Below are 57,671 nucleotides of genomic sequence, written 5' to 3'. Positions count from 1 at the left end.
ATTGATAGATATAGGGATTACGATGTTTACTTGCTCGCGGATTCTGATATAGAGGTAAAAGATGAATGGCTGCTGAATATGGTGATGCCACTAAAAAATCCCGATGCAGGGCTTTCTACCACATTTCCCTATTTTGAACCCATGGGTGGCTTCTGGTCTGAGGTGAAGGAAATATGGGGATTTGTCGGGATGGGACTTATGGAGTCCAAATTGACAAGATTCGGCTGGGGTGGATCACTGGCATTTAGAAGGGAACTTATAGAGGATTCCATGGATTTCTTCAGCGAGCACATATCAGATGATATGGCACTGACAAAGATATGTAAAAGCAAGGGCAAAAAAATATACTATGTGGATTCTGCCATGCCGGACATAAATTCCCCGGATAATTTTAATGTGTTTTTTGAATGGGCAAACAGGCAAACAGCACTGTCCATATCTGCATCCCCGAGGGTATATTACTATGGAATGCTGTTCTACGGGTCATATATGTTCCTGTTCCTGTCAGCCATATTTATGGGTGCATTTTACAGCCCATATTACTTATTATTCCTGGTTCCAGCCCTTGTGTATATATACAATATGCTCAGGAGACTTAAAAAGGTAAAAATAGTAAATGTTATGGGTGCAATAATGCTTCCAGTAATTTATATGGCTAATTTAGCCATAGCAAAAAGAATGAAAAATATTAAATGGCGTGGGAACACCTACGATATACAGGATAAAAACTTATTATAATAAATTACTATTATTAATAATGAAAGCACCACAATTGTTCGGCACAAATGGAATCAGGGGGGTACCTAACCAGGACCTGACACTGGAACTTGCAACCGGTATAGGAAGGGCAGCAGGAACATTTTTCAAAGCCCAGAAAATTGCAATGGCGCGGGATACGAGAATAAGTGGGGATATGTTTTTATTTGCAGTCGCGTCCGGGGCAATGTCCACTGGCACAGATATAGTATACATAGGCGAGCTTCCAACACCGGGCCTTCAGTACTACTGTAAGGAGAATCATATTCCGGGCATAATGATAACTGCATCCCACAATCCCCCGCAGTACAATGGAATAAAAGCTATAGACAGTGATGGTACAGAGATTGATGAGGAGAAAGAGGTAAAGATAGAGGAAATCTATGAAAGCAGAAACTATAGAATGGCAGAATGGCAGAACATAGGAAACTACAGTTATGACAGCACCGGAATAGACCTTTACATAAATAGCATTATAGAGTCTGTTCATTCGAAGGTCATAGCTGAGAGCAATCTAAGGGTGGCAATAGACACTGGCAATGGTGCATCCTATTATACCAGCCCGGAAATACTCACGAAGCTTAACTGCCATCCTGTTTCACTTAATGCAAACCCTGATGGAAAATTTTCCTCAAGGAATTCGGAGCCAAAGCCCGAGAACCTTTCTGATCTCATATCTATAATGAAGACGGGGAAATTCAGCATTGGAATTGCCCACGACGGCGATGCCGATAGATGTGTCTTCATAGATGAAAAGGGTAATTTTGTGGACGGAGACAGGAGCCTTGCATTAATTGCGAAACATACGATAAAAAGAGGGGATACTGTTGTTACACCTGTAAGCAGCTCAGACGCGCTCAGTGAAATATGTTCGGAAAAGGGTGCGAAATTAATCCTTACAAGAGTCGGTGCCCCCATTGTTGCCAGGGCCATGATTGACAACAGGGCCACCATGGGTGGGGAAGAAAATGGCGGGATTATATATGGAAAACATCAGTACTGCAGGGATGGTGCCATGACAATGGCACTGATGCTGGATTTGCTTGCCAGGGAAAAGAAACCCCTATCAGAGCTTCTAAAGGATATCCCTGAATATTACATGATAAAAACATCTGTCCCTAGAAATAGGGAGTGGAATGAAATAAAGGAACTCATAACAAAAAAATTCACAGGAAAGATGTTTGATTTCACAGATGGCATAAAAATTTATGATGCAGATGGGTGGACCCTAGTAAGGCCCTCCGGAACAGAAAAAATTATCCGTGTCTTTTCAGAATCTAAAGTTCAGGAAAGGGCAAAAGAATACAATGAAGAGTATGTAACATTTTTAAAAAATTTATAGATTTTTATACATATCAAAGAATCTTGTTATTGCATTTATATTGCCCGCAAGGCCAAACCAGATCAGAAGTATTCCTGTGGCATATATCTCTATTGAATAAATCGCGAAATGTGCAGTGATGAAGAACTGTACGATTGAAAATATTATTATTAATACAAGTCTGTCGGCTCTTCCGGCTATACCGGAATAATCACGTTTCAATCCTAGTGCCTGTGATTGTGTACCCATATAACTTGTAAGGAGGATTCCCAGCAAAGCAAACAATCCGAGGTAAACATTCCCATAAATGGAAAAAGTCATGCCAAGAACTATAAACATATCTGAATAACGGTCGAATACATGGTCCAGCATGTCTCCTTTCCGTGAAGAGATGTTTTTCAGCCTCGCTATTTTACCGTCCAGAGCATCAAACAGTGCTGACATAATTATTAATACAAAAGCTAGCAGCAGGAAGTAATGTCCAAGATAATAGGATACGCCCCCTAGCCCCGCAAGAATAAGTGATAATATAGAAATGGTGTTTGGGTTCATTCTTGAAAATTTTTCTGTAATCGGGTCAAGAAATTTATCCGCATTCTTTCTATAAGAGTCAAGTACCATAGGCAGATATGAAAAAGTAATTATTAAATTGTTGTCTTTCCTGTTTTCTTTACCTTATGCCATACACGCTTTGCGCCAGTGATTTCAAGGAACATTGTATATATTGATATCAGGGAATTAACTGTAAGATATACGTAAATCAGTGGAAGGTAAATAGCATTCTGCTTTTTCTTGATAAGTACGAGTATAAAAGCGGCAGCATATATTATTAGAGATATGACTATAAGAGATAGAAAATAGGTTCTCATTGAATGCACAAAAGGATTATAAAAATTCAACAATGATATGTACATCCATCCGAAAAACAGTATACCAGAGAACGTTGGTGCAAGTACGATCATCAGTGCATCAAAATCTGTAAACCTGCTCATCCTCTTTTTTGAATGAAGGAGAACCTGATGATAGCCTCTCAGCCACCTTGTCCTCTGCTTAAAGTATTCCGAATAGGACGCGGGAGTTTCCTGAAGCACCTTGGCACTGCTCAGGTATGCTGATTTATAGCGGGAGTTCGATATTCTCAATGAACTTTCAAGATCCTCAGTGAGAAACTCCTCATCCCAGCCGCCTATGTTTTTTATTACCTGCCTCTTAAAATACTGATTCGAACCTGCAACCGGGACAAAAAGATTTAGGTGTGTTCTTCCTATGAGGGTCGCCTTTACAAGTATCTCATCTATTACTGCAAGCCTTGTGAATATATTTTCTGACCTATTTATGTATGAATTGTATCCCTGTAGAACATCCACATTGAAGTAATTCATCCCATAAATGGCGTTTTCAAGAGTATTTCTCAATAGCATGGTATCTGCATCATAGGTTGCTATGATTTCTCCCCTTGATTTTTCAAAGCAGAAGTTGAGTGCAGAAGCCTTGCTCTTTCCATTTGGCCTGTTGAATACCTTTACCCTGCTGTCCTTCTGCTCGAATTCCTTGGCTATATTATATGTATTGTCGGTGGAGTTATCAACAACCACCAGTAATTCAAAGTTTGTATAGGATTGGTTAAGAATGGACTCTATTGTTCTGGATATAACAGTTTCCTCATTCTTGGCCGGGACTATTATGCTTACAAGAGGTTTGTACATCTTGAATCCTGAAAACTGGGCGCTATCCAGATTTGAAAAATCTATATCATATTTTGTAAACTCCCTGTATCCGTAAAATAGTATAGGGAACTGGTAGATAACGTAAACGAGTCCTATAGCAACAAGTGCAAGGCCAATAGCCTGAAGTACATCCATTTTAAGAAGGTATCTATCCAGCATATATAAATTCTTTTCTATTGCATTATGCTATGCTGGATTTATCTTTTCGCACTTTTTAAATATTGTAAAATTATATAAGTAATATGGTTCCAAGAGTTATGACCGTTGCATCCACGGATTCCGGTGGCGGTGCTGGTGTTATGGCAGATCTAAAAACTTTTACGGCAATGAAGGTTTTTGGAACCGCAGTTATAGTTTCACTCACAGCACAGAACAGCGTTACAGTAAAATCTATTTATGAACTCCCAGTGTCCTTCATTAATGACCAGTTCGATGCAATAATGGATGATATTGGTACTGATTCTGCAAAGACAGGTATGCTATATTCAGAGGAAATAATATCTGCAGTAACAGAAAAGTTTCAGCAGTATAATGTAACTAATATTGTTGTGGACCCTGTAATGATTTCCAAAACCAATGCAAGATTATTGAAAGAGGATGCAGTTTCATCTATGGTAAATAAATTAATGAAAATTGCAACACTGGTCACACCAAACATACCGGAAAGCGAGGTCATTTCATCTATTAAAATACATTCCATAGGTGATGCCAGGATTGCGGCAAAGAGGATATATGAAATGACAGGCGCCTCGGTTCTGGTCAAGGGAGGCCATTCCCATGGGGATATATCCACTGATATACTTTACGATGGGAGTGAGTACAGTGAATTCCCCGGTGCAAGGATTGATACCAGGAATACACATGGAACAGGTGATACCCTGTCTGCATCTATTGCGTCCTACCTGGCATCAGGGATGAACCTGCAACAGGCAATTTCACTGGCAAGGAAATATATTGAAGGGGCAATAAAGAATTCATTTCCCATGGGTAAGGGATATGGATCTCTTTCACATTTCTGGGCGATAAAATGATAGGGAAAATATCAAGGAAATTTTTTGAGGACAACATAATAAATAGGATTGGAGCTGTCAGGAAAGATGTTGCCGTACCACCACGCAATGGGGTTGATGTTGGTATTATAGCAATTAATGGCAGCTATATGGCAGTAACCACAGACCCGCTTTACATTGACCGGTCTTTCGGGTTTAAAAAAGCAGCGTGGTTTGCATTTCACATACTTGCATCTGACCTTTTTACGTCGGGCATTAAGGCCAGCTATATGAGTATTGACCTGAACCTCCCCCAGGAAATTACCGATGAACAGTTCAACGAGATATGGAATGTGATTCATGGAGAATGCGAAAAATACGGGATTGAGGTGGTTACCGGCCATACTGCAAGATACGCAGGTGTATCATTTCCCATGGTCGGTGGTGTTACTCTGATGGGAGTAGGTGACAGGTACATAACCACGGAAAATGCATCTCCAGGGGATGTAATTATAATGGCAAGAAGCTGTGGCCTGGAGGCCTCAATTATACTTGCATATACATTTCCTGAGTATATAAAGGAAAGTCTGGGAAGTAATACACTGAATGCTATCAAGGATAAATTTTACACTATGACATGCGTACCTGAGGAGCTAATGGCCATAGACTATGGCATAGGTGAGAGGATAACATCAATGCACGATGCAACAGAGGGTGGCCTGCTGAATTCTGTTTATGAAATCGGCTATGCCTCTGGTAATGGAGTCATGGTAAATTATAACAGCATCATTATTGATAGCGATATTGCGGCTGTTTGCTCGCTTTTCAATATAAATCCCCTGAGGTCTATAAGTGAGGGGACACTACTGCTCACTGTTAAGCGGGAGTATGGAAATGAATTTACTGAAATGCTCAAAAAGAGCGGGATCAATGCCAGCATAATAGGAGAGGTAACAGACAAGACAGGAGGAATGAAGTTGATAAAGGATGGCAAGGAGTCGGTGATAAACCCAGAGGACGACCAGTTATGGGGTGCTGTTTCCGGTGGCGTGAAGAGAGGATTGAAATGAAACTTGGGGGCTTATACCTGGTTACACCACCATATACAGGAACTGAGGTATTTAGGGCGACAGAAAGAGCCCTGAAAAGCGGGGTCAATATACTGCAATACCGGGATAAAGAACCTTCGTTCCGGAAGAAGATGGAAAGGGCGAAAAAATTTATGTATATGTGCAGAGAATACGGCATTCCATTTATTGTTGATGACGACCCTGTTCTGATGGATATAGTTGGTGCTGACGGAATCCATATTGGAAAGGATGATGTTCCCTTTGATTATGTGAAATCAAGATATCCTGAAAAAATAATAGGGGTATCCACATATGGGAGCCCTGAAGATGCAGTTAAATTCCAGGAACTTGGCGCTGATTACGTCGCATTCGGTTCTTTTTTCAGTACAAAAACAAAAAGTAATGCCACCATGTGCGATATAGGTATCCTTGATAAACTGAATAATATTAACATACCTGTATTTGTAATAGGAGGAATAAACAGGGGAAATGTGGATGAGGTCCTGAAGTATAAAATCTCTGGAATTGCAGTGGTTTCAGCAATTTATTCAGGCACAGATATTGAAGGAGAGGTATCATACTATCTGGAAAAATTGAGAGAACATGGGATAATTGGAAAATAATTGTGCAGAAAGAATATAATACATATTTATATATACAACAATGAAAATTGAACAGGCTCTTATTTCACAGTTAATGATTTTGCTGAATATAAAAAACGGTAAGACAAGACCCTCAGAGATATCTAAAGAACTGGACATAACGCTCCAGGGTGTGGTTTACCACATAAAGATACTTAGAGAAAAGGGATTCATAGATGAAAAAAACGGTATAACAAAAGAAGGTTTTGATTTTCTTTACAACGGGCTAAATTACATAGAGGATTTTGTCCATTCAAGCCTTATAAGTATAGATTCCTCACTGGTTTGGGAGGTCATATCTGATGATAATATAGCATCCGGACAGAAGGTATCACTTTACATGAAACACGGGTATCTTCATGCAGGGCCTTACAAAGGGAAAGGGGCACATGGGATTGCTGTAAAGAATTCCATGAAAGGAGAGTGCACAGGAGTCACGGCAGTGAGAGAGATTATTAAAATAGATAAATCCAGAATTGTTATAGCTACTTTCAACAATGTGGAGAAAGTACAGGATATGAAAACCCTAGCTGCAACTGTACAGGATTATATAAATAATATAAAGTTTGATTTTATTGGGATTACTGGAGAAATGGCAAAAACAATTGCTGATATGCTGGGAATCAATCCAGACTTTGAGTATGCTTCTGTCAATGCGGCATTTGAGGCTGCAAAGAGAGGTTTTACAACCCTCATACTTGTATCCGACAGATTTTTCCATTTCTCACTGAACGAAATCAGGGAACTTCAGGCAAAGAATCCCGGTGTTGAACTGGATTTGAGGCATATATAAATTATGTTTCAACTGATCTGGATAAAAAAGAATCGCTATAATTAAGAGATATTATAAATATATTATTAAAAATATATTTACATCAATATATGTTATTTAAACTAGTCTCGGCTAGTATTATAATCACATAAGAATAAAAGTAATTTTTAGGCATTTTTATAAATATTTAAATAAGACTTTATTATAAAGGTTGATAAGAGAGGTGTAAAAATTATGGAGGACGATGAAAGTGGCAGTAGGGGTACATATTATAGCGGATTTATACGGTGTAGATGCAGAGTTAATATCTAGCGCTGATGGCATTTCACCTATTATTGAGAATGCTATCAAGGAGGGAAACCTTACAGAGATTTCCTCGCAGTACTATCAGTTCAGACCAATGGGCGCCAGTGGCATAGCACTTCTGGCTGAATCTCATCTATCATTTCATACATGGCCTGAACACGGACTTGTAACACTGGATATATACACATGTGGAGAACACAGCAACGCTGACAGGGCCTTTAACTATCTTTTGAATGTATTGCATCCAACGTCTATAGAATACAAGAAACTTGAACGGGGCAGCAAAATCGAGGAAAATGTAAAAATTGATAATCCACAGATGATGCTGTGATAAATTGAAAAAAGGATTTGTTTTATTTTTTTTCTTGCTTTTATTGTTTTTTCTGGACATTTTAATTGGAGTTTACCATATAACTTCCACATACAACATTATAGTTATTCCTGATATTCTAATTTCTGTGGCATCCATATACATTGGAGGGGATGTGTTTCTTGATGTATCGTACGGTATTGGAAAATCACGATCATTCTCAGAAAAGAGGATTGGCCTCTTTATTGTAGGTTTTGCAGCCATAGTTGACGAAATAGCAATGGCCGTTATGGCGGCTATAGAAAATCTTGGCACAATTAGTTTTGGCACCATCCAGGGTTCTAATGTTATAACACTCCTGGCATTTTTCATAATTATACCGTTATACTACAGGAGTGGAATCTCCAGATTTAGGATAGATTCATATGTTATCCTTGCAACTTCTGTAATACTGATATTGCTTTCATTTTTTTTCGTAAAAGTTCCATTTTATCTCGGATTTATTACTTTTATTATATTTATATATTATATATACCGGAAATCCTCAGCTGGAACGAATGATGAGGTTATCAAGGCAGAGGAGGTCTATCCGCCTTATTACGGTGCAATAGCTCTGGTTTCCATAGCACTGGCATCATATAACATGATAAACTCTGCGGTTATTATATCGCAGGTAACAGGTATAAACACGTTCATTTCTTCATTTCTGCTTCTTGGTTTCTTCGGGTCTCTCCCAGAAATTATGATGATGTCTATCTCAATGAGAAATGGAAAGAATGATGTGTCTGTAGGGTTGATAACCGGAAGCACTGTTTATAAGGAAACTGCATTGTTTTCTATAATAGCATTCATAGGGACCTTGACTTTCTCCATGTCATTTTTTTCAATGGTCATTATGATTTTATTCTCCATGGTTCTTGTATTATACACAGTCATCTTCAGGTGATGAACCATAAATATCTAATTTTTACAGCCTCCCGGAAAACTCCGGTGATATTATAATAAAAATAATCAATAGCTCAGTATCCCCAGAACTGGTCATCCTTCCTTTTAATCCGGATTAATTCCTCCATGGTTTCCTTCATGTCAGGGTCCATATCCTCGTTCTTTAGCTCTTTTACAATGTTTGCAGGCACATCCACGTACAGATCCTCCTCTGGGAAAATCTGCCTGTTAAGTGTTACACCTTCTATGGCACAGGATAATTCTGTACCCTTATCGGCGTACTGGCAGTTCGTATCCCCGTCCCGGAGACTCTTTATGGTCCCTGCATATTTATTCTTACTGTTGATTAATTTATCTCCAACCTTTACCCTGCCTGATAACACCTTGATTCCCACAATAACGGGTTTGGCGGCCCGGAAAATATAATCTGGCATTATAACAAGTTTTGATGGCACAGGCCTGCTGTTCTTGCTTTCTTCATCCAGCTCATGCTTCTTGAACTCAAGCCATTTGTTCAGGTCATCTATCATGGAATAAATTACGTTGCCGGTAATAACTCTGACGTTATTTGATTCCATTGCCTCTTTTGCATCACTGGAAACATTGACATTGAATCCCACTATCACCCTATCCATAGGATTGTTAAGTGTTGATACATTTATTATATCCTTTTTGGTAATATCGCCTATCTGCGCTTCCCGTATATTTATTTTATTCTGATCCATCTCATAGGCAATAGCCTCCAGTGACCCTATTGCCTCGGCCTTTACTGTGATTCCGTTATCTGAAAGTTTTATATCCGGTTTTGATTCATTTATAAGTTCCTCAAATGCCGTTTCGGTATTTCCATTTTTTATGGCTATGATGGATGTCCCGGATAAAACATCAAGCCTGTCTGTTATTAGTATTCTTATTCCGGCAGCTGCACTGACGCTGTTTTTTTCTTCAAGCCCTTTCTTACCCGTGACCAGAATTGCCTTTACCCTGGTAACTGCAGGACCTGAAGAGGTATTAAGTGCTATTTTATCACCTTTATGGAGTGTTCCCTGATATAGTATAGTATCAAGCGTTATACCCAGAGATTCTTCCTTTTTAATTTCAATAACAGACCCACGGACATTTTTGTTTTCAAACTGTATTGTGCTTTCAAGAAATCTCTGGGCCAGCCCGGTCAATACCATCAAAATATCAGGTATGCCAATATTTAATTTTGCACTAACAGGTACAATTGCAAATGATTTTGTGAAATCAGATATTCTATCATAACGATCTGAGGACACGCCCCTGGTGTAAAGATCATTAATTATCTTATAGATTTTTTCATCCAGAAGGTCTATGTATTCCTGCCTCTGTATTTTCAGGGTGTCCATAAATGAAGTGTTTTTTGTATTAATGAAATAAGGGATTAAATCTATCTTGTTTGCTGCGATTATGAATGGGGTCTTGTATTTCTTTAAAACATCAATAGATTCAATTGTCTGTGGCTTTAATCCTTCATTGATATCTATAACCAGTATGGCTATATCTGCCAGGGCGCCGCCCATTGACCGCATATTTGCAAATGCTACATGTCCTGGTGTGTCTATAAAAAGAAGCCCGGGTATTTTAATCTGAATATTTTTAAAATAATTTTTAATATTTGTTTCCAGTGTTTTTTTATCTATATCGGTTGCACCAATTTTCTGTGTTATTCCACCAACTTCCTTTTTAGCCACCTTTGTGCCCCTAATATCGTCAAGGAGAGTTGTTTTACCGTGGTCCACGTGTCCAAGGACACATACAATTGGTTCCCTTAAATTTTTTTTTGTGGTTTCCATAATCAATAATCCATTATCTCATTCTTATTAAAGAATATTTTATATTCGTGATTATATGCTTCCTGAGAGTCAGATGCATGAACTATGTTTTCCTCTATATTAAGGGAGAAGTCCCCGCGAATTGTACCAGGTGCTGCCTTTGATCCGTCTGTGGCACCTGCAATATTTCTGCATGAGACTATTGCATTGTCACCCTCAAGTATTATGGCAACAATAGGGCCGGAGGTTAAGTATGATACCAGGCTATCAAAGAAGGGTTTGAGGCTGTGCACACTATAGTGTTCCTTGGCCTTCGCCTCTGAAACCTTCATAAGTTTTAGGGACAAAATTTTTAGGCCCTTATTTTCAAATCTGGTTATTATATTCCCAATGAGGCTTCTTTTTACACCGTCAGGCTTTATAAGTACCAATGTTCTTTCCATATTATTACGCCTTTCTCATTTCTTTTATGCGGTGGTACTCATTTGTCCACTTAACATTTCTGGCGGCCCTTTTTAGGTCGATCATATTGGTTCTGCACTTCTTGGAGCAGAAATTCATAACATTTCCGTCCTTTCTAATGTAAATAATGCCAGATGCGGGCTCAATGTCATGCCCGCAGAAGATACACTTTCTATTTTCCATTTCATTCACCTTATTGATAACCTTCTGGCCTCTCTCGCAGTTTCTCTCAGCATGAGTATATCCCCTACCTTAACAGGTCCGAGTACGTTCCTTGCGATTATACGGCCCTGATCCTTGCCTTCTAGAACCCTTACCTTAACGGTTGTTGCCTCTCCGGTCATTCCGGTTCTACCCATTAGTTCTACTACTTCAGCTGGAGTTGCATCATCTGCCATAAAGCATCACTCTTCACTTTCTTCTGAATCTTTGCTCTTTTTCGCTGTTTTCTTTGCAGCTTTCTTGGGCTCTTTCTTTTCCTTCTTCTCTTCCTTTGATTCAGATTCCTTTTCCTTCTTTGCAGCTTTCTTGGTCTCTTTCTTTTCTTCTGCCTTTTCTGCTACTTCTTCGGCTCCGGCCTCAGCAGGTTCCTCTTTCTTTTCTTCCTTGGCTGGTGCTTTCTTTTTCTCTTCCTTTCCAGTCTTTGCGCTTTCTATTGAGGATAAGAGATTTTTGTATGCCTCCTCATTCTTGCCGAAATCAGTAACTGCTATTGATGCTGCAGATGCTATGCCAACTTTTAATCCAAGGTCATTTTTGGTTTTAACATAGGTGTATGGAACCTTTCTTTCCTCACACAGTACAGGGATATAAAATACAACCTCAGGTGGAGACACATCCTCTGCAATAACTACAACCTTAGCCTCTCCTCTCTCTATGGCCTTCACTACCTCATTTGTCCCTTTCTTAATCTTACCAGATCTGTATGAATTTTCTACAAAATCCAATGCGTCTTTGACTAACGATTCGGGAGCTTCAAACTTTACATAAGTGTTTTCCATGATAATCCTCCTTCACTTCTGCATGGTATTATAAACTGTAATATAAATATTTAGAATAATTTCGTGATTCAGGGCATCCCAGGTTTCTAATTCCATAGGCATGTGAATATCCATTATTTTTGCATTTAGAGGCATATGTCCGGATAAAATATATTCATATGATCTCCACTTTGTTTGACAAATATTGCAATGTCAAAATGATGAATTGATAATATCAGATAGGAATGTTTTAATAATTCCGGAAAATTTTTAAATTAAGTGACATAAATTCGGGATTATACTACCAATAAATTTATATAAGTTCAAATTTACCCTTTATGAGTGAAAAAACAGATGTGATAGCTGCATCTATGATCGGAACCATAATTGAATGGTATGGAATCTTTATTTTTTCATCCGGTGCGGTGTACATAGAAAGAACGTTTTATCCGAATGTAAGCGTTGCAGAGGGACTTTTACTGGTATTATTAACATTTGCCCTCGGGTTCATAACCAGGCCAGTGGGAGCCTATGTTTTCGGACATTTCGGAGATAAGCTTGGAAGAAAAAGAATACTGCTTCTTACGCTTCTCATATCCGGAATTTCAACCGGACTTACAGGACTGATACCTTCAGAGGCCAGTATAGGTGCCCTTGCCATAGTAATTCTGGTAATACTCAGGCTTATCCTTGGCTTTGGCCTTGGTGGAGAATGGGGAGGGGCAATGTTGTTGACACTCGAGACTTTCAAGAAAAGGAGAGGTTTTTATTCTTCATTTGTCCAGTCCACAGTGGGTATCGGGTTGCTGCTCGGGACTGCCATATTTATCCCACTGGTATACCTGTTGCCATCCTCCTTCATGTACTCTATTGGGTGGAGAATTCCTTTCCTTGCCAGCTTCGTGATAGTTATAGTAGGTGTCTTTATAAGGCTGAAAGTAAAGGAAACGCCTGTGTTCGAGGCAGAGAAGAAAAAGAACAGGCTTTTAAAATCTCCTGAAAAGGAGCTGTTCACAAAACACTGGAAAGAGGTTATAGTAGGAACATTGCTTGCCGGGTCATCCGGGAATTTCTTCTACTTTGCAATTTCACTGCTACCTGTGCTGTTTGAAGATACAGGGAAAATAACTATACTGGTGGGGCTTATAGGTACGGCCATATTCGGCATACTGGATGTGGCATTCGTATTCATTGGTGGCGCGATATCAGATAAAAAAGGCAGGAGGGTTATTATTGCCGGTGCCAACTTACTTGCACTTATTATTCTGTTTCCCTCTATATACCTTGTAAGCACAGAATATTTTATTCTATTTCTCTCATTGTTTGCAGTCGCACACGGATTGAGTTATTCTCCAATGGGGGCAATGATTTCTGAAATATTCCCCACAAGAGTAAGGTACTCTGGAAATTCAGCAAGCTATCAGTACGGGAATTCCTTTATTGGAGGCCCTGCTCCCTATGTTTCAGATCTTCTGGGAACCTTAGAATACGCACTCTATCCAGTATTTACCATGATTTTCATATTAATTGCGCTTGGAGTTATCTATAAATCGAAGGAAACTGATAATATATCACTGGAAGAATCTGATATTGGCACTGATACCACCACTTAAATATATTATTATCAAATTTTTTTTATGTAATACTTCAACAAACCAAAGCCATCAATAAGGCTATGACAATATTTTGCATGCCATGATTGCTGTAATAAATATTCGCCCTGTGTGTAACTATTTTTATTTTAATTTCCAGCGCAAAATTACATTTCCAATGTGAATTATGCTTTTCATTCCATATATAAAAAGATATCATTCATATCTTAATATTTTAACTCATAGTGGAGAGGCATATCTGTCAGAGAGTAGGGTGCGTCACATAATCGATATATTATTCAGGTCATTTATAATTGTAGCACCTGAATAACTGGAAATTATATTATTATATGTGGGAAGGAATTTATTATCGTTTTTATCGATTATGTACATTTTTGAAACTTTTTTAATTTTTCTGGATATATATTCAAGATCGCTTCTGGGATTTCCTGGAAATACATTACCCCTTCCATCAGATATCAGTAAAGAAACCGTTCTGAATTTCTCATAAGTGGACAGCTTATATATTTCCATCAGTGCATCGTAGAGTGGGGTTTTGCCCTCACTCTTTATGTTATTTATATGGTTCCTCAGTGAGGTAAAGTTCCTGGAAAAATTCATTACTATGTTTGAATGCTGGCCGGAAAATGTTAACAGGGCTACACGACTTCTCATCAGGTAGAGTTTTTTAAGCAGCATATCCGAAAAATCCTTTGCTATCTGTATCCTTGAACTGAAATTCATGGATCTGCTTGAATCTATGGCTATTATAAAGGGAACAGACCCTGATGAAAATGAATCATTCAGAACTACAGTTTTGCTGTTTATTTCACTGAAACCTGAAGTCCATGTGGTAAGCAGGGACGATCTTATATCAATATGGGTTCCAGATTTTTTTCCACGGTGTTTAAACTGCCTGGAAATACCGGATCTTCCAGAAGTCCTGGTTTCCATGCTGTTTTCTGGCCTGACCTGAATTTTTCCTATTTGATCCTTTTTTGGGTTATTGCCATGTTTATTATTATCTGGGCCTTTACTGTTTCCGGATTTATCATTATTGCCAATGTCCTCTTCATGATCCTCATAATTAGAGTGGCTGTTTTTCTGATCTTCATTGTTATCATGATTTTCGGGTTCTTTATAGTTATAATCAGGTCTGCTGTTGCCCTTCTCTCTAATTCTGTGATTGAGGGCAAACTCAAGAGCCTTTCTTAAATCCTGTTCATTTACCTGCTTTCTGCCATTATACGCTGCTATTGCCTTTGCTGTTTTTACAGTGCTTATCATTGCCCTGTTGCTCAGGGAGTTTTTCAGGACGGTATCAGCTATAAACATCAAAAATTCTCTTCTGATTATGACGGATGGAAGGATCTCCCTGGCCTTCATTATTCGCAATTTTATAGTCTTATCCTCATCCCTGTATTTATTAATGAATTCTAATTTATTCCTGTCAAATTCCTCAACCCTGCCTGATATTTCAAGAAGGGTTTCAGGTGATTCCGGCATTTTCCCCTCCACAGAAATCCCGAATCTGTCAAGAAGCTGTGGCCTGAGTTCCCCCTCCTCCGGATTCATTGTTCCGACAAGTATGAACCTGGCGGGATGTGTATAAGATACACCCTCCCTCTCCACTATATTGACCCCTGACGCTGCTGCATCAAGTATGGAATCAACAATTGAATCTTCCAGCAGGTTCACCTCGTCTATATATAGTATACCGCGGTTTGCCTCGCCAATTAACCCCTCACGAAGTACAGATTCTCCCTTTATTGCATGTGAAATATCCAGAGATCCTACTACCCTGTCCAGGGTTGTGCTATTTGGCAGGTTTACTATCCTTATTTTCATTTCTTCTGTTTCCAGTTTTCCATTTTTCTGCTTTTCTATACATTCATCGCATAGATCGCCATCCGGGTCGCAGTGGAATCTGCAGCCCCTGACAGCCTTTATTTCCGGCAAAACAGACGATAATGATCTTACCATGGTTGATTTTGCTATGCCCTTTGGTCCGGTAATCAGCAAACCACCTATATTGCTGTCTATTGCATTAACTATAAGGCCAAGTTTTATATCATTATTGCCCACTATGGCGGAAAATGGGAAATAATAAGTTTTCATTCATTTTCACCTTCAATTTCCATGTATTCTTCTTCCAGTTTCTCCTTCATTTCATCGCTGGCATGCCAGATCTCCCTTTTATATGCCTCTATCATCCGTGATGTTATCTCTGAAAGAGCCCATGGATTCTCCTTTTTGAACCATTCCCTCATATTTTTATCCATTATGAATTTTTCAGCTATATTGTTGAAAATATTATCATTGACCATTCCGGTTGTGGCTCCCCAACCATAGAGATGCTCTATTTTTTTTAACATTTCAGTTGCTCCACGATATCCAAAGTTTTTCTGGGCATCGATCCACTTTTCATTTAACAGCTTTCCGATGGCGGTTCTTTCTATTTCCTCCTTCATGGTTCTTATTTTTGGTTTATTTGGATTAAATGTATCTTCAAACATCAGTGACGGATTTGATCCACTCTTTTTTGCCATCAGATAAAATCCTCCTGCATAGGAATAATTACAGGAATCATCGTTTATATCAATTTCATCTATTTCCCGCTTATGTATAATGGTTTCGATATCCCTTGATATAGAAAGAAGCTGTTCCCTGGATTCCTTTCCGAAGTTGTTTTTGCCGTAAGAATATCCCATCCATTCGGTGAACACTTCAGCTAAATCTCCTTCGTTTTCCCATTTTGATGATTCAACAGCGTTATTTACACCGGAACCATATGACCCGGGTTTTGAAGAAAATATCCTGTCAAGGTGCCCGTATTTTCTGTGATGCTTTATAATGAAATTGCTGTCCCCATCCTCATCCAGTTCAGATACTTTCTTAACTGCTATATCTATTAATTCTATTATATTGAAAAGGTTATCACGGACTATGCCGCTGGATTCTACAACCACATCGATTCTTGGCCGCTTCAGTATATCCAGAGGAATGGGCTTAACATCCTTGACCTTTTTAGTCCCTTCCTGCCACACAGGCTCAACCCCAAGTGTGTAAAGTATCTGTGAGATAAGTTCCCCATCTGAGCGGTATGCGTCCGTTGACCATAGGACAAAACCTATTGTTTCTGGGAATTTATTTTCTTTTTTATACTCGTTTTCTATGAGTTTATTTGCAAGCACGACGCCTACCTGCCAGGCAGAATGGCTTGGTATTTTAAACGGATCAACGGCATAAAAATTTCTTCCTGATGGTAGCACATCATATCTTCCCCTGGTGAGTGAACCTGATACTCCGGGCTCTATGTATTTTCCTTCAAGTGCTGATAGGAGATTATTCCGCTCATTTTCAGGGGAGTATTTTAATTTCTCTATTATCCCGGACTCAAGATCCGGCAGGTGGCCACCATTTTCCAGGTATCTATCTATAATTGCCTCTGCTTTTTCCTTTCCGTTCTCTTTATACAGGGATTCGTCAAAACGGGTTGCGGTGATAACATAATCTTTTATATCAGCAGTTTCCAGGTCCTTCCCATACACATAAAGTCCCTTTGTAACCACGGAATCCTTGAAAAGATTCAATCTATGCTCTATTTCATGAGTTGCCTTATGTGAATCCCTGAAATCTATTGATAGCCCAATTTTATCAGAAATTTTCTGTATTTTTTCAAGTATCATTCCCTCCCTTGGTTTATTTTCAGCTTTCTCAGTTTCTTCATAATCATCTATAAGGTCCTCAAGCTCCTTTATTTCCTCAGGAACTTCGTCGTAGGCCGTGGGCGGTGTTATGTAATCAAGTAATACAGCGTAGCTTCTTCTCTTGGCAATTATGCCCTCCCCTGGCACATTTGTAGAATAAAGATATAGATTGGGGATTTCTCCTATGGAAATTTCGGGAAAATCGGAAGGTGATAGCCCCAGGCCCTTCCCGGGTGTGAACTCAAGTGTCCCGTGGGTGCCAACATGTATGATGGCATCTGCCATGAATATCTCCTGGATCCATTTATAAAATGCCAGCCAGTAGTGGGTTATTGGTGTTAGGGAATCGTGTATGGTCCTTATGCTGTTGTTATTATCTGCAAAGGTAATTCTTTTCGGCTGTATCCCAATAAATATATTGCCAGATATTATTCCCGGGATTTCTATTTTACCATCCTTGAGCATGTAATCCCTTTCATTATTGAGTTTACCCCATCTGGATATTATCTGTTCCTTAGAGTCCTCCGGAAGGCCTTCGAAAAATCTACTGTACTGGTCAACAGGCATGCTGTAAACTGAACCTCCCCTGTTTATTATATCCTCAACAGGTGTCCATTTTCCCTCTGGAATTGCCTTCCTCTCCATTATTGTTTTTATCAGTGACTCTCCATCCTTCGGGAGATATTCAATGGAATATCCAGCGGATTTCAGCTGATGCATTATATTTGAAACAGAATTTAGTGTATCCAGCCCTGTTGCAGTACCGATATTGGCCTCAAGATCCTTGAAGGAGGATCCGGAATGAAGTATTATTGCAATTTTTTTATCTCTGTTATTTTTATATTTAAGGTCAATCCATCTGCTGATTCTCCCGGCCATATAACCTACCTGCTCCTGAACAGGCACAAGTTCCCTGTATACGGTGCCATGGTCATAAATCTTTTTAATAAGCCCTACGAGGACGGGCTCTATTGTGCCGTCCATTTCTGGCAGCATGGCACTCATTATTGTTGAAACAACATCCAGGCCAGAAGAATCAAGCCATTCGTTTTTCTCCTTATAATAGTAAATAAGCCCCTGGAAAACGGGTACACCGAGTTCCATAAGTGTGGCCTTGTCCTCCATTTTTATCAGTGAAAATGAGAGCAGGTTAATAACCGCATCTACTGCGGGTTTTCCATCCCGATAAAAATACTCCCGTATGCATTCCTCTGCACTCACGATATTTCTAGATTTATCTCCGAATCCGTTTGTGAACACAGGAATTGCCGATATCTTCCTGCTATTTAATTCATCAATAATAGACCTTACAATGCCGGTATCATTATCCACCCATGCGGTTCTGTAGAATAGTATGCCTGCCTTCCTGGGATAACCAGTTTCACCATAATTATAAACCCCGGAGAAAGGCATTTCAACAGGCTCTTTGTATGCACAGCCATCATTCAGGCTTTCAATGAATAGTACCATGTTTTTGATATTTTCATAGCCACCATAGAAATAGTAATTGGATACCTTTTCCTCAACAAACTTGCTTACAGTAGAGTAACTGCTGAGTATGGGGTCTATGGCAATAACATTCTTCTTATTTTTAATTACGGATTCAATATCCTCAAGAATATTACTGTATATGTTCTCGCCTGAAAAATGATGTATAAATACAGCATCGGCTTTCTTAATAAAATCAATAAATTCAGAATCTACTGGATCAAGCCGGGGATATTTTATTTCTATTTCATTTCCTGTTTCCTCGCCTGCTTTAAGAAAGGACTGGATAACAGAACCATTCCAGCCAATAAGTACGGCAAACTTCATAAAAGTAAAGTAGATTTTACTATATAATTATTCTGAGTAGGGTTCCGCACATTGTGATAGTACTGTAAGAAAATTAAATGCATTGAATGTGTGCAACAGCTAACTTTCACTGCATTTTATGTATAAAATTTGACACATTTCATTTTTAATTGTCAATTTTACAAACCAAAATTTAAATATTCCTGAACCATTCAGTATAGGAATGACGTCTCCATAATGCAGTGCGCTGATGACGCCTACTGGTGATTAAAATGTTAGAATTAATCCTGGAGACGGTTTCGCAGTATCTGTTCGTTGTTTTATTTTCACCACTTCTTATAGGAATTTTTGAAAAACTAAAGGCAAATATTGAATCCCGGAAAGGCCCCAGCATATTTCAGCCCTATTATGATATATTCAAGCTATTTAAGAAGGAAACATTAATCACAGAGGGTTCATCAAAATTATTTTTATACGCGCCATATATGGCATTTGGCATATACTCACTCATTGCCCTGATTATTCCTGTGTTCATGACAGAACCAATAATTTTCACTGCCTCCGGGGATTTTTTTGCCGGTGCAATACTGTTTTCCCTTGCGGCTTTCATAAAAATAATAGGAACAATGGATTCAGGAAGTAACTTCTCCGCTATGGGGGCATCAAGGCTTATGTCTTTTAACTTCTTCAGTGAGGGTACACTTATAACAGTTTTTTTTGCAGTAGCACTGATAACAGGTACAAATAATCCCTACACAACAAACCATTACCTTATCAGCCACCCACTCTCCAACCTGAGCCTTGTGCACATCTTTGCAATATTTGCATTCTTCATGATCTTCATGTACGAATTCGGAAAGATGCCAACACAGAGTGAGGGGAACCAGGAAATGGGCATGATAGACTCAGGCATAGATTATGAATACAGTGGGAAGGCTCTTGCAGTAAACAAATGGTCATCATACATAAAGGTCTATCTTCTGGGATCTGTATTAATTAATGTATTCCTTATCCCATGGGGGATGTTCAACACATTTCCATTATTCTTCCTTAACGCCCTTACAATGATTGCAAAATGGCTCTTCCTTATAATCATTGTGCTAATAGTGGATACTTCCATGGCCAAATTACGCCTGTTCAAGGTTATAGACTACCTTGCTGTGGCGTTCACATTTTCAATACTGTTTCTCATACTTTCAGAGGTGATTGCATGAACATAGTTTTTACAGTGATATATTTAATTGCTGCACTAATAGTAATAACAGGATTTTATATACAGAGCAACAAGTATTTGAGATCTATGGTCATGACACAGGCATTTCAGTCGCTTCTCATTGCCATTATAGCAATACTTTTGGGTTTCGAGCTTAAACAGTATACATTTTTCATACTGGCATTGCTTGTTATTCTGTTGAGGAGCATACTGGTTACATATTTCCTGGCGGCAAAGATACCGAAAAATAAAAATTATTTATATGAATCCAGGCTTCCTACAACTTACTACCTTCTGGTTGATCTTGCATTCATTGTAATTTCCATATTTATAGTGTACTCAATATCATTTATTCATATAGTTTCTCGCATATTCCCGGAGAGCAATATCATTCTATTTCCACTGCTATTGTTCTTCCAGGGACTATTTATTATTGCTTCTAGGAGGAGAACCATTGCACAGATACTTGGCTACATCGAGGAGGAAAATTCACTGATACTCATGGGTACCTTCATTCTTCCGGTTCCTATTATAATAGAAAGCAGTGTGTTTCTGGATGTTCTGATACTTGTAGTAATTTTTTCGATTATAAGCATTGAAAAGACAGAACATAAACCTGTGGAGGAGTTGAGAGGATGATTTACGAGATACTTATCTTGATTATACCATTAATTGCCATGGGATTTTATAAGAATATTAAGATTACCAGCATAATAGCAGCTATTATGGAAATGTTCCTGCTTATTCCACTGTACTTCAATTTATCTGATTCGGGGTTCTTTTTCATTGACCGCATTACTTATATATTCATTCTGATGGTAAGTTCCATTTATTTTATGTCCCTGATCTATTCCAGAAAATATGTCCATAATGTAAGACACAGGGGGATTTCAGAAAATGTTTATTACATGCTCATGGGATTCTTCTATGTTGCCATGGAATTTGCCCTGATGGTAAATAATTATGGCTTCATGTGGGTTGGAATAGAAACGACAACCATCTCATCAGCCCTGCTCTTAATTACTGAAAAATCGGATATCTCCCTTGAGGCTACATGGAGGTATATAATTATAGTTTCTGCAGGGGTTACATTTGCCTTTATATCTGTTATATTGATATATTATGCCTTCGGAACGCTTACAGTTACAGCAATTCTATCAAAGGGGATTACAGATAGCCTCGCAGTAAGGCTGGCCGTGGGAATTGCTCTGGTTGGGTTCGGCACCAAGGTGGGTGTTTTCCCTGTGCATACATGGCTTCCTGATGCCCATAGCGAGGCCCCTGCACCTGTGAGTGCAATGTTTTCAGGGGTATTGCTGCCAGTTGCATTGTACGTACTCTACAGGATTTATGAGATATTTCCCATGAGGGAGCTATTCATCTGGGCAGGTACCATTTCAGTGCTCTTTGCTGCTATATTCCTTGGTTACCAGAAAAACTACAAGAGAATGTTTGCCTATTCAACAATGGAAAATATGAATATAGCACTCATAGGTTTGAGTACATTCACAGTTGCAGGACTGATCGGTTCCCTTCTGCTTCTACTATCACACAGTTTCGGGAAGGCTGGAGCTTTTTACTCTTCTGGAAATGTTTTTGAGATGTCCGGAACAAAATCCATTGAGGGTGTTGGCGGATTAATCAGGAACAGGGCAAGTGCCGCTTCAATGCTCTTATCCTCCTTCGCCGTAACAGGAACACCGCCCTTCGGAACCTTTTTCGGCGAGTTTCTCATACTTTACTCTGTTCTTTCCATACATTTCTATGCACAGTTTAGCATAATAGTACTTTCACTTTTCCTGGCATTTGTTTCAATAAATTTCAACATATCTAAAATGATCTTCAGGGGTAAGTCTGAATACAGCCAGGCTGGAATTAATACCGCCATACCCCTTATAGCAGCAATAATATCTATATTCATAGGAATTGTATTTCTGGTGGTGTATCATGAGATATTATAAATTCGGAGAGAAAAGCGGAAGGTACGTGGGGAGAACTGAAAAATATGACGTTTACAGTTCAACTCTAACAGGAATAAGTATGGATGAAGATGATCACGAGGAAAGAACCCAGGGTGAGATATATTTCAATTATGGACCTTCAGCAGGTGGGCTCAGGGAATCTGTAAATTTCAGCATACTTACGCCTGGTGAATCTATAAGGGATGTTATCATAAATTCCGAATTTAAAAGAAGAAATATTAGCATAATAGGGGATAATATTTCTGACTCACTACTGAAGGTAGAAAGAATCAACGGATTTCACTCAGCGTCACACAGCATAGCCTATACACTGGCAGTGGAGGATGCCTTGAACATGGATAACAGTGATTTAAATAATGCAAGAATTGTAGAAATTGAACTGGAAAGGATACGGTCCAATATTGATGTAATAAAAGGGTTGTGTGAATCTGCTGGGTTTGTTGTTCCGGAAAAACAGCTATTGCTTCTTAGGGAGGAGGTTGCCAGAATAATTTCCCGTGCTTTCGGGCACAGATATTATTTTTCCGTAAATGGCATAAATTCTATTGATGGTGACTTTTCCAGAATAGTACTCAATTCTGTTGAGAAACAGTTTAGGTCCATTTATGATGGACTGCTTTCATCTAAAATATTCCTGGACAGGCTACAGGAAAACGGAGTTGTGTCTGATCCTGTGTCTACTGGGCCGGCTGCACGTGCAGCAAATTACAGGTATGATGCAAGGCTGGATTCCAGATCCCTTGATTATGGAAAGTATAATACTGTAATGGAAAGTGCTGGCGATACGTTTTCCAGATTCCTTGTCCGGGCAGGTGAAATATTTGAGTCCATAAATATAATAGAGTCATATGATATTAAAAAAACTTACAGAAGAAATAAAATGGAATTAAATGGGTATGGAGAGGGCACTGCCAGAATAGAATCGCCTGCCGGGGACCTCTTTTATTACGTGAAAATAGATGGGGGCAGGATAATGGATATACAGATGTCATCGCCATCTTATCTTAATATGAGAAATTTTAGATATGCCCTGAAAAATGGAAATATTTTCACCGATTTCTTTTTTGTATGGGAAAGCTTTGGCATCTGGATATCTGAACTGGAGGTGAGGTTTCATTGAACTGGTTCATCAGTGGTATGAAGAAGCGGATAAAGACAGAGAAACTGGATAAATACAGCCTTCTGTATCCTTCTGTACTGGAGGGGGTAAGTGATTATAACTGCCCAACAGAGGCTATCAGCAATGGAATGTGGAATATGGATAGGTGTATATTCTGCAGGCAGTGTGATCTGAATCCAACAGGCAAGCAGAATACATATTCCATTGATCAGAAAATTCCGGACATATTTAAAAAATCTCTCTATCTCTATCCTGTGGACTCAGGTACTTGCGGTGCCTGCAATGTTGAATTCACCACACTGTTTTCACCACAGTACGATTCCAGCAGATTCAAAATTTTTATGGCCAGTACCCCGAGGCATGCCGATGCCCTGGTTGTCATGGGAATTTATACAGAAGGAATGGAAAGGGTTCTCAGGGAGGCTTATGATGCCATGCCTGAACCAAAAATTGTAATAGGGCTTGGTGCCTGCGCACTCTCCGGCGGAATTATGGGAAAGGGCGCGATGGAAAAATATGATATACGTATCGCAGGATGCCCACCGACACCGTCAGCAATTCTTAATGCAATAATAGAGGCGAGGGATAAAAAATGATATATTATTATGTGCCATTAATTGCAGTTTTCCTGGCCGCACTGGTTTCAATAAAATACAGAACTGCAGGTTACATAATTACAGCCATAGCCTCAGCCCTGTTTTTCCTCCTGACCTTCCGAATTTTTGACTACATTACATACTTTTACCTGATAGCGGCTATAGTATGGATAATAACATCTGTGTTTTCCATTTCATATTCAAAAAAATATGGGAAATGGCTAGCACCTCTGTTTATAATGACCATTGCGGGAATGATGACAATACTGTATGCAAATAACTTTCTTGTGTTCATAACAGGCTGGGAGATAATGTCAATACCTGCATATTTGACCGTGGCAATAAATAAGAAAAATGATATAGAGGCCTATATATTCATGCTGTTCTCTGAAATAAGCACTGTACTGATTATAACCGCTGCAGTAATTTCTTATTATTATACCGGCACATTCAATTTTACAGGGCTTTCCAATGATATAGTACTGCTCATATTTGCCATAGGTGCCATGTCAAAAATGGGTTTGACGCCCTTCATGATAAGTGAGTGGCTTCCCATAGCCCATGGAAGTGCCCCTGCCAATTCGTCCGCAATTTTTAGTGCAACAATGACGCTCATGGGAGTGTATGGGATATTAAAAATCGCATTGCTTTCCCCAGTTTCCACTGACATAGGCATACTATTCATTATTATAGGCGTCATATCTGTGCTCTTCGGGGCACTTTATGCATATATATCTGAAAATATGAAATCCCTTGGGGGATTCAGCACAATAGAAAATAATGGTGTGTTAATGGCTGCAATAGGCCTATTTATATCTGTCAATGATAGTGTATTAAAAGAATTCATCCTCATTTCCATAGCCATTTTTGCAATGGCCCATTCCATAGCAAAAACTGGGCTATTTATGTCCATAGGCCATACCGGTGCTGAGTATTTCAGTGCAGTTAAAGGGGACAGGGATACTGTTAATCAGATAGGCAAATTTTTTGCAATGTCTTCCCTTTCAGGGCTGTTCCCTTCACTTGGCGGGCTCGGGACATGGATGGTACTGGAGTCGTTTTTCATGGGTGCCTACCTCTATGGACCACTGGGGATCGCTTCAATCATAGCCGGTTCCCTTATTGCCATGGGTGAGGGTTTTGCCACCGCTGCAATGCTGAAAATTTTTTATTTCACAGATAGCCACCGGAAATCACATGGGAAAAACCTGGAGAATTACACTATCCTTGGTACCGGATTAACACTTGTATTTCTGTTCGCCATATCATTTTTAATTGTGGGCAGGAGCTATATATCCGGTATACCCTCTGTTCTTGTATTAAATGGGTTTATGATAGAGTCCCGCCTCAGCATATCTGATTTCGGGCTTATAACGCCTCTTTACATTGTCATACTTCTTATGGTATTTTCATTAATTGTATTTGCTGTCTTCGGAAGGCCAAGAACCAGAACTGTCAGTCGCTGGAATGGTGGCATAGAACATGGAGAATATTATAACTCTTTCACATATTCTAATAATATACGCCTTATACTTAAGAGGGTACTCAGGACTAAAAGCACAGATGAAAGCAGGGTAGAAACTGTTGATATTTTCTGGATGATTATGATAAGCATTGCCAGGGCTTACAGAAGTTTTGCTAAATTTATAGCTTACAAAATCATGAACAGTTCCATATCGGCATATATTATATACATGATAGCTGCCTTTATACTTATAATTATAATAGTGTCGCTTATTTAGGCTCTATAAAAACATCTTCCATGAAAAACAATAATTAGGTATTATGAGCAGAAAAGATTAATAAATAATAATTATATAATGATATAAATGGAAGAATATGGCTAATGGCCAAATTGCTTCGAGGTTTGATAAATTTATGAATCTGAGAAGAATTTTACTGGACGTTGATAAAGGATTAAACAGGCCCACACTGACTGAACTTGCAGGTTCCATAGAAGATGTGCCTGGTGTGGATGCCGTGAGGATAACTGTTACTGAGATGGATATGGAAACTATGGGAACAAGTATAACAGTAGAGGGAATTAATATCAATTATAATTATCTTGTCAAGGTTATAGAGGATATGGGATGTGCCATACATTCCATAGATGAGGTTATTACCGGAAAGCATATCATAAAATGAATAAAAAATACATATTTCCGGTAAGCATTGGCCTGTCTGATGGTATTATTACTGCGCTGATTCTTGCATCCGGTGGCATCATCGGCAAAAGCAGTATAGATATGTTTGAGGCTTTTAAGATTTCATTCGGCTCTGCATTTGCCGGCGCTTTCAGTTATTTTATAGCCCAGTATGCCGGTTTGAATGAAGAGCTTCATAGAACAGCCCTCCAACTGAATTTGAAGTCCACCGATTATCTCCTAAAGGGTCATCTGGGCATAGAAATATTTATTGAATCGCTCATCGGCGCCCTTATTGCAGCATTTTTCGGTTTTCTGGGGGCACTAATCCCCTTATCCTCCTCGCTCATAATAAGGGGAAATGAGATAATTCCGCTTTCCTTATCATACACATCCCTGGCAGTTCTGGGACTCTTTATAAGCAAATCTACAGCCGGGAGGGCGAGATTCTGGATTGTGGTAATGGTAACAGTGGGTATTATTGTCACAATCGCAGGTTTTGAGCTTAAGTTAATTGTTTAGGCACATATTGAAAACCATGTGACAGGGCACAATTATTAAATAATCTGTGGCAATCTTTGAATTGTTATAGGGGGAGCTCAGGGCTGAGAGGATAGGGATCGACCCCATGAACCTGATCCGGGCAATGCCGGCGGAGGGAGAAAATGGAATATGATCTGGAAAATAACAGGAAAATTGCACAGAGTATAGCAACATCACCTTGGAATGGCCGGCACTGGCTAATTTTTTTTACCGTATCTGTATCATTTTTGATGTGGGGAGTGGCCCTAAGCATAGCACCGCTTATAACAACATGGTATTTCGTTCCAGCCTATGCATATTATCCTATTATAGGCGCAGCACCTGCAGGACTTCTGACAGGAAACTTTGTTATGGGAATAATATCTGATAAAACTGGGAGGAAAAGAAGCTATCTGGTAACGATGTTTATGACTGTGGCCGGGCTTGCCGGCATAGGTTTTAGCTATAATTATATTGCCCTGATAGCTTTTGTGTTTATAGCTGAATTTGGGCTTGGCGGTGATGAAACTGTGTCTCTTTCATTGATGTCTGAATATTTTCCATCTAGGTACAGGGGTGCCGCAATAGTTGAGTCATCCAATATGGCTAACATAGGAATAACATTGATGGCAGGTATCTTTTTATTACTTTCCGGTTCTATTTTTGTCCAGAAAACTGCACTGGTTTGCATTGCAATGATAGGTGGATCAGTATCCCTGCTTGCAAGGTACAGAATGAGGGCTTTAACTGCTAATAGGAATATTTATATATAATTATGCATCATTATGCAATATATATGGGCAAGATATACACAATCAGGGAAGCATGCGATATATTGCAGATAGATGCGTATAGCCTTTAACAGGGATAGGTTATCATCATTATCTATCTCCATTAGGGGATTATATCTTTGCGGCACCCCGTTTGCCGTGAGTGGCAGTGCCTTCTGGCATTCCATGAAGAATGATTACCTGTACCATCCAGATCAGGTAGTTGTTGAGAATGTACAGCGACTGCAAGAAAGAAATGCATAATAATGCATAGTATTTCAAGAACGGAAAGCTATTTATGGGAAAATAGAAAAACTATTGCTCCTGCACAATTTAATCTCAATGATGCAATGAAATTTGTTTCGCTGTCCCTAATGGGGATAGCTATAATTGTTGGCTTTGCATTTTCAGACCTGGTGCTTGGGCCATTTCATTTTCCTGAATATACGGATATTATTATATTTTTTTCTGTGCTTGCCGAATCAATTACAGGCGTGGTGGGTGGTTTTACTATTGGGAGATCAGGCAGGAAGGCTGTATCTATGATAGGATTTTCCGGTCTTCTTGGATCATGGTTGGTGCTTTTATTGTTCTTTAATTACGTAATATATAACCTGTACCTATTACTGGCCATGCTTGCAATCAGCTCAGTGTTCGGGGAAATTGCATGGGCATCCCGGGAACTTCTTGAACCGGAGAATTTTACCAGCCGGTATAGGGGGAGGGGTGTTGGGGGTGTTCGGCTCACAGGTTACACCCTGTATATTGCATTTATATTTATCCTGGCCAATGCCACCATCAATCTATACGCCTGGTTTATTCTTATAGTTTATATCGCTGGATTTGCCGGTGGTGTGCTGTACTTACTGTACGGCCGTGAAACTAAGGGCTCCCATGTGATTTGAGAAATTCTTGAAGCGCCTTAAAATCAGATTTCATAATCTCAAGGTTGGCTGGATTCCTGAGGGCAGCTGCAGGATGAACCGTGATAAGGTATTTATTTTTAATTATTTTCCCGTGATATGCGGTAATGCCCTTTAAATTTAGAAGTACACCTGCTGCTGTTGCGCCTAAGAGTACAACGATCTGTGGATTCACTATGTCTAACTGCTTTTCCAGGAATGGCATGCATATGGCCACTTCATCCTCTGTGGGTGCCCGGTTATCCGGCGGGAAAAACTGCACCACACTTGTAATGTAAACGTCTTCTCTGTTAAGGCCAATTCCATGTATCAGGCTATCCAGAAGTTTCCCGCTTCTTCCAACAAAGGGTCTTTTTTCACTGTCCTCGTTCCTTCCCGGTGCCTGACCAACAAAGAATATCTTTGAATTTAGGTTTCCTTCACCTGGAACAAAATTAGAGCTTAAATTCCATTTACTTTTCCCCGGAATATTTCTGTATTCCGAATTTAATGCCTCCATGGCGAGGTATTTTTTTAAATATGAATCTGCATACTGCATAAGGTCCTTCTGGTTTCCGAAGTTAAGATTTTCCATGGCCTCATGATAGTTAAGCCAGATATACCCCCTATGCTCGTTTGATACCTTCACAACAGTGCTGTCAGGCACCAGAGACATGAACATCCTGACATGCTTGAGTATTTTTACAGAATTATATGTGAACCTGTACGTTATATCATAATGAAAGTATGGTATCAGGTGCTTTTCATCAATTGTTATTCCTGACTCTTCCCTGGTTTCCCTAATTGCAGCAGCAGTGCCCGTTTCCCCCTCCTCAATATGGCCCTTGGGAAAATCAAGCCATCCTTCGGCCCTTTTCAGAAGCAGATATTTATAGTCACCATGAAAATTTGATATGACCACAATTCCGTAACTGTATTCCTCTCTCATAAAATGGAATTTCAAACATATATAAAAATTAGTCCAGAACTTGACATCTATTAATTAATAATAGTAATTAAAAATGACCGAAAAAGGATAAATCTGCAGTAAATGAAAAACTCTTTATTTTATAAGCCTTTTCAACTCTAATGAAAATCTATGCCGAAATTTACCCTTCAAGAAGCCTGGAAACTGTGAAACAGGACATAAAAAAACTGGCAGATTTTGACGGGTTCAACATACCTGACAATCCGCTGGGATATCCCACAATGCCTCCTGAACTTATCGGCTACATGATAAGGGAGATGTTTCAGCATAAGGAAATCATCCTTAACCAGCGTTTAAAGGATATTAATGAATTAAAACTCCGTTCCATCATAACGGCAGCCAGGGCAATCAATGCATCAATTATATTCACGCAGGGAGACAAGCCAAAATTTGGAAGGGAATTCAATGAAATAGATTCCATAGATGCAATGAAGCTTGCCATCAGAAGAGGTGTAGAATCTGGAGTTATATTGAGCTTCCGGAAGCCAGTTTTTGAGATTAAAAAAAGGATGGATTCCGGTGCAGATATCTTTCTCGTTGTTAATTTTGGAGACGCCACCATATTGGATAATATAAACACTGAAAAATTGGTTCCTTATATTATAGTGAGAACTGAAAAAAATGGAGGCATTGTTGATAGAATTAACCAGCCCTCTGTCAGGTTACAGGAATTACATTCTTTTGTTGACCAGCTGAGGAATTATAAATTCAGGGGATATTTATTCTCTGTGCCGGGAGATACACAAATACTTACCAATATCCATAGATATATCTAATGGTACTATCGCAGACCTAAAGCATGAATTCCATGAATATAAAAATATATATTCCCGGCCACTGCTGAATATAACAGATTGGCCGGATAAGTCCTATGAGAACTTCTTCAGGAGAGTAAATGGGGAAAGAGTGGCTGGAAAAAAGGACGGGATTTCCAAGGTTCAAATCAGGAGAGCATTACAGGTCAGTAACATTCCCATAGTCTGGATTCAGGACACCGGATAATATTTATATATTCTTTTCTAAAATAGGTAAAATAAGGACGCCCTAGCACCCTTATTATAATAAATCCCAGAAAGAGGTCATGCATAGTAAGAGAGTTCACACCGGCTTCTGGAAATTAATACCCGTGGAGTGGAAGCCCATACATTATAAGATAAGCTTTTCCTTGATAGCGGGTCCCATGTATTTAGATACCAGAGGATGTGATAGTTGTGATGTATATTATATAAATAATCAATATTTATATATTCGTAAACCATTTAAGACAATGGTAAAAACCATGTATAAATTTGCAGTTATTGCTATTGCTGTAATTCTGGCTGCAGTGTTCATTACTGCCTCCGTTTCCGGGTATCACGATCAACAAACGTCTAATGGTATAACAACAATAGACGCATATTCCGCCCATAATGTAAAAACCTTAAACAATTCAGCTGTATCAAACTCAACCTTCTCCAGTTATATTCTGCACCATGATAAAGTTGTGAAATCCACATTATCACATGAATGGATAAATGGATCTTATCTGAATGGGGATATTATAGATAAGGCCCTAATTACCAATGCCAGCATTAATGGTGATAGTATTAGTAAAGCAACTATAATGAATGTGTTTGTGAATAATACATATATTAATATGGCAACAGTGGAAAATGGTAGTATATATAATTCAGTTATATGGTCAGCAAATGTTGAATATGCGGGCATAGAAAACACAAACATCTGGGATTCCAGCCTTGCCCATGTAACAGTAGAAAATGCACATATTTTATAAGCAAGCATTTCCAATGGTTCTGTGGAGAATTCAACCCTATATGATATAGGATTGCATAATATCAAGGCCTCTAACACATCAATATACTATTCTACCATGTCCAATGTGATGCTGAATCACACGGTTATTACCGATGCACATATACATTCAGGATTTATAAATAACTCGAGGTTAATCAATGTTGGACTTGGTTCAAAGGTTTCCCTGGGTACAAATGTAACAATAATTCCTTCCATTACCACGCCACATATAACTCCGCATAATATTGCCCCATCACCTTTACCTGTAAACATCCCGCCAAACAGCTCTATACCAAAGTATAACAGCACATCAGTTTTCACAAATCCGGTTCCCAGTCCTACAGATCCATTAGGCGGAAACTGGAACAACAATAACGGCAATATCCACTCAAGGAATTTAACTAATTTCTCAGGCCCCCATAATATTGGGCCTAACTGAATTTACCTGCTTTTTAATGTTTAGAGTGAATTTATGGAATTTAGGTTTCATGAAAAGAGTTATTTATTACATATTTCACCTAATGGGCATTAAAATAGAAAAAGCGGCATGTTCCTCTTACATTATTTCATAAAAAGTTTAATTAGGTATCCTTACATTGTTAATTCTGTGTACTGCGTAACAATAGAAAACAGGAAGGTCTCCAACTATGAGAGCATTTTTCAGATTTTGAAGTTAAAAGTGGACTCAATATTTGTTATTGATTATGATGCTATAAGGCATAGGTACCTTAATCTAAAATTATATAGCGAGCTTTCAAAATTTTTCGAACTGACTATTATGAACTATCCGGAAACCGAGAATGACCTTATGGATACGATAATTAATGGGGCCTCGACCGTGGTGATAAACAATAATCTAACATACAAGAGAATATCTAGCTATCTTTCATTCACACAAAACATAGCCATGAATTATAAATATGTTGATACATGTATATATTTTTCTGAGATGGGTGGAAATATGTTTCTTACAGATAAGGAAATAATGCTTCCGTACATACTTGCATACAACTACAATAATTTTCCAATTAAAAATTCCATACAGCTGCAGAATTTCCCCTATGACCTTATGCAGCAATAATTAGAATTATTTACATATTAGGAATAGATAGGGACACATATGCTGGAAACTGATATAGGAATAAAACTGGAGAACCCATTCATCCTGGCCTCAGGAATTCTGGATGAAAATGGTTACACAGTAAAAAGAGTGCTTGAATCCGGTGCCGGTGCTGCTGTGACAAAATCTATTGGTTCTTCAGAAAGGAGAGGCTTTGAACCCCCTGTTATTTATTCCGACTATAATTATACAATAAATGCAATCGGCCTCTCAAATCCAGGAATAGAGGATTATGGAAATGAGATAAAGATAGCATTGCAGGCTGGAAAACCTGTAATAGGCAGCATATTTGCACAGACTCCAGAGGAATTCGCCGGCCTTGCAAGGAAGATGGAGGGGTATGGTGCGTATGCTATTGAGTTAAATCTGTCATGCCCCCATGTAAACGGATATGGGATGGAGGTTGGTTCTGATCCAGAACTTGTATCCGCAATAGTTTCCGAGGTTAAATCAAAGGTAAATATCCCGGTTTATGCCAAACTTTCCCCAAACACATCAGATATGATGAAGCAGGCAAATGCTGCATCCAAATGTGATGGATATGTACTTATTAACACAATAAAGGCAATGAAAATTGATATAAATGCAAGAATGCCCGTACTTAGCAACATTTATGGTGGCCTCAGTGGCAGATCAGTAAAACCGGTAGGGATAAGATACGTTTACGAAGTAAAAAAGGAGACGGGTAAAAATGTAATAGGTGTCGGGGGGATAAATACTTTGGAGGATGTGCTTGAGTATATCATGGCTGGAGCCTCTGCAGTCCAGATAGGATCAGCAGTTTCATCCAGAGGGATTGCTCTATTCAGCGATCTTTCCCTGGAACTTGAGAAATATATGGAAATGAATTCTATAAGCAGGGTAAAAGATCTTGTGGGGGTGGCAATTAGATGAGATATTTCACTGTGTCAAAAAATATAAGAGAGGCGGAAAACGTAAATACACTGGAATTCTATGATAGTATCAACATTATCCCCGGCCAGTTCATCATGGCATGGGTTCCAGGTGTAAATCAAATTCCCCTGTCATTCTCCTCAACAGGGAGCCCGAAAAGTATCACAGTAAAGGTTTACGGCGACGCATCTGCAAAAATTGCTGGCATGAAGAAAGGTGATAGGATATTTTATGAGGGGCCCTACGGAAACGGGTTCAACAATATTGCAGGCAAAAAACTTGTTATCGGTGCGGGCAGCGGAATAGCACCACTTATACCGCTGATTGATGATGATACCACAGGAATTATTTCAGGTAAAACAGCTGGAGACATTATCCTTGCATCAAAATTCAATCCAGATCATTTGATCATTGCAACAGATGATGGCACCGCAGGAAGGAGGGGTTTCGCCACAGAAGCCATGAGAGAAATTGATATAGAAAGCTTTGATATGATTTATGCATGTGGCCCTGAGGTTATGCTGAAAGCAGTGTTTGATTATATGAAGAACAGGGATGTAAAATGCCAGTTTTCTCTGGAAAGGTCAATGAAGTGTGGCATAGGCATATGTGATTCATGCTCCATAAATGGTTTCCAGGTGTGCCATGACGGACCTGTTTTCACCCTTGAACAGCTCAGGGAAATGGATGAATTTGGCAGAACAAAACTTACATATTCTGGAAAACGTGTATTCTTTTAGAAACTTTTTAATATAATACAAATATAACAATATATGGCAGATGGGGGTATTGAGGAAAAATGTGTTTTTAACCGTTCAGGGGAGTGTTATTTCCTTGAATCCAGTGTTCAAACATGCCATCTTTGCTTTAACTTCAAGACCTTCACAATGGTAGGCAAAAAGAGAAAGCTGTATTATAATATTTTTGACTATCTCAAAGAAAACGGACTCAGCGACAGCCTTTTTCCAAAGGACAATTCAGAACAGGACTCTCTCAAAAATTTATAATAAGTATTATATTGTATTTTGCCATTGAATTAAAATGTCTTCCAACACAGACCATTTTGCAAATAAGAGAACTTTTCTCGCATGGATGAGGACTGGCATATCTCTCATGGGATTCGGATTCGTTATTGCAAAGTTCGTAATATTCCTACATGCACTGGAGGGGAAGGTTACTTCATCATTCAGCGATTCACTTATTGCAGGAGAGGTAATGATAGTTGTTGGAATGATAACCATCGCATACGGATATATTGAATATGTTACAAATGAAAAGGATCTGGATAACAATAGGTATTATTCGAGGAAGACTGAGCTGTTAGTATTTACTGCCATAATAATAGCCATGGCAATACTGCTTTTGCTTTTTATCATATAGAAATATAAAAATTATCTGGATAAGATAATCCAGTTATTTCTTTGGCTGTCCCCTGAGCACTATTTCCCTGAGTTCCCTGCCTACCTGCTCTTCCAGTGAATTATCAAGGTCGTCCATGAGAGATTTTAATTTTTTGGAACCCTCATCATATTCCTCTATCCACTCATCTGCAAATTTGCCACTCTGTATTCTCTGTGCCTTCTCCTTCATCCTTTTTTTCACTTCCTCGTTGATTACATATGGCCCTACTGTCAACCCCCCATATTTTGCAGTATCTGAAACTGCCCTCATCATTCCAGATAATCCTTTTTCATATATCTGGTCTGTTATGAGTTTCATTTCATTTATTGCCTCAAAATATGCCATTTCGGGTCTGTATCCTAATTCCACGATTGTCTGGAAGGATGCCCTCAGCATGGCAGTTAATCCACCAACAAGGTCCAGCTGCTCCCCCATTAGGTCCGTCTCTGTTTCCTCCTTAAATGTGGTCTCCAGTACACCTGCCTTGGTTGCTCCCAGTGCCTTTGCAATTGCCAGGGATTTTTCAAGGGCTTCCCCGGAGTGGTTCTGATGGACACTCACGAGAACCGGAACGCCCCCGCCCTTCACAAAAAACTCCCTCACAGATGGTCCGGGGGCCTTTGGTGCAGCCATATAAACGTCCACATTTTCAGGTGGTTGAATGAGCTTATAATGTATGTTAAACCCATGGGCAAATACCAGATCCATCCCTTCCCTGAGAACAGGTCTTACCTTTTCACTGTATATCTTTCTCTGCACCATGTCCGGAACCAGGAATATGACTATGTCTGCATCCCTCAGGGCTTCCTCGGTTTTCACGGGGTTAACCCCGTCTTCCACTGCCTTTTTCCATGAATTGCCCTCCCGCTCGAGCCCAAGTTTTACCTTGAGTCCTGAGTCCATCATGTTTAGTACCCATGCCCTGCCCTGGCTTCCATAGCCCAGAACAGCTATATTCTTATCCTTTACATATTTCAAATCTGCATCATTATCTGTATATACCTTACCAAGTATTTTACTCACTTACAACACCCCATTCATATTTTTTTGATTTATTATATTCTATTTCAAACTTATTGTATCTGGCCCCTTCCAGCTCTTCCACAAAATCTATGTCAATCATTTTGCTCAACGTAATTATGGAAAGATCAAGATTGCCCAGTTTACTTCTATCATATATAGACATGTATATGGTACATTTTCCATTTTCCCCTGTCTCCATATTCATCCATCCTATATCCAGCCAGAACCTCCTGAAGTTTGCTGCTATTCTTTCGAGCAACCCGGGGTCCCGGTAATATGCCTCAATTTTTATTATTCTTTCTTGGGTCACTTACTATCACCTCACTTAACTTTCCTCCAGGCGGGAGGGTGGGAAGCGCAAGCTCTTCCTTATCTACCGGAACACGTATCACTGTAGGAACATTCTCCCTGATAGCTGTCCTGACATATTCCATTATATCAGAATAATTATGTGCCTCGAAGGCGTCAGCACCGAATGATTCTGCATATTTCATTATATTCGGTGAATTTCCATAGTCCACGCCAACTATCCTCTTATTCTGGAACATATCCTGGACCTGCCTCACCAGTCCCAGTGTCCGGTTATCATTGACAACCGCTATTACAGGTATATGCTCATCCACTGCGGTGGCGAGGTTGTTCCCTGTCATCATAAAAGAACCGTCACCGTCATAGTCAACAACTACCTTATCCGGCCTTCCAACCTTTGCACCCATTGCAGATGGGAGACCGAATCCCATTGTTCCCATGCCTGTGGATGAAAAGAAGGACCTGGGCTCCAGGTTTTCCCAGTGCGTTTCTGCCCACATCTGGTGCTGCCCAACTCCTGTTGTCATTATGGCATCCCTGGGCAGTGCTTCTCTAAGCGCTTTCAGGATCTGCCAGGGCCTCATATAGCCATCATCAGGAGGATGTGAATACTGTGAATAATAATCCTTCAGCTCGTTTATCCTCCGATTCCATGCATAGTTTGCCTTTTTATGGCCCATGACAGAGAGGGCATTTAGAAGTTCCTGCAGGAGCACCCGGGCATTTCCGGCCATGGAAACATCAGGCTTTATTCCCTTTGAAAAATCTGTAGGATCAAGGTTTATAGACATAAATATTTTTTTTGTATCTTTCATTTCATCATAGGATGTAAATGTCCTGTCACTGAACCTGGCTCCTATGGCAAGCAGGAGATCTGATTCCAGGGCAACCATGCTCGCCTCTGCCCGCCCATAGTATCCCATAGCGCCAACATAAAGCGGATAATCAGCCGGTATCGCGGATTTCCCCGGAAGTGTTGAGACAACAGGGCATCCCAGAAATTCGGATAACTTCAGCACCTCATTCGTGGCATTTGCCCACACAACCCCGGTACCCACAAGCAGCACAGGTTTTTCAGCCTTCATGAGGTTAAGTGCCATCTGCCTGACCCTGTCCTTATCTACCACAGTCTGGAAAGGCCTGTAATGTAAATTGGTCGTCTCTGGATAATTGACATTCTCTATATCCTCCATCTGTATATCCCTGGGCACGTCAACAACTACGGGGCCAGGCCTGCCCGTGGAGGCTATATAAAATGCATTTTTGACCCATACAGGAATTTCCTCTATGGTTTTAACCTCAACAGCATATTTTGTCACAGGGAATGATACCCCCAGGGTATCCGATTCCTGGAAGGAAAGCTTTCCCATGGCACTTCTATTAACAGCCCCTGTGATTGCAACAACTGGAGAAGAATCCTGATATGCCGTAATAAGGCCGGTAACGATATTTGTCACTCCTGGGCCGGCGGTTGCTGTCAGAACTCCGGGCCTTCCGGTAGCCCTGGCGTAGCCATCGGCTGCGTGTGCAGCTGCCTGCTCATGCCGCATCAGTATATGCCTCAGTTCACCCGATTCCACATCCTCGATGAACGAATCATACAATGGCATGTTATACAGCCCCGGGATACCAAAAAGATCCTTTACACCCTCTCTTTTCATTGATTTAACAAGTAATTCAGAACCTTTCATGTAAAACACTCCTGTAAAAACTAAAACTCACTGGCACGCTACTTCTAAAACTATTCTGGAAAAATACGCCACAGATGTTAGATAAACCTACTCACATACTTCAAATTTACCACCGTTACCTGAAATCATTAACAGGGATTCCCATGATAGTTAATTTCAAACATACATAATGAATCCGCAGCAATTACAACAGGTAATATGGTTTATATATAAGCAGTATTTAATCATTATGTTATTTCTATTACTAACTGTTGAATAATTAAAAAATGTTAAATATAATAATGCCTTTAATTTCAAAATGAAACGTTCAGACATGACATACGCCGGACCGGAAAGATCACCGAACCGTGCGTTTATGAAGGCAATGGGATTGAATGACAGTGACCTCAAAAATTATATGGTGGGTGTTGCCGCCGCATGGAATGAAGCTGGGCCATGCAATATACATGTGCTATCACTTGCCAACCATACAAAGGAGGGCATAAGAAGCAAAAACGGCACTCCAAGAGTTTTTACAACACCGGTTGTCATAGATGGAATAGCTATGGGAACAGAGGGCATGAAATACTCACTTGTTAGCAGGGAACTTATTGCAAATACCATTGAATTAACAGTAAACGCACATGGTTATGACGGTTTTGCTGCGCTCTCTGGATGTGATAAAACTTCTCCAGGAATGATGATGGCCATGGCCAGAATGAATATCCCTTCCATTGTAATGTATTCAGGAACAACATTGCCCGGCTACTTCAAGGGGAAGCAGATAGCCGTCGGGGATTTATTTGAGGCAGTTGGAGCGTATATGAATGGCAAAATGACAGAGCAGGATTTCAAGCTCATGGAGGATAATGCCATACCCACAGCCGGGGCATGTGGCGGCCTCTATACAGCAAATACAATGGCCATGATGACTGAAGTACTGGGGCTGGCACTACCTGGCAGTGCATCTCCCCCTGCAGTTGACGGCGCAAAGCAGAAATACGCCTACCAGACTGGAGAAGCAGTAATGCACCTTATAGAGAACGGATTGAAACCCAGGGATATACTTACTGAGGAATCATTTTACAATGCCATAACAGTATTAATGGCCTCCGGAGGCTCAACAAACGCAGTCTTACATCTTCTAGCAATTGCACATGAGGCAGGGTTGAAATTATCCCTTGATGATTTTGACAGAATTTCCAGGAAAGTCCCGGAGATCGTAAATATGAAACCCTCTGGCGAGTACGTTATGGCTGACCTGAATAAAGTAGGAGGGGTCCCTGTTCTGATGAAGGTACTGCTTGAACATGGGCTTTTAAACGGCGATCAGATAACAGTAACTGGAAAAACCATTAAGGAAAATTTAAAGGATATAAAGATTTATACTGAGGGTAATATAATTTCTGAATTCGATAAACCATACAGCCATGATGGCGGCATAAACATCCTGAAAGGAAACCTGGCTACCGAAGGAGGAGTTTTTAAAAGCTCTGCATCGAAGGTAAAGTACCACAAGGGCCCTGCAAAGGTTTTTGATTCAGAAGAAGAAACTTTCCGGGCAATAAAGGACAGGAAAATTAAGCCAGGCGATACAGTAGTTATAAGGTATGAGGGACCGAAAGGAGGCCCCGGCATGAGGGAAATGCTTTCTGTTACTTCTGAGCTCATAGGAGAAGGCCTGGGGGACAGCGTTGCCCTCATCACAGACGGGAGATTCTCCGGTGCCACAAGAGGAATAATGATAGGCCATATAGCACCTGAGGCCATGGATGGAGGTGCAATAGCAATTGTACGCGATGGGGATATGATAGAGATAGATGGCCCTAACAGAAAAATAAACCTCCTGGTGGACGAGAATGAGATAAAAAACAGGCTTAAGGAGTGGAAAAAACCTGAAATTCGATATAAAACAGGATTACTGAACCAGTATGCTAAACTGGTTACATCCTCATCCAGGGGGGCGGTGATGGAATAACCAAAAGACTTTATATTTTTTATTAATTTTGACCGATGGATAGCACAGAAGAGATGAAGAAAAGAGAGGAAGACATTACAGCGAAACTGGATGAATTCAGAGAGCAGGCAGAAAAGAATTTTAATGAGATATATGATAGGTTGAATACCCAAAAACTTTCGGAAGAAAATGAGGAAAACTTATCACTGGCTCTAACCATGATGGAGGCACTTGGAATAGATATACTTCATCTTATCCGTGATTATGAAGACCTTACAGATTACCTGGAGATTCTCGGAAAGTTATAGGATGGCAAAATTTTTTATTATTAAATTTGAGATATTAGCATGAAAATTCTTAGATTTAATTTATAATTATAATAAGACTGCCTATTTCTACATGCGTTTCATGAAAGAGAAGCTGTGTTCAGGCACTGAAGTACTAAGAGCACTACAAAAGTGTATTCAATGGGATAAACGGATCAAATAATTTTTTCTTCTTTATAGAGGCAATATCTATATTATTAATTGTATCGCATATTTTCAACCTGTTTGCCCTTTCTATGACATTTCTGGCTATTGTACTATGGCCGCGCTGCATATGTACACCGGCAACGCATAAAAGTATTATGTACTGATATGTGGCTCTCTCTATTCCTGTTGATGCCTGCCACTGATTTTCCAGTACCTCGTGCGCCTCCCAGTAGCGCTCATCCCTAATGAGGTAATGGGCGAACCTGAATGACGTTGCCCCCTGCAAAAAATCAATTCTGGATGTAAAAAAATTTGTCCCCAATCTTTTAATGGTTTTGCTGTTAATATGATAAAAATAGGAAAGCTCTATTCTATGTGATTCCACCCTTAGGTCATAAACATACGGATCGTTTTTACGCAGTTCTCCCATAAGAGTGTCCCTGTTTGTTGGGTCTGTTTCAATTTCATATATATTGATATATCTTCCTGAATTCCATCGGATTTTCATCTAAACACCGAAAAAATCATCAAGGCTTTCATTATTTGTTATCCTGCCGAGCCTGATGCCAACACGCCTGAAATTTCTATCATCTTCTACCAGTATTTTATTTAGAAGAGTGTTAGCAATTGTATAGGCATTTTCTTTTGTAATTCTTCCAGATGAATAGGATCTGGAAACTATATCAAGATCCTCCATAATGCCTATCACAGAAATCTCCCCAGGCGTTCCCGGCGCCTTTTCATATGCAAAATCCACAGCCTTTCTGATTACTGGCAAAATTATATCAGGATTTCTGGTATTTTCCTGAAGGGTCATGTACCTGCCAAAGTTTTTTCTAACCCGTTCTTCTACAGGCTTGCTATATCTGTTTTCAGCGATGTCAAGTAGGTAATTATATTTGGCATTTCCAAGTATTTCTGTCATTCCCGAAGGATCTGCCCTCAATATATCACGTATATAATGTACACCCGCATCATTCAATCTGGATGACAGGACAGAACCGATCCCGGGAATTTTGTTAATTTCAAGTGTGTCAAGGAACCCCTCTACATGTTCTGGGTCAATGTATTTTAATCCGTCAGGTTTGGCCATATCGCCCAGAACTTTTGCTATGACCTTATTTACTGATACCCCTACAGATGCCTTCATACCATGGGTTTTAAATATTTTTTCCTTAATTTCGCCGGCAAGGGCTACAGCCTCACTAAAATTATCGCACTCCTCGGTTACGTCTATATATGCTTCATCAATGCTTGCAATTTCCATTTTATCCGAATAGGATGATATGGTTTTCATTACCCTATCTGAAAATTCCTTATAAAAATCACGCCTTATAGGCAGAAATATGGCTTTGTCCTTGCCCACCTTCAGGGCCTGAGGGAGTGGCATCCCGGATTTTATGCCCAGGGACCTTGCTATGTAGTTAGAAGTTGCAACGGCACCACTGTTCTCAGTTCTGCCGGAGTACACACAAACTACTACAGGTTTATCCCTTATGGAAGGGTTCATTATTTCCTCCACCTGCGCATAGAAATAATCAAAGTCCACAAATATTATGAAAGGCATTATTATTGAATATGTTATACGATTTTAATTTTTTCTATATATAGATGAATAGTGGATGATATCCCATATGCAATTCAAGGTGTTTCCTGCCAAGAGTTAAAATTATATTTACCTAGATTTATCAAAAAAATCAGAGTATAAGTGAATTCATGCCCGGTTCTCCCGGGTCTCTTTTCATGTTCTTTAATCTTCTGAATATTTCAAGGGACAGGTCAGCCTTATTCATATTTTTAAGTTCATCCCTTTTATCACCGCTGACAATTATATAGTCATTGTTTGTTTCTCCGAACGGTGATTTATCAAAACTGTTAAGCACGATAATATCAGGATCAGATTTTTCAAATTTTTTCTTATCAAATGATTTTTCGCTGTCAAGATTGAATAGGACCATAAGGGCTCCTGGGGCCATATCCCTAATTCTATCCCTCACCTTGGGCCGGGGAGTTAATATAATATTCTGCTCCCTTCCGCTGTCAAGTTTCCCCTTGTTTTCCTGTGTGTCAAAATCCATTAAAGCTATTGGCATCAGTATATAATCATATTTTTCAATGGTTATATATGTATTTGTTTCTATTATGATTTCTTTCAGGTTATATTTCTCCATGTAAGTTACATATGATGGTATGCTATAATGTGAGTTGCCCACATAGGTTATTAAAGAGGCCCCAAGCCGGAAGGCATTTCTAGCCATCCAGTAGCCTGTATAGCCTGAGGATCTGTTGGTTATCACCCTCACCTGATCTATTGGAAGCTCGCTTCTTCCAGATATTATAAGCACCTTCTTACCCTCCAGCTCATGGCCGTAAACGGCCCTGCAGAGGTGATCTATGATCCGATCATTGTCAGCAATTTTTGCCTTGGTGTCATCGTACTCGGGATCTACAACAAGGACACCGAGTTTTTTGAGAATCTCTATATTCTCCTTATTTACGGGATTTTCCATCATATCCCTGTGCATTGCAGGGACAACAACAATCCTGTTTCCATGCCCAAGAGCGTAGGAAAAAAATAGTGATGGTATGCTGTCCGAAATGCCCCTTGCCATTTTCCCTATGGTGTTATATGACGCAGGTGCAACCAGGAGCACAGTATTTTCATCGAACATGGAAATGTGCTCTATGTTTCCAGTTATTTCTGTAACAACGGGATTCCCGGTGGCCCATTCCATTATGGTTTTTCCTATCATTGAAACAGCAGACCTGCTCATTGCCGAGAAGGTTATTGCCCCTTCACGCTTGATATCTCTGATTAGATCGGGAATTCTATATATTGAAATGCTCGCAGAACTTGCGATAATAACCTTTTTGCCTGAAAGCATATTTTCGAAATGTGATTCTATGTAGTTCATATTTTGAATAGTCCATCATGTTTTAAATGTTTTATCCATCCTGGTTCAATTTATAAATGGGATGGGAATTTATAACCTTAAAGAGTAATCAAAAAGGTATTGTATGGGCTGATTATGCCCCGGAACTGGCACCCTGATTTGCCCTCTCCTGCTTTGTTCTTATCCGGTCTTTTACGCTGTATCTTGTAATCCAGTAAACTGTCTTAAAGAATCCTGGAATTGTATTCAGGTTTACGGATGCGAAGTCCCTTGATTTCTGCCCCTTTGATTCGGATAGTTGCAGGAATATCTTATCCAGATTCCTGAAAACTGTATCCGTCATTAGATTCAGGATGCCCCTTGTAACAGGATTTAACCTATCAACCATGTGGGGTATAATTTTTCTGGTGGTCTTGAAATTGTATTTCCATGACAGATAAAGCAGTTCCCAGTATTTGGATGGCAATTTTTCCATGTAGGGGAATGGATTTTTGCTTATCCTAGAGGATGTCATGGGTATAACAGGTAATGGAAATATCCACGCAGTAAAATTATTCTCTATAATGGAGTTGACCATATCAATGCTCTGATCAAGGTCTGCATCGTTTTCCTCTGGATAGCCTATTGTCATTGTGTAACAGGGGAATATGCTGGCCTCATTCATTATTTGAGTTGCCTTTAAAATTACATCCTTCCAGTCCTCAGGTTTCCATGGAAATGGTTTGGCGTTCATGTATTTATGCATTATTTTCGTACTTCCAGTTTCAAGCCCAACAACCGGTGCCTCGGCACCATATTCCTTCAGTCTTGCGATCTCTGAAATTTCATATACAGTATCGGGCGATGTCAGAACAGCCGGTGCAGATATATGTGGGAATGTGATATATCTTGCCCCCATGTTCCGTGTTGTTGTAAAGAGATCTACCAGGGCTTCATGGTTTACTCCCAGTTTCTTCTGGCCGTAGAGCATGATATCATCCGTAATCAATTCTATGTCTTTATATCCATTTTCCATGTATAGTTTTATTTCCTTTTTTATGCTGTCCATTGGTATTGTACGGTATGTCTCCGGCGTAATAGAGCAGAATGAACATCCCCTGGGGCATCCCCTGGTAACCTGTACCTCTCCGAATCTGCCTGGTTTTATAATCTCAGGAATGTCCTCAACCCTCGGCATTCTGCCTGTTATATCTTTAGGAAGGGGATCATCATTAAGTGCCTTTTTTACCAGTATTGGAAAATCCAGTTCTGCCTCCCCATTGAAAACAGTATCAACATAATCTGGTCTTTTAAGCCCGATCTGCCAGGCAGCAGGTCCACCAACAATAACCTTCAGGTTGCGCTTTTCCTTGATTTTTATTACCCTCTTTTCGAGTTCCTGGAAATATCTGGCAGTCCAGCTCATCTGGCCACCGAATAGCATGGTTAATTTGAATGTTACAGGACTCAGCCCATATGGATCATGGACATTGATTCCCAGAACTTTTGTATCATCGCCAATCTCATCCTCAAGCCTTTCAGGTGGGACTATTTTTACATCTTCAATGCCATTTTTGACAAGTGCGGCCTCAAGTTTTCTTAGAGGGTATGGCACATACATAGGTTCACCGTTTTTATACTGTGCAGGTGGATCGAAGAATTTATCCATCAAAATTTTTGGTACAACGTTATTTGGCATGCATGCTACGTAACCCATTACGGAGACCCCACCATAGTTCGTGAAAGTCCCCCTATCCGAGGTAAGTACTACTTTTGCCATAAATAATTAATTCATACAAATATTTTAATTTTATCAAATTTAGAAAATTATTACTATATAACCATATTATTAATAGAATTATATTTGCAATAACTGAGAATAAATAGAATGGTATATTAATCAACTATTAAGTATTATACAGTGTTCAAATAAATTGTAGAGAATCAGAAATTGTATTTCTTGAGAATATGATGCTTCTTATGTTGATTGTCATACATTTCTGTAGAAATTATGTGGCATTAATTGATTATGCTTACCTTAAATACTAGTTCCAGCTATATAACGCAAAATACATATAGTTATGCTCGTTGTCATACATAATGATTGTTGACTCTATAGAAATGGAAAACTTCAAATCGTATGGGAATAAACAAATTATTAAGGTAAATCAGGGTTTTACAGTAATTATAGGGCCAAATGGATCAGGAAAGAGCAACATTGGGGACAGCATGCTATTTGTTCTCGGAATCAGGTCAAATAAGACCGTAAGGGTGGATAAACTTGAGGATTTTATACATAAAAGTGATCCACCAAAGAAGCATTGTTATGTTACATTAAATGTTATTGCTGATGATGGCACCAGATATGCCATAAAGAGAGAGATTACCTATTCCGGTGGAGAATATAAGTCTAATTATTATATAAATGACAGAAGGTCCACAAGAAATGACGTTCTTAAACTTATAGATAGCTTCCATATATATCTTGATGCCTACAGCTTTGTGCTCCAGGGGGATATAAATAATATGGTTAAGATGACCGGTGCTGAGAGGCGGAAACTTTTTGAATCAATAGCCGGAATTGAAAGTTATAAAGAACGTATTGAAAATGCCCAGCACGATATTGATGGATTGAATGAGAATTTAAACAGTATGGATGCGATCCTTGGAGAAATAAAAAATATGCTTAGTATTCTTGGTGTCGACCGGGAAAATGCTATCCGGTACAACACTATCAATAAGGAATTAAACGAACTTAAGCTGTATTTAAAAGTCAAGGACCGGGAGAGATTGACCCAGGAACTTTCCATGTATAATGGGAATATTTCCCAGAATAACGCAGATATTCGCAATCTGGAACTGGAAAATAATGCCCTCCAGCAGAGAAAGGAGGAAATTGCAAATAGGATAGAAGAAATACAGACACAGCTGGACGCCATTGGGGGAACAGAGATAGTTAAAATCCGGCAGACCATAGAGAATCTGACAATAAAGATTACTGAGAACAGGACAAAAACTGGAACGTTGAAGGAAACCGTTGCCAATTCTGAATCAAGAATCAGAACATCAAGAGATGCGTATACATTTAATCAGGAACAGCTTGAGAAGAAGATCAGGGAAAAGAAAAATTATGAATCCTATCTCAGAGGTGCAGAAAACAGCATAAAAAAGATAAATGATGAATTAAACAGATTCCGGCAGGAAAATTATGAAAACTCCAGAATGGCAAGGGAGATCAATGATAAAATAGGAAACATAGACAAAGAAATTCAATCAAACAATAGCCTGCTTATAAATGATAATGATATCAGCTCAATAGAGAAGGAGATATCGTCCCTTTCAAGAGAACTCACACTCCAAGAAGAAAAAATAAAGGATGAAACAGTAAAAATAAAGGATTTTAAATGGAAAATAGATAATTTGAAAGGCAATATAGATGGTTATAACAGGGAGATTAATTCTGTTAATTCTGAATTCATGACCATCAGAAACAAATTAAATGACCTTGTTACGGCGAAGAATAATAATGATATGGAGATCAGGATCAAGGAAAAAGAGTTACGTGGTCTCAATTACAGAAGCAGTGTATCCCCTGCCATGAAGGAGATAAATAATCTTATGGAGGATGATGACAGGATATACGGATCAATCTCAAAACTTATTGAATATGATGAAAAATACACAAATGCAATAAGTGTTGCTGCCGGAGGCCGGCTTAATTCTATAGTAGTTGAGGATGACCGTGTAGCGCAGGACTGCATCGAAGATTTAAAGGAAAAAAGGCTGGGGCGGTTAACATTCATACCATTGAATAAAATATCAACCGGATCTGACAGGCAACGTGCATTGGACCTTGTTGGATCTGGCGAGGCCATAGACTTTGTAAGGAATCTTGTGGATTATGACTCCAAATTTGAAAAAGCCATAAAATATGCCTTCGGTGACACTGTGCTTATGGATTCCATGGAACATGCCAGAAAACACATGACAGGTGCCCGTATTGTAACCCTTGACGGTGATGTGTTTGAGCCATCCGGTGCAATGACAGGCGGATCAATAAAAAACGATGAACTCCTTGCAAACAGGATTTTAAAAACCATCTCTGATCTGGAGGGAAGCAATGAAATGTTGAAAAGTGAGATAAGCATTGTGGAGAAAAAAAACAGTGAAATTTCAACAAAACTTGCAGAACTAACTAGAAAGAGGGATATCTCAAATAGCAACATAGCCAGTTATCAGGCACAGATGCAGGATTCTGAAAATGCAGTAAAGTCCTCAGAAGAAAGGGTAAAGGACATTAATGTTAAAATCGCTGAAGCTGAGGAGAGGAAGAAGAATTTTGAGTTCAGGAAAAATGAAATCAAACTAAAGGTGTTTGAACTTGAAAAGGAGAAGGAAAAATTATTTAAAAAATTAAAGGAACTTGCTCCCGAAAACGTTGAAATTGAGAAACAGATGGAAAATGAGCTGAGCGAGGTACAGAAAAACAGGGAGAATTATTCAAATAATCTCGCCCAGATAGAAACCGAGATAGGGCATTTTAAAGAGAAAAGCAGGGAACTTGCAGAAAAGATAGAAGGGCTTGAAAATGAAATTTCTGATAATAAAAAATTAATTGAAAAATATAATCAGGAACTTGAGTCCATGCAGGTAGAACTCATGGAAAATAAACAGAGGCAGAGTGAAATAGAATCCAGGTCGGGAGATCTTTATAAAGAAAAATCAAAACTTTCCACAGAACAGGAAGATATATTTAATGGAATAAGAAAAAATGATGACATGATAAGCAATAAAAAAACCATCATAGCCTCACTTAATGCAAAGATAGAGAATATATCATTCCAGCTTGATACTATCAAGTATGAAATAGAAAACAGTAGTGTAGACTTCATAGATTTTAAACTCAGCATAAACGAAGTAAATAAGAAAATTTCTGAAAACACAAGAAAAATTGAGGAACTGGGAGCAGTGAATATGAAGGCAATTGAGCAGTATGATAATGAAATGCAGCGTTACAACAGTACTGAATCTAAATATAAAACTTTATTGAATGAAAAAAATGACCTCATAGAACTGCAGAATCAGATAATTGAGGACGAAAAGAAAAAATTCCTGGAACTCCTAGATACAATTAATGAACAGTTCAAAAAGATATATGCGAGGCTATCCGAGGGAGGAGAGGCAAACCTTGAAATCACAAGCAGGGAAGATCCTTTAAATGCGGAAGTTTATATAAAGGTAAAACCCAGCGGGAAGCAGATGATAAAGATAGATGCACTTAGTGGTGGGGAGAAGAGCGTTGCGGTTCTTGCGCTTATACTGGCATTCCAGATTAAAAACCCATCACCGTTATATTACCTTGATGAGGTGGATATGTTTCTGGACGGCCATAACGCCGAGCATGTAGGGGAACTATTCAGGGAAAACTCAAGAAGCTCACAGGTTGTAATGGTATCCCTGAAAGGTGCTGTGTCAAAATTTGCTGACAATATAATAGGAGTAACCACAGACGGGCGTGGAAATACTAAGATCGTTCAAAAAAGGGTGGGTGAAGACCTTGGAAAGGGAAGAGATACTTAAAGCTATGATTAGCCAGGATATGGGTGAGGATATCCAGTATTACACCGAAATTCTAAATGAAGTTGAGGAGAATATTAGCTATCCAGACGTATTTTCCGAAACTGTTTCCAAAATATTTCGTATGGTTTTGACTGGAAAACTTGATCCATGGAGTGTGAATATTTCAGAATTTAAGGATCTTTTTTTCAGGGAAAGAAATGAAAATTTTGAGGTTGCCGGAATTTTAATATCAAGCGCTTGGCATGTTCTCTACGAAAAAAGCATGAAAATGATGGATGCCGCCATTGATGAACCTGTAGAAGAAAGTAATGAAGAATTAAGTGGCAATAATGAGGATTATGATTTAGATGATTCTACCATGGGTTCCATGCCAGATCTTAATGTTCCTGTGTTTCACAGGGAGGCGTCCAGGGTTACAATAACAGAATTTTTAACGGTTATGAAAAAGGTATATAAAAGCAGGGAAAAGAAACCTGAAAAAGAGCCTGAGGAATATTATGATGCTGACATTGATGAGGATATCATATCACATTCCAACACTGATACAATAGAACAGGGCATAGAGGAAACTTTCTCAAAAATTGGGAAATATATGAATCCATTTTTTGTGGAAGATTACTGGGGAAACACAAAAGCAGAAAGGGCAAATTTTATTTTATACCTGCTCTTTCTCCAGAAGTCTGGAAAGGTAGAACTCAACCAGGAGGAGCCGATGGGTAATATACAGGTTACAAAATTATTTTAGGTACCATCTATGATACCATCCTCTGTCAGTGTAATAACTGCCTCACCCTCAGGCAGATATGGAGAATCTATAAGCCTTGCAATTCTTTTACCTGCCTTGGCTTTTCTTAGATATATCCTGAAGGTTGCTGTATGCCCGACTATGTTTCCGCCTATAGGTGTCATGGGATCTCCGAAGAATACTGCTGGATTTGCCGATACCTGATTTGTAACTGCTATCACGGCATTATATATTGTCCCGAATTTCAGCAGGTCATGCATATGCTTATTCAGTAGCTGCTGCCTTTCAGCTAGCGATCCCCTGCCCACATATTCAGAACGGAAATGCGATGTAAGGGAGTCCACTATAAGTAGTTTAATTGGAAATTCCTTTGCGATTTCTGCAGCCTTCTCTGCAAGGAGTATCTGATGGTGTGCATTGTAGGCCCTCGCAACATGAATTCTTTTGAGCGTTTCGTCAGGGTCAAGGTTCCTTGCCCTTGCCATCTGAATAACCCTTTCAGGCCTGAAAGTATTTTCTGTGTCTATTATAAGGACATCGGAATCCAGACCCCCCTGTTCTTTGGGTATTGTTGCGTTGACAGCAAGCTGCAACATTATCTGGGTCTTGCCAGAACCGAATTCACCGAAGAATTCTGTAATAGACTGTGTTTCGAGGCCTCCGCCTATAAGGTTGTCCAGCCCCTGTGCACCTGTAGATAGTTTTAAAACTTCCTTTCTTCTCTGTAAAATTTCCTCACCGGTTTCAAAATTACCAACGTCTGCGTATTTTCTGGCGGCTGCAATGATCTTAACCGCTGCCCCCTCAGCAATTCCGCTGATATCAGCGAGGTCCTTCGGGGATGCCACTGCGATCTGCATAATATCATCATATCCATTTTCACGCAGCTTGTCAGCCGTTGCCTCTCCAACACCGGGCAGATCTTCTATGGTAAGGTTCTTTTTTTCAGTTAAATCTTCTATGTCATCAATCTTTTTTTCTTTTGCCATTTTAATATTCAACTCCTTTTATATCAAGTGAGGCATCTGTTTTATTCACCGACAGGTTCTGTTCCATGCCGAACATTGCCCTTATAGCATCTATATTTTCAGGTATAACATCGCTTTCCTGGTGAACTGCCTGTATATAATGCAGTCTGTTCTTATAAATATTTATGCTATCCCTCCAGATTGCAATTTCATACAGGTCAGATCTATTTCTTGAAAGTTCTCTTGCGTAATCCATAACCTGTGCGGTTGAATTTATCTTCTCACCACCGTTCAGCACTATTATTCTCCTCTTCTGGGATAGGGCGTTTATAACCTCCTGTATGCCGGGCTGGGAAGCAAGTTCAAGATTTATTACATGTACATGCATTAGGGTTGTAGGAACCTTGACAGCAGTGGTTTCTATATTTATGTCCTTCATTACCGTTTTTAAATCTCCTGCATGATGTGAGGGATAGGACATGGACGGCTCTATGGCATTTATTGGCCCTTTTTTATTATCATTGGGATCTGTTGCCCTTCTAAGTATTGTTGAACTGGCACTTTCAATCCTGAAGGCCTCATGTAATGGTGTGAGGGTTCTTGCAAGTGCCGTTGTATTGCACGATACAACCCTAACGTAATTTTTTCCCATGGACTCTGAATAATTTGAATAGGCATTAAAACTGGATTCCACCGCCTCACTCCTTTCACCACCCTCGAGAATTGCCTTTATTCCATACTCCTTATATAGTTTTAAATTCTTTTCCCCGTTTCCCTCAGGTGTTCCATCAATAACAATATCAGATTCAGCCAGAAGATCTTTAAGTGTTCCCTTTACTTTAACATCACTTTCCTCAAATTCCTTTTTTTTATCACTGTCAGGTACATATATATTATAGTATCTGGATGCCTGCTTTGTAACATAATCTGGAGAATTTTTTACTATTCCTGTGACATACATATCATCCTGAACGGAAACGCCATATGCAACCCTCCTGCCTATTGTGCCGTAACCATTTATAGCAACGCCTATCATATTGAAATACGATACTGTTGGATATTATAAATTTATTGATTACAGGTGGGCACTGTGTATCAGTTTGGGAAGATAAACCCTAAATTCAAGACTGTACAACAAGGAAATAATTATATTATGCGGTTAAATGTTAGTTTGTGCCGGATGACATTTTGAAACAGTATTTTAGGAAGTACTATTCCACAAGCTCACTGGGTATACCAGATATGCTATTTCAGCGGGAGATCGGGTTTATCCCATTCAATGGCACAATGATAAGGCATAAAAAATTCTCCGGGCAGAAACCAATCGAAAGGTTTGTAAGGCAGTATGTGCCGAGGCATCTTTACTACTCCTCAGCATACTACAGGTTTCCTGACCAGCACAAAATGATGGAAAAGGAATGGCTTGGTGCTGAGCTCATATTTGACCTGGATGCAGACCACATAGAAGGGGCAAACAAAATGACATACATGGAAATCCTTGCAGAGGTCAAAAAACATACGATCAGACTGCTGGAAATGCTCATGAACGATTTTGGATTCGGCGAGAATAATATAAGACTTTACTTTTCTGGTGGCAGGGGTTACCATGTACATGTGGAGAGTGATAAAATTTACACAATGGATTCCGATTCAAGAAGGGATATTGGCGATTATATACGTATAGAGGGGCTCAATATAGAGGATCTAAAAATGCTTGACGACAGTTATTTCAATTACGGGATACTTGGAAGGTTCAACCGCTATATTGCCGATTTTTACAGCAATATAGATGAAAATTATGTCAAATCAGTTTTTGGCAAATCCTGGTGGAACTATATGAACTACCTTGAGAAATTCTACAATGGGGAGAAAATTATTGATTTTTTGAAAAAAGTTGAGGGAAATAAATTTAAATTGCTTATAAAAAAAAGCAATAGCAATGAAAATGCGTCGGTTGATTATGACCGAATAATGCTGGGAAAACTGCTTCAGGATTTCAAAAAAAATGCACTGGCTGAAATAGATGAGCCGGTTACAACTGATATTCACAGACTTATAAGATTCCCATTCAGTCTCCACGGAAAAACAGGATTGATGGTGAAGCCTGTGCAACTAGACAGCCTGAAATCGTTTAATCCCCTGAATGAGGCAATACCGGAGGTCTTTAAAAACAGTGAGATAAATATCAATATGAAAATCAACAAATTCTCAATATCCATGAATGGAGAAAATTATTCAATAGAGAAGGGAGAAAACCGGGTTCCACTTTATCTGGGAATATTCACATCTGCAATAAATGTTGCAGATTTTATACCGGAATAAATTTATCACTGGATCAGGTCCAGTTTTTTTAACCTAAGAAGGAAATCTTCCCTGTTTGTATCAAACAAAGATGTCAATTTTATTAGGTCATCCCCTTCTATGAGTTCTTTTGCACGATCCCTGAATGGCAGTATATCCTCTTTCTGCAATACCCCCTTTTCTCCGAGGTCTATTATGGTTTCCCATGCATTAAGCCTTATATATTGATTTGAGGATTTTAAAACATTGAATAGATATTTTTTATTATCCTCATAATCGGATTCAGTTAAAATTTTAGCGTCTGTCAGCATGGGTACCATATGCCATGCATCACTAACTATTCCCGGATTTTCACTTTTAAGGCTTTCAATAAATACATTTCTGTAGGGCCTGATATATGAGCTGTCAATATATCCACCTTTTATCAGGTCTACAGCGTTCCACCAGGCTGTAAGATCCCCACTCTGCACATAGGGTATCAGATATGATTTCCGTTTGTCTATGTCCTCCCTGGTTATGTATCCTGCATCTGCAAACCTTCTGGCGAGGACCCATGCATGTACCTTTACCATTTCATCAGTTGTTGTAAGAAGATCCAGGAATTGACCCTTATTTTCCACCACGTATTCCTTTGTCATAATATTATTGTCAATCAAAAAATCAACCTTATACCAGGCATCCAGCCTTGAAAATTTGTCCTCAAGCGACAGTGATTTTAAATAATACGATTTGTTATTCTCTATTGTATTGCTTACCATAAGTATTAATGTAGTATCAATATAAATATTTTATTGTAATATTCCTATTTATGAAAAGTATATAATATCAGTGAAAATTAAAGAAAAAAATAAAAATATAGAAACTAATTTAGATATATGCTGAAATATTTTTATTTTTTTACTATAATAGAATATTTATTACGAAATTAAGCATATATAGAATGAATTCAAATGATGGTATTAATAATCTAAAAAAGTCATACATATGAATAATAAAGCTTAAATATGACATATTAATCTAATATATGGTGACAAAAAAATGCCTAAACCATATGTAGCAATAAATGAGGTCGAGATGTTGAATAACGATACGACCATGCAGATGTTCCAGCAGGTGGGTCCAAAAGTATGCCAGGTAACTGCCAGGCATCCAGGTTTCGTTGGTTTCCAGAACCATATGCAATTCGGAATAATCCCCATGGGAACAAGATGGGGAGGCGGTTCAATGGATATGACCAAGATGGACACGATGAATGTTTACCAGTACACAATGTGGAAGAGCATAAAAGACCATGAAGATATGCACAGGGAAAATTTCTCATCCATATTCAGGCTATGTTCTTCCTGCCTTTCACAGGTAGTTTACGGACCATGGGAACCATTATATGAGATAGTGGATGCAAGCATGCCATTAAACACAGAAATGGCAGATTTCACAGTAATGTTCGGAAAAAAATTTGCAGCAGGAGACCCGTCCGGTGTACCTCCAATATCCATGCCATACGGGCAGAGAACCATTGCATTGTCAGAGCACACTGTAAAGAAGGGAAGTGAAAAGGAGTTCGAATCAACAATAGTTGAGGTTATGAAGGACTTCGAGAATGCCCCGGGATTCCTGGGATACATGATACTGAAGGAAGTTGGTGTATCGGCAGTAGGTTCATTCCAGCTTAAGTCAAAGGGTATACATGAATCATTAGAATCCGGCGGTGAGGTACCGACCCAGCAGGAAGGTTCATTCACATATGAGGAAGCAAAGCCCACACCACCAGAATACAGGGTGCACATGGAATGGGCAAGTCCCAATGATGCAATGTTCGGAATAGGAAGAGTGCTGTTTGCTCATCCTGCAAGGGAAATACACGACAAGGTTCTGGACACATTAATAAGGGGCCCATACATAAGATTATTGAATCCCATGATGGAAGGAACAACCTGGAGAGAGTATTTAAACTCCCCATAAACTAATTTTTTATTTTTTCTTATAGAATAAATATATGCGTTTTCAAATTTTCATGAAATGTTAAAGAATATTTAGTATGGATTTTTGCATTTATGTTTCATATACTTCCCATTAATACCTTAATTACAGGTAAATTTTCTATTTCTCCATGCCTCATTAATCCTTACAAGCATATATATAATATATTGTTTTATATAATTTAATCGAGAATATAATATGATAAAATTATATTTAAATATGGAACCATGATTTTTTAACCGGTTCACCCTTCAATTCTTCAATGAGTTCTTTTTCTCTGGATGATAGATGCTTGGGTACCTGAAGTTTCAAAACAACCAGCAGATCACCGCTTCCATGGGAAGTTAACCTGGGCATGCCGGCGCCTTTGATTCTTAATACGTCGTCAGGCTGGCTTCCAGCAGGGATGGTCAGATTGAATTTTTCCTTAAATAGAGGTATCTGTACAGTTCCCCCCAGTGCAGCTGTTGGAAAATCTATGGCCTCTTTAACATATAAATTATCGCCTGTACGTTTAATGTTTGGGTTCTGCTGGACATATACAACAGCATACAGGTCGCCGGTTACGCCGCCAAAGGAATTCCCAAGCTTCTGTGTTCTCAGCCTTGTATTTGTATCCACGCCTTTTGGTATTGTAATTGATATGTTTTCCATTTTAGGGATATAACCCTTGCCATTGCAGACCTTACATGGAGTTTTCGGTATTTTTCCCCGGCCATTACATGTACGGCATACAATAACCTGTACGAAATTAAAGAATCCCTGACCACGTGATATTCTTTCCTTTCCCGTGCCATGGCATGTTGGACATGTAACAAGGACTCCTCCTTCTGCCCCGGTGCCATTGCATGTTTCGCACATTGCATTCCTTTTAAACTTAACAGGTTTGGATGCACCGTAATAGGCATCCTCCAGGGTAACATTTACCTTAATGTATATGTCCAGATCCGGCTGCGTGTCATAACCGCCATAGAATCCACCGGAATTTCCACCACCGAAGCCACCGCCGAATATTTTGCTGAAGATATCGTTTATATCGTCAAAATGTGAGAAGTCTTCCCAGTTAAATCCAGAACCTCCTGATCCGCCTGCATCTCCGAATGTAGTGGAACCGGTAGCGTCATATTGTTGCCTTTTCTGTGGATCTGAAAGTACCTCGTATGCTTCTGCCACTTCCTTGAATTTCTGTTCAGCCTCCTTGCTACCAGCATTGACATCCGGATGGTATTTCTTTGCAAGTTCCCTGAACTTTGCCCTGATTTCATCCTGCGAAGCATTCCTGTCCACACCAAGGACACTATAGTAATCTGTTGCCATTTCCACTCATTGGTTTTCCTTATAATCTGTATTTACAGTATTGTCATCATTTCCCTGTTCTGCAGATCCCTGATTCTCAGTATTCTGTTCCTGTGATTCGCTGCCCTGTTCTCCCTGCTGTTGGGTTCCCTGATCCTGCTGTGCCTGTGCCATTTTCTGGTACACTGCCGTCATTTCCTTAGTAAGTGTTTCAGTTAGTTCCTTTACCTTGTCGACGTCTTTCTTTTCTACAGCATCCTTCAGATCTTTTATTAATTCCTTCATCTTGTCCTTTGTTTCACTGTCCAGTTTATCTCCTGCTTCGTTGATTGTTTTTTCTACAGTATATGCCAGAGATTCTCCGTTATTGAGTGTTTCTATATTTTCCTTTTCCTTCTTATCCTCTTCGGCATACTGTTCAGCCTCTTTTTTCATTTTTTCTATTTCTTCCTTGGATAGCTTATTGGAGGCGCTGATTGATATGCTCTGTGATTTTCCTGTTCCCTTATCCTTTGCTGATACATTCAGTATCCCATTTGCATCTATATCAAATGTTACCTCAATTTGTGGGACTCCCCTGGGAGCGGGTGCTATACCAGTAAGTGTAAAATTACCCAGGGAAACATCATCCTTAACAAGCGGTCTCTCGCCCTGGACTATGTGTATATCCACGGCGGTCTGCATATCTGCGGCAGTAGAGAATACCTGGGTTTTTTTGGTTGGGATTGTAGAGTTGGCAGATATCAGTGGAGTCATCACACCACCAACAGTTTCTATACCCAGGGTCAGTGGGGTTACATCTATAAGAACTATGTCCTTGATATCGCCCATAAGGACTCCACCCTGTATTGCAGCACCTGTGGCAACTGCCTGCATAGGGTCAACCCCGCCTTCAGCCTTTTTGCCGAAATAATCTTCAACATACTTTCTAACATAGGGCATTCTTGTTGGTCCACCAATGAGTATAATTTTATTTATGTCTCCCTTTGAAAGCTTTGCACCCTGAAGTGCCTTATCAAGTGATTCAGCAGATCTGGCAACGATAGGGGCAATTAATTCCTCGAGTTTTGCCCTGGTCAGCTTATATTCAAGATGCTTCGGGCCATCCTGTGTGGCAGTTATGTAAGGCAGGTTAATATCTGATTCCAGTACTGTTGATAATTCTATCTTAGCTTTTTCTGCGGCGTCTCTTAGCCTTATATATGCTGATTTGTCCTTTCTTAGGTCTATTCCCTCCTTTGACTTGAAATCATCTGCAAGGAAGTTCACTATGGCCTCATCCATATCACTTCCTCCAAGCTTTGTATCTCCGGATGTTGACATAACCTCGAATACACCCTGTCCGAAATCCATAACTGTTACATCCAGGGTTCCTCCGCCGAAATCATAGATAAGAATTTTTAATGTTTCATTCAATTTATCAATACCGTATGCCATGCAGGCTGCTGTTGGTTCGTTTATAATTCTTTTTACATTCAACCCTGCAATGGCCCCAGCATCTTTGGTGGCCTGCCTCTGATTATCGTTGAAATATGCAGGAACAGTTATAACCGCGTCATTGACGGGCTCTCCCAAAAAAGCCTCTGCATCCTTCTTAATTTTTTGCAGAATAAACGCAGATATCTGCTGTGGTGTGTATTCTTTACCGAATATTTTGTATTTAAAATCGGTTCCCATCTTTCTCTTAGCGCCGTATATTGTTCCCTCAGGATTCAGAAGTGCCTGTCTTCTGGCAGGTTCTCCAACCAGAAGCTGGCCATCCTTTGTAAACGCAACATAGCTCGGGAAAGATTTCCCGCCAAGTGAAACGCCCTCCGCTGCAGGGATAGATTCAGGCTTACCTGATATAACCACTGCTGCTGCTGAATTGCTTGTACCT

The 57,671-nt window shown here is 39.4% G+C and carries 56 protein-coding genes and 1 riboswitch (2 of these 57 running past the window's edge); of the genes, 34 read left to right on the top strand and 22 right to left on the bottom strand.

Annotated elements, in window-relative coordinates:
* A protein-coding gene (locus tag RE471_RS04455; RefSeq protein WP_309215589.1) for a glycosyltransferase family 2 protein crosses the window boundary here: on the top strand, positions 1 to 738 show its 3' portion. 306 nt of this gene lie to the left of the window's left edge; 738 of the gene's 1,044 nt are visible here — the last part of the coding sequence; its start codon lies off the left edge, out of view; it ends in the stop codon at positions 736 to 738.
* Between the two features lie 19 nt (positions 739 to 757).
* Positions 758 to 2,098 (top strand): phosphoglucosamine mutase, encoded by a 1,341-nt coding sequence (gene glmM / locus RE471_RS04450; protein ID WP_309215588.1) that lies wholly within the window; start codon positions 758 to 760, stop codon positions 2,096 to 2,098.
* Here the strand turns inward: glmM and RE471_RS04445 are convergent.
* Positions 2,093 to 2,698, bottom strand: coding sequence for a CDP-alcohol phosphatidyltransferase family protein (locus tag RE471_RS04445; RefSeq protein ID WP_309215587.1), 606 nt, complete (start codon positions 2,696 to 2,698; stop codon positions 2,093 to 2,095). The two genes, glmM and RE471_RS04445, sit on opposite strands and share 6 nt — an antisense overlap.
* Positions 2,699 to 2,721: 23 nt before the next feature.
* Positions 2,722 to 3,939: a glycosyltransferase gene (locus tag RE471_RS04440; RefSeq protein WP_309215586.1), complete on the bottom strand. Its 1,218-nt coding sequence runs from the start codon at positions 3,937 to 3,939 to the stop codon at positions 2,722 to 2,724.
* Between the two features lie 107 nt (positions 3,940 to 4,046).
* Between RE471_RS04440 and thiD the strand changes: the two genes are divergently transcribed.
* The 6 genes from thiD (at position 4,047) to RE471_RS04410 (ending at position 8,838) form a co-directional block, all read left to right on the top strand.
* Positions 4,047 to 4,835, top strand: coding sequence for a bifunctional hydroxymethylpyrimidine kinase/phosphomethylpyrimidine kinase (thiD, locus tag RE471_RS04435; RefSeq protein WP_309215585.1), 789 nt, complete (start codon positions 4,047 to 4,049; stop codon positions 4,833 to 4,835).
* On the top strand, positions 4,832 to 5,863 hold the full coding sequence (locus RE471_RS04430; protein WP_309215584.1) for an AIR synthase family protein: 1,032 nt from the start codon (positions 4,832 to 4,834) through the stop codon (positions 5,861 to 5,863). Before thiD ends, RE471_RS04430 begins: the two co-directional genes overlap by 4 nt.
* On the top strand, positions 5,860 to 6,486 hold the full coding sequence (thiE, locus tag RE471_RS04425) for a thiamine phosphate synthase (RefSeq protein WP_309215583.1): 627 nt from the start codon (positions 5,860 to 5,862) through the stop codon (positions 6,484 to 6,486). The genes RE471_RS04430 and thiE overlap by 4 nt, the downstream gene beginning before the upstream one ends.
* A gap of 40 nt (positions 6,487 to 6,526) precedes the next feature.
* The gene (locus RE471_RS04420) at positions 6,527 to 7,297 is read left to right on the top strand and encodes a transcriptional regulator (protein WP_309215582.1); all 771 of its coding nucleotides are present in this window, start codon (positions 6,527 to 6,529) and stop codon (positions 7,295 to 7,297) included.
* Between the two features lie 223 nt (positions 7,298 to 7,520).
* Entirely contained in the window at positions 7,521 to 7,913 is a 393-nt protein-coding gene (gene speD, locus RE471_RS04415; RefSeq protein ID WP_298279006.1) for an adenosylmethionine decarboxylase, read from the top strand.
* Positions 7,914 to 7,956: 43 nt separating this feature from the next.
* Complete coding sequence (locus tag RE471_RS04410; RefSeq protein ID WP_309215581.1) at positions 7,957 to 8,838, top strand: hypothetical protein; 882 nt, start codon at positions 7,957 to 7,959, stop codon at positions 8,836 to 8,838.
* 73 nt (positions 8,839 to 8,911) lie between these two features.
* Here RE471_RS04410 and infB read toward each other — a convergent pair whose 3' ends face one another.
* The 5 genes from infB to rpl7ae are packed head-to-tail and all read right to left on the bottom strand — an operon-like array spanning position 8,912 to position 12,096.
* Entirely contained in the window at positions 8,912 to 10,654 is a 1,743-nt protein-coding gene (gene infB, locus RE471_RS04405) for a translation initiation factor IF-2 (protein WP_309215580.1), read from the bottom strand.
* Between the two features lie 2 nt (positions 10,655 to 10,656).
* The gene (ndk, locus tag RE471_RS04400) at positions 10,657 to 11,076 is read right to left on the bottom strand and encodes a nucleoside-diphosphate kinase (protein ID WP_309215579.1); all 420 of its coding nucleotides are present in this window, start codon (positions 11,074 to 11,076) and stop codon (positions 10,657 to 10,659) included.
* Between the two features lie 4 nt (positions 11,077 to 11,080).
* Complete coding sequence (locus tag RE471_RS04395) at positions 11,081 to 11,278, bottom strand: 50S ribosomal protein L24e (protein ID WP_298279017.1); 198 nt, start codon at positions 11,276 to 11,278, stop codon at positions 11,081 to 11,083.
* Positions 11,279 to 11,283: 5 nt separating this feature from the next.
* Positions 11,284 to 11,493 (bottom strand): 30S ribosomal protein S28e, encoded by a 210-nt coding sequence (locus RE471_RS04390; RefSeq protein WP_298279019.1) that lies wholly within the window; start codon positions 11,491 to 11,493, stop codon positions 11,284 to 11,286.
* 6 nt (positions 11,494 to 11,499) lie between these two features.
* Entirely contained in the window at positions 11,500 to 12,096 is a 597-nt protein-coding gene (rpl7ae, locus tag RE471_RS04385; RefSeq protein WP_309215578.1) for a 50S ribosomal protein L7Ae, read from the bottom strand.
* A gap of 317 nt (positions 12,097 to 12,413) precedes the next feature.
* On the opposite strand from rpl7ae, the gene RE471_RS04380 reads away from it, so the two are divergent.
* Positions 12,414 to 13,688 (top strand): MFS transporter, encoded by a 1,275-nt coding sequence (locus RE471_RS04380; RefSeq protein ID WP_309215577.1) that lies wholly within the window; start codon positions 12,414 to 12,416, stop codon positions 13,686 to 13,688.
* A 258-nt stretch (positions 13,689 to 13,946) separates the two neighbouring features.
* Here the strand turns inward: RE471_RS04380 and RE471_RS04375 are convergent, their stop codons facing one another.
* Both RE471_RS04375 and RE471_RS04370 read right to left on the bottom strand, forming a co-directional pair.
* On the bottom strand, positions 13,947 to 15,785 hold the full coding sequence (locus RE471_RS04375) for an ATP-binding protein (RefSeq protein WP_309215576.1): 1,839 nt from the start codon (positions 15,783 to 15,785) through the stop codon (positions 13,947 to 13,949).
* Positions 15,782 to 19,192: a cobaltochelatase subunit CobN gene (locus RE471_RS04370; RefSeq protein ID WP_309215575.1), complete on the bottom strand. Its 3,411-nt coding sequence runs from the start codon at positions 19,190 to 19,192 to the stop codon at positions 15,782 to 15,784. The genes RE471_RS04375 and RE471_RS04370 overlap by 4 nt, the downstream gene beginning before the upstream one ends.
* Positions 19,193 to 19,443: 251 nt before the next feature.
* Between RE471_RS04370 and RE471_RS04365 the strand changes: the two genes are divergently transcribed.
* The 11 genes from RE471_RS04365 (at position 19,444) to RE471_RS04315 (ending at position 28,423) form a co-directional block, all read left to right on the top strand.
* Complete coding sequence (locus RE471_RS04365; protein ID WP_309215574.1) at positions 19,444 to 20,385, top strand: respiratory chain complex I subunit 1 family protein; 942 nt, start codon at positions 19,444 to 19,446, stop codon at positions 20,383 to 20,385.
* Entirely contained in the window at positions 20,382 to 21,023 is a 642-nt protein-coding gene (locus RE471_RS04360; protein ID WP_309215573.1) for a hypothetical protein, read from the top strand. The genes RE471_RS04365 and RE471_RS04360 overlap by 4 nt, the downstream gene beginning before the upstream one ends.
* Entirely contained in the window at positions 21,020 to 22,345 is a 1,326-nt protein-coding gene (locus RE471_RS04355) for a proton-conducting transporter membrane subunit (RefSeq protein WP_309215572.1), read from the top strand. Before RE471_RS04360 ends, RE471_RS04355 begins: the two co-directional genes overlap by 4 nt.
* Positions 22,332 to 23,486, top strand: coding sequence for a Ni,Fe-hydrogenase III large subunit (locus tag RE471_RS04350; protein ID WP_309215571.1), 1,155 nt, complete (start codon positions 22,332 to 22,334; stop codon positions 23,484 to 23,486). The genes RE471_RS04355 and RE471_RS04350 overlap by 14 nt, the downstream gene beginning before the upstream one ends.
* A gap of 17 nt (positions 23,487 to 23,503) precedes the next feature.
* The gene (locus tag RE471_RS04345) at positions 23,504 to 24,082 is read left to right on the top strand and encodes an NADH-quinone oxidoreductase subunit B family protein (protein WP_375379269.1); all 579 of its coding nucleotides are present in this window, start codon (positions 23,504 to 23,506) and stop codon (positions 24,080 to 24,082) included.
* Positions 24,079 to 25,824, top strand: coding sequence for a proton-conducting transporter membrane subunit (locus RE471_RS04340; RefSeq protein WP_309215569.1), 1,746 nt, complete (start codon positions 24,079 to 24,081; stop codon positions 25,822 to 25,824). Before RE471_RS04345 ends, RE471_RS04340 begins: the two co-directional genes overlap by 4 nt.
* Before the next feature lie 97 nt (positions 25,825 to 25,921).
* On the top strand, positions 25,922 to 26,227 hold the full coding sequence (locus tag RE471_RS04335) for a DUF211 domain-containing protein (RefSeq protein WP_309215567.1): 306 nt from the start codon (positions 25,922 to 25,924) through the stop codon (positions 26,225 to 26,227).
* Positions 26,224 to 26,748: a hypothetical protein gene (locus RE471_RS04330; RefSeq protein WP_309215566.1), complete on the top strand. Its 525-nt coding sequence runs from the start codon at positions 26,224 to 26,226 to the stop codon at positions 26,746 to 26,748. Before RE471_RS04335 ends, RE471_RS04330 begins: the two co-directional genes overlap by 4 nt.
* Positions 26,749 to 26,807: 59 nt before the next feature.
* Positions 26,808 to 26,904: riboswitch (TPP riboswitch) on the top strand.
* Entirely contained in the window at positions 26,892 to 27,521 is a 630-nt protein-coding gene (locus tag RE471_RS04325) for an MFS transporter (RefSeq protein ID WP_309215565.1), read from the top strand. It overlaps the preceding riboswitch by 13 nt.
* Positions 27,522 to 27,593: 72 nt before the next feature.
* Positions 27,594 to 27,782 carry a hypothetical protein gene (locus RE471_RS04320; RefSeq protein WP_309215564.1) on the top strand — a complete coding sequence of 63 codons (189 nt, stop codon included), beginning with the start codon at positions 27,594 to 27,596 and terminating at the stop codon, positions 27,780 to 27,782.
* 2 nt (positions 27,783 to 27,784) lie between these two features.
* Positions 27,785 to 28,423 (top strand): hypothetical protein, encoded by a 639-nt coding sequence (locus RE471_RS04315; protein ID WP_309215563.1) that lies wholly within the window; start codon positions 27,785 to 27,787, stop codon positions 28,421 to 28,423.
* Here RE471_RS04315 and RE471_RS04310 read toward each other — a convergent pair.
* The gene (locus RE471_RS04310; RefSeq protein ID WP_309215562.1) at positions 28,401 to 29,369 is read right to left on the bottom strand and encodes a uracil-DNA glycosylase family protein; all 969 of its coding nucleotides are present in this window, start codon (positions 29,367 to 29,369) and stop codon (positions 28,401 to 28,403) included. The genes RE471_RS04315 and RE471_RS04310 overlap by 23 nt on opposite strands.
* A gap of 140 nt (positions 29,370 to 29,509) precedes the next feature.
* Between RE471_RS04310 and RE471_RS04305 the strand changes: the two genes are divergently transcribed.
* The 8 genes from RE471_RS04305 (at position 29,510) to RE471_RS04270 (ending at position 34,596) form a co-directional block, all read left to right on the top strand.
* The gene (locus RE471_RS04305) at positions 29,510 to 30,184 is read left to right on the top strand and encodes a hypothetical protein (protein ID WP_309215561.1); all 675 of its coding nucleotides are present in this window, start codon (positions 29,510 to 29,512) and stop codon (positions 30,182 to 30,184) included.
* 491 nt (positions 30,185 to 30,675) lie between these two features.
* Positions 30,676 to 31,182: a hypothetical protein gene (locus RE471_RS04300; RefSeq protein ID WP_309215560.1), complete on the top strand. Its 507-nt coding sequence runs from the start codon at positions 30,676 to 30,678 to the stop codon at positions 31,180 to 31,182.
* A 21-nt stretch (positions 31,183 to 31,203) separates the two neighbouring features.
* Positions 31,204 to 31,641, top strand: a complete 438-nt coding sequence (locus RE471_RS04295) for a hypothetical protein (protein WP_309215559.1) — start codon at positions 31,204 to 31,206, stop codon at positions 31,639 to 31,641.
* Positions 31,642 to 31,809: 168 nt separating this feature from the next.
* Complete coding sequence (locus RE471_RS04290; RefSeq protein WP_309215558.1) at positions 31,810 to 32,283, top strand: hypothetical protein; 474 nt, start codon at positions 31,810 to 31,812, stop codon at positions 32,281 to 32,283.
* Positions 32,284 to 32,322: 39 nt separating this feature from the next.
* Entirely contained in the window at positions 32,323 to 33,216 is an 894-nt protein-coding gene (locus RE471_RS04285; protein WP_309215557.1) for a dihydroorotate dehydrogenase, read from the top strand.
* The gene (locus RE471_RS04280; RefSeq protein ID WP_309215556.1) at positions 33,213 to 33,956 is read left to right on the top strand and encodes a dihydroorotate dehydrogenase electron transfer subunit; all 744 of its coding nucleotides are present in this window, start codon (positions 33,213 to 33,215) and stop codon (positions 33,954 to 33,956) included. The genes RE471_RS04285 and RE471_RS04280 overlap by 4 nt, the downstream gene beginning before the upstream one ends.
* Before the next feature lie 33 nt (positions 33,957 to 33,989).
* On the top strand, positions 33,990 to 34,223 hold the full coding sequence (locus RE471_RS04275) for a hypothetical protein (protein ID WP_309215555.1): 234 nt from the start codon (positions 33,990 to 33,992) through the stop codon (positions 34,221 to 34,223).
* 34 nt (positions 34,224 to 34,257) lie between these two features.
* On the top strand, positions 34,258 to 34,596 hold the full coding sequence (locus RE471_RS04270) for a DUF202 domain-containing protein (RefSeq protein WP_309215554.1): 339 nt from the start codon (positions 34,258 to 34,260) through the stop codon (positions 34,594 to 34,596).
* A gap of 33 nt (positions 34,597 to 34,629) precedes the next feature.
* Here the strand turns inward: RE471_RS04270 and ilvC are convergent, their stop codons facing one another.
* From ilvC to RE471_RS04255, 3 genes are read right to left on the bottom strand one after another with little or no spacing between them, the layout of a single operon-like run.
* On the bottom strand, positions 34,630 to 35,640 hold the full coding sequence (ilvC, locus tag RE471_RS04265) for a ketol-acid reductoisomerase (protein WP_309215553.1): 1,011 nt from the start codon (positions 35,638 to 35,640) through the stop codon (positions 34,630 to 34,632).
* A complete protein-coding gene (locus RE471_RS04260) occupies positions 35,633 to 35,950 on the bottom strand; it encodes a hypothetical protein (RefSeq protein ID WP_309215552.1) in 318 nt (105 codons plus the stop codon). Before RE471_RS04260 ends, ilvC begins: the two co-directional genes overlap by 8 nt.
* Positions 35,922 to 37,640, bottom strand: a complete 1,719-nt coding sequence (locus tag RE471_RS04255) for an acetolactate synthase large subunit (RefSeq protein ID WP_309215551.1) — start codon at positions 37,638 to 37,640, stop codon at positions 35,922 to 35,924. The genes RE471_RS04260 and RE471_RS04255 overlap by 29 nt, the downstream gene beginning before the upstream one ends.
* A gap of 298 nt (positions 37,641 to 37,938) precedes the next feature.
* Between RE471_RS04255 and ilvD the strand changes: the two genes are divergently transcribed.
* The gene (gene ilvD, locus RE471_RS04250) at positions 37,939 to 39,597 is read left to right on the top strand and encodes a dihydroxy-acid dehydratase (RefSeq protein ID WP_309215550.1); all 1,659 of its coding nucleotides are present in this window, start codon (positions 37,939 to 37,941) and stop codon (positions 39,595 to 39,597) included.
* Positions 39,598 to 39,632: 35 nt separating this feature from the next.
* Positions 39,633 to 39,884, top strand: coding sequence for a hypothetical protein (locus RE471_RS04245; RefSeq protein ID WP_309215549.1), 252 nt, complete (start codon positions 39,633 to 39,635; stop codon positions 39,882 to 39,884).
* Between the two features lie 142 nt (positions 39,885 to 40,026).
* On the opposite strand, the gene RE471_RS04240 is transcribed toward RE471_RS04245, so the two are convergent.
* From RE471_RS04240 to RE471_RS04225, 4 genes are all read right to left on the bottom strand, one after another.
* Positions 40,027 to 40,557 carry a DUF309 domain-containing protein gene (locus RE471_RS04240; protein WP_309215548.1) on the bottom strand — a complete coding sequence of 177 codons (531 nt, stop codon included), beginning with the start codon at positions 40,555 to 40,557 and terminating at the stop codon, positions 40,027 to 40,029.
* Entirely contained in the window at positions 40,558 to 41,616 is a 1,059-nt protein-coding gene (locus RE471_RS04235; RefSeq protein WP_309215547.1) for a DNA polymerase IV, read from the bottom strand.
* A gap of 130 nt (positions 41,617 to 41,746) precedes the next feature.
* Positions 41,747 to 42,964, bottom strand: a complete 1,218-nt coding sequence (gene coaBC / locus RE471_RS04230) for a bifunctional phosphopantothenoylcysteine decarboxylase/phosphopantothenate--cysteine ligase CoaBC (protein ID WP_309215546.1) — start codon at positions 42,962 to 42,964, stop codon at positions 41,747 to 41,749.
* A 112-nt stretch (positions 42,965 to 43,076) separates the two neighbouring features.
* Positions 43,077 to 44,702 (bottom strand): radical SAM protein, encoded by a 1,626-nt coding sequence (locus tag RE471_RS04225; RefSeq protein ID WP_309215545.1) that lies wholly within the window; start codon positions 44,700 to 44,702, stop codon positions 43,077 to 43,079.
* 320 nt (positions 44,703 to 45,022) lie between these two features.
* On the opposite strand from RE471_RS04225, the gene smc reads away from it, so the two are divergent.
* Positions 45,023 to 48,502 (top strand): chromosome segregation protein SMC, encoded by a 3,480-nt coding sequence (gene smc, locus RE471_RS04220; RefSeq protein ID WP_309215544.1) that lies wholly within the window; start codon positions 45,023 to 45,025, stop codon positions 48,500 to 48,502.
* Positions 48,480 to 49,247 (top strand): hypothetical protein, encoded by a 768-nt coding sequence (locus tag RE471_RS04215; RefSeq protein WP_309215543.1) that lies wholly within the window; start codon positions 48,480 to 48,482, stop codon positions 49,245 to 49,247. Before smc ends, RE471_RS04215 begins: the two co-directional genes overlap by 23 nt.
* Here RE471_RS04215 and radA read toward each other — a convergent pair.
* Entirely contained in the window at positions 49,244 to 50,236 is a 993-nt protein-coding gene (gene radA, locus RE471_RS04210) for a DNA repair and recombination protein RadA (RefSeq protein ID WP_309215542.1), read from the bottom strand. The two genes, RE471_RS04215 and radA, sit on opposite strands and share 4 nt — an antisense overlap.
* Position 50,237: 1 nt before the next feature.
* Complete coding sequence (locus tag RE471_RS04205; RefSeq protein WP_309215541.1) at positions 50,238 to 51,251, bottom strand: type II glyceraldehyde-3-phosphate dehydrogenase; 1,014 nt, start codon at positions 51,249 to 51,251, stop codon at positions 50,238 to 50,240.
* A gap of 137 nt (positions 51,252 to 51,388) precedes the next feature.
* Between RE471_RS04205 and priS the strand changes: the two genes are divergently transcribed.
* Complete coding sequence (gene priS, locus RE471_RS04200) at positions 51,389 to 52,537, top strand: DNA primase catalytic subunit PriS (RefSeq protein WP_309215539.1); 1,149 nt, start codon at positions 51,389 to 51,391, stop codon at positions 52,535 to 52,537.
* Positions 52,538 to 52,542: 5 nt separating this feature from the next.
* On the opposite strand, the gene RE471_RS04195 is transcribed toward priS, so the two are convergent.
* Positions 52,543 to 53,274, bottom strand: coding sequence for a hypothetical protein (locus tag RE471_RS04195; protein ID WP_309215538.1), 732 nt, complete (start codon positions 53,272 to 53,274; stop codon positions 52,543 to 52,545).
* A 280-nt stretch (positions 53,275 to 53,554) separates the two neighbouring features.
* On the opposite strand from RE471_RS04195, the gene RE471_RS04190 reads away from it, so the two are divergent.
* Positions 53,555 to 54,478, top strand: a complete 924-nt coding sequence (locus tag RE471_RS04190) for a sulfur oxygenase reductase family protein (protein ID WP_309215537.1) — start codon at positions 53,555 to 53,557, stop codon at positions 54,476 to 54,478.
* Between the two features lie 231 nt (positions 54,479 to 54,709).
* Here the strand turns inward: RE471_RS04190 and dnaJ are convergent, their stop codons facing one another.
* Positions 54,710 to 55,813 (bottom strand): molecular chaperone DnaJ, encoded by a 1,104-nt coding sequence (gene dnaJ, locus RE471_RS04185; protein WP_309215536.1) that lies wholly within the window; start codon positions 55,811 to 55,813, stop codon positions 54,710 to 54,712.
* A gap of 6 nt (positions 55,814 to 55,819) precedes the next feature.
* Positions 55,820 to 57,671 carry the 3' portion of a molecular chaperone DnaK gene (gene dnaK, locus RE471_RS04180; protein ID WP_309215535.1) on the bottom strand. Its footprint extends 26 nt past the window's final position, so 1,852 of the gene's 1,878 nt are visible here — the last part of the coding sequence; the start codon falls outside the window, past its right edge; its stop codon occupies positions 55,820 to 55,822.

The sequence above is a fragment of the Ferroplasma sp. genome (assembly GCF_031200575.1).
GTDB lineage: Archaea > Thermoplasmatota > Thermoplasmata > Thermoplasmatales > Thermoplasmataceae > Ferroplasma.
This window is presented reverse-complemented; position numbering and strand designations above follow the sequence as displayed.

What these genes read in the sequence shown, in the direction of transcription:
- RE471_RS04355 (WP_309215572.1), top strand. Translation starts at nt 21,020, where the DNA reads ATGATTTACGAGATACTTATCTTGATTATACCATTAATTGCCATGGGA.
- RE471_RS04285 (WP_309215557.1), top strand. Translation starts at nt 32,323, where the DNA reads ATGCTGGAAACTGATATAGGAATAAAACTGGAGAACCCATTCATCCTG.
- speD (WP_298279006.1), top strand. Translation starts at nt 7,521, where the DNA reads ATGAAAGTGGCAGTAGGGGTACATATTATAGCGGATTTATACGGTGTA.
- RE471_RS04245 (WP_309215549.1), top strand. Translation starts at nt 39,633, where the DNA reads ATGGATAGCACAGAAGAGATGAAGAAAAGAGAGGAAGACATTACAGCG.
- dnaJ (WP_309215536.1), bottom strand. Translation starts at nt 55,813, where the DNA reads ATGGCAACAGATTACTATAGTGTCCTTGGTGTGGACAGGAATGCTTCG.
- RE471_RS04235 (WP_309215547.1), bottom strand. Translation starts at nt 41,616, where the DNA reads ATGCCTTTCATAATATTTGTGGACTTTGATTATTTCTATGCGCAGGTG.
- RE471_RS04440 (WP_309215586.1), bottom strand. Translation starts at nt 3,939, where the DNA reads ATGGATGTACTTCAGGCTATTGGCCTTGCACTTGTTGCTATAGGACTC.
- RE471_RS04280 (WP_309215556.1), top strand. Translation starts at nt 33,213, where the DNA reads ATGAGATATTTCACTGTGTCAAAAAATATAAGAGAGGCGGAAAACGTA.
- RE471_RS04270 (WP_309215554.1), top strand. Translation starts at nt 34,258, where the DNA reads ATGTCTTCCAACACAGACCATTTTGCAAATAAGAGAACTTTTCTCGCA.
- RE471_RS04255 (WP_309215551.1), bottom strand. Translation starts at nt 37,640, where the DNA reads ATGAAAGGTTCTGAATTACTTGTTAAATCAATGAAAAGAGAGGGTGTA.
- RE471_RS04305 (WP_309215561.1), top strand. Translation starts at nt 29,510, where the DNA reads ATGAAAATCTATGCCGAAATTTACCCTTCAAGAAGCCTGGAAACTGTG.
- RE471_RS04240 (WP_309215548.1), bottom strand. Translation starts at nt 40,557, where the DNA reads ATGAAAATCCGATGGAATTCAGGAAGATATATCAATATATATGAAATT.
- smc (WP_309215544.1), top strand. Translation starts at nt 45,023, where the DNA reads ATGATTGTTGACTCTATAGAAATGGAAAACTTCAAATCGTATGGGAAT.
- RE471_RS04335 (WP_309215567.1), top strand. Translation starts at nt 25,922, where the DNA reads ATGGCTAATGGCCAAATTGCTTCGAGGTTTGATAAATTTATGAATCTG.
- RE471_RS04340 (WP_309215569.1), top strand. Translation starts at nt 24,079, where the DNA reads ATGATATATTATTATGTGCCATTAATTGCAGTTTTCCTGGCCGCACTG.
- RE471_RS04395 (WP_298279017.1), bottom strand. Translation starts at nt 11,278, where the DNA reads ATGGAAAATAGAAAGTGTATCTTCTGCGGGCATGACATTGAGCCCGCA.
- ilvD (WP_309215550.1), top strand. Translation starts at nt 37,939, where the DNA reads ATGAAACGTTCAGACATGACATACGCCGGACCGGAAAGATCACCGAAC.
- RE471_RS04315 (WP_309215563.1), top strand. Translation starts at nt 27,785, where the DNA reads ATGCATAGTATTTCAAGAACGGAAAGCTATTTATGGGAAAATAGAAAA.
- RE471_RS04195 (WP_309215538.1), bottom strand. Translation starts at nt 53,274, where the DNA reads ATGGTAAGCAATACAATAGAGAATAACAAATCGTATTATTTAAAATCA.
- RE471_RS04360 (WP_309215573.1), top strand. Translation starts at nt 20,382, where the DNA reads ATGAACATAGTTTTTACAGTGATATATTTAATTGCTGCACTAATAGTA.
- RE471_RS04365 (WP_309215574.1), top strand. Translation starts at nt 19,444, where the DNA reads ATGTTAGAATTAATCCTGGAGACGGTTTCGCAGTATCTGTTCGTTGTT.
- RE471_RS04380 (WP_309215577.1), top strand. Translation starts at nt 12,414, where the DNA reads ATGAGTGAAAAAACAGATGTGATAGCTGCATCTATGATCGGAACCATA.
- RE471_RS04225 (WP_309215545.1), bottom strand. Translation starts at nt 44,702, where the DNA reads ATGGCAAAAGTAGTACTTACCTCGGATAGGGGGACTTTCACGAACTAT.
- RE471_RS04390 (WP_298279019.1), bottom strand. Translation starts at nt 11,493, where the DNA reads ATGGCAGATGATGCAACTCCAGCTGAAGTAGTAGAACTAATGGGTAGA.
- RE471_RS04330 (WP_309215566.1), top strand. Translation starts at nt 26,224, where the DNA reads ATGAATAAAAAATACATATTTCCGGTAAGCATTGGCCTGTCTGATGGT.
- thiD (WP_309215585.1), top strand. Translation starts at nt 4,047, where the DNA reads ATGGTTCCAAGAGTTATGACCGTTGCATCCACGGATTCCGGTGGCGGT.
- coaBC (WP_309215546.1), bottom strand. Translation starts at nt 42,964, where the DNA reads ATGAACTACATAGAATCACATTTCGAAAATATGCTTTCAGGCAAAAAG.
- RE471_RS04445 (WP_309215587.1), bottom strand. Translation starts at nt 2,698, where the DNA reads ATGGTACTTGACTCTTATAGAAAGAATGCGGATAAATTTCTTGACCCG.
- RE471_RS04320 (WP_309215564.1), top strand. Translation starts at nt 27,594, where the DNA reads ATGCGTATAGCCTTTAACAGGGATAGGTTATCATCATTATCTATCTCC.
- RE471_RS04350 (WP_309215571.1), top strand. Translation starts at nt 22,332, where the DNA reads ATGAGATATTATAAATTCGGAGAGAAAAGCGGAAGGTACGTGGGGAGA.
- thiE (WP_309215583.1), top strand. Translation starts at nt 5,860, where the DNA reads ATGAAACTTGGGGGCTTATACCTGGTTACACCACCATATACAGGAACT.
- RE471_RS04325 (WP_309215565.1), top strand. Translation starts at nt 26,892, where the DNA reads ATGGAATATGATCTGGAAAATAACAGGAAAATTGCACAGAGTATAGCA.
- RE471_RS04370 (WP_309215575.1), bottom strand. Translation starts at nt 19,192, where the DNA reads ATGAAGTTTGCCGTACTTATTGGCTGGAATGGTTCTGTTATCCAGTCC.
- radA (WP_309215542.1), bottom strand. Translation starts at nt 50,236, where the DNA reads ATGGCAAAAGAAAAAAAGATTGATGACATAGAAGATTTAACTGAAAAA.
- RE471_RS04190 (WP_309215537.1), top strand. Translation starts at nt 53,555, where the DNA reads ATGCCTAAACCATATGTAGCAATAAATGAGGTCGAGATGTTGAATAAC.
- glmM (WP_309215588.1), top strand. Translation starts at nt 758, where the DNA reads ATGAAAGCACCACAATTGTTCGGCACAAATGGAATCAGGGGGGTACCT.
- RE471_RS04430 (WP_309215584.1), top strand. Translation starts at nt 4,832, where the DNA reads ATGATAGGGAAAATATCAAGGAAATTTTTTGAGGACAACATAATAAAT.
- RE471_RS04420 (WP_309215582.1), top strand. Translation starts at nt 6,527, where the DNA reads ATGAAAATTGAACAGGCTCTTATTTCACAGTTAATGATTTTGCTGAAT.
- RE471_RS04275 (WP_309215555.1), top strand. Translation starts at nt 33,990, where the DNA reads ATGGCAGATGGGGGTATTGAGGAAAAATGTGTTTTTAACCGTTCAGGG.
- infB (WP_309215580.1), bottom strand. Translation starts at nt 10,654, where the DNA reads ATGGAAACCACAAAAAAAAATTTAAGGGAACCAATTGTATGTGTCCTT.
- ndk (WP_309215579.1), bottom strand. Translation starts at nt 11,076, where the DNA reads ATGGAAAGAACATTGGTACTTATAAAGCCTGACGGTGTAAAAAGAAGC.
- RE471_RS04310 (WP_309215562.1), bottom strand. Translation starts at nt 29,369, where the DNA reads ATGAGAGAGGAATACAGTTACGGAATTGTGGTCATATCAAATTTTCAT.
- rpl7ae (WP_309215578.1), bottom strand. Translation starts at nt 12,096, where the DNA reads ATGGAAAACACTTATGTAAAGTTTGAAGCTCCCGAATCGTTAGTCAAA.
- RE471_RS04375 (WP_309215576.1), bottom strand. Translation starts at nt 15,785, where the DNA reads ATGAAAACTTATTATTTCCCATTTTCCGCCATAGTGGGCAATAATGAT.
- RE471_RS04205 (WP_309215541.1), bottom strand. Translation starts at nt 51,251, where the DNA reads ATGATAGGCGTTGCTATAAATGGTTACGGCACAATAGGCAGGAGGGTT.
- RE471_RS04300 (WP_309215560.1), top strand. Translation starts at nt 30,676, where the DNA reads ATGGTAAAAACCATGTATAAATTTGCAGTTATTGCTATTGCTGTAATT.
- RE471_RS04345 (WP_375379269.1), top strand. Translation starts at nt 23,504, where the DNA reads ATGAAGAAGCGGATAAAGACAGAGAAACTGGATAAATACAGCCTTCTG.